Genomic DNA, 57,671 nt, shown 5'->3' with positions numbered 1-57,671 from the left:
TGGTAAAGGGCTTTTCTATCGCGGCCATCAGTTTGATACGGTAAAAGGCAAGGAAGAGCTGTCAGCGGAACTCAAGGACCCAGAGTACCTAAATAGCTGGGGTCTATACGATGATACGCTTTACGATTTTACCGTGGATGAGATTCGTCGTTTAAGTGAACAAGATGACGGCCCATGGGCAGTGGTGAATCTCAGCATTGCTGGTCACGCCCCTAATGGCTTTCCCTCCCAGACATGCATAGACCGTCAGGGCGAATTCGATGGTCAAGATATCTTATATTCGGTGAAATGTTCAGCGAGCCAGGCACGTGACCTTATTGAGCGTCTTGAACAAGAAGGCCTGCTCGAAAATACATTGGTTGTCGTGCTCAGCGACCACCTTACGATGCGAGTGTCGGTTTGGGATCAACTGACAACATTAGATCGAGACAATACGCTGATCATGCTGGGTGAAGGTATCTCACCGCTGACAGTCCATCGGGGGGCGACAATGTTAGACGTATTCCCGACTATTTTGGACGCAATGGGCCTACCGCTTAGCGATAACCGTGCAGGGCTCGGGGCATCTCTACTTAGCAGTCAACCAACGCTGGTTGAAACGCATGGGCTTGAGGTGCTTAACGAGCGCCTCCGGGAAGAGACCGCATTACAGCACCGTCTTTGGGAAGGACTGACCCCTCAACGGCGCGAACCTCAAGAAAGCGCCGACCAACAAGTCATAGAAACGCCTGCTGATCAGGCTGATGAAGTCGAGATTATGCGCTAACGTTAGCGCCGTTAGCGCCGTTAGCGCCGTTAGCACGCTGACTATCGACACTCATCGCTCGGTACACTTGCTCCACGCCTAAATCATTCAGACAGTTGGTATGCCCCAGCGGGCAGGTACGCTTAAAGCAAGGTGAGCAGGAAAGCGCCAGATAGTGAATGACAGCATTATCGGTTAGGGGGGGGGTGTAAGCAGGAGATGAAGAGCCGTACAGAGCGTGAATGCGCACGCCTACCGCGGCGGCAACGTGCATTAAGCCCGAATCGTTGGTGACCACCTGACGGCAGTCTGCCAATAGATCTACCGCATCCGCCAATTGGGTTTTGCCGCATAAGTTATGCGCATGGGGCAACCCTTTCACAATGCTTTCACCTGCAGCGTTATCTTTCGGCCCGCCAAACACACGCACCTCAAATCCATCCTTAACCAGTCGCACCGCTAACGCATGGAAATAGCCTAACGGCCACTGCTTAGCGGGCCCGTACTCCGCTCCGGGCATCATACCGATGGCTGGACGCGACGATAGCGCATGAGTAAGACGTAAATTGACCAAGTTATTTCGATCAATCGTTAAACGCGGTGTCGGAATCTCAAATTCGCCTTGTATGGCTTCTTCCAGCGGCAGGCCCAGAGAAACAAACCGCTTAACCGTTTGATCCAACACCTGCTTATCCAACTTGCGGCGCTCTTTCAATAAGCCGTAACGGTGTTCACCCAAAAAACCGATGCGCTCGGGAATACGTGCCATAAAGGGCACCAGCGCCGCTTTCCAAGAGCGTGGCAGAACAATGGCACGATCAAAGCGTCCTCGTAAACGGGCAGCCAGCTCACGGCGGCTGGCTAGGCCAAATTCACCATGCCCCACTGCCAATGGAAGCACCTCGTCTACCTCAGGCATACGCTCCAAAATAGGCTGTGACCATGCCGGAGCGACCACCCCCAGGGTTGCCCCTGGGTTACGGTCTTTCAAGGTCATAAACAGGCTTTGCGCCATCACCATATCGCCGACCCACGAAGGGCCGACCACCAATATGCGCTTGGCAGAATTAGCCATTTAGCCACTCCAAGTAGGCTTTCACACCCTGGGCAACGGTTTTGAACTCAACATCGCAACCAGAGGCACGCAGATTGCTGATATCTGCACGCGTGTAACTTTGATAGCGGCCTTTTAGTTCTTCAGGGAAAGGTATGTAGTCAATTTCACCCTGACCATAAAAATCGATTACAGCCTCGCCAATAGCTTTGAAAGGCTCGGCTCGCCCAGTGCCCAAATTAAAAATACCGGACGCATGAGGGTTATCTAAAAACCACAGGTTGACAGCCACCACATCGCCAACGAAAACAAAGTCGCGACTCTGCATTCCCGCCTCATAACCGCCGTAAGCCCCAAACAGCTTTAACGTTTCCCCATTGCGAATTTGTAAATGGTTATGGTAGGCGACACTCGCCATCTTGCCCTTATGCTGTTCACGGGGGCCATAAACATTGAAATAGCGAAAGCCAACCACTTGTGTCGTCAACTCATCCCAGCGAGAGCGCACGTGCTGATCAAACAACAGCTTAGAGTAGCCATAGACGTTGAGCGGTTTTTCGTGCTCAGGCGCCTCTTTAAACACCTCACTACCGCCGTAAGTAGCCGCCGATGAAGCATATAGAAATGGAATGCCTAACGCTTCACAGTAGTTAAGCAGCACTTTTGAGTACTCGAAGTTATTCTCCATCATGTAGTGCCCATCCCACTCCGTCGTATCGGAGCACGCACCCTCATGGAAAATAGCATCAATGGTCGGCAAATCGACTGACTCACCTCTCAATGCCGCCTTAATCCGCGCTAGAAAATCATCTTTATCCAGATAATCGGCCAACGTGCAGTCAGCTAAATTGACGAACTTAGTGCCGTCACGCAGGTCATCAACCACCATCACATCATCGCGGCCACGAGCGTTCAGCGCTTTGACAATATTGGCACCGATAAAACCAGCCCCGCCTGTTACAACGATCATCTCGTTCTCCTCACCAAAAACAGCTCTGTTGGCTAACGTGCCTATAACCCATCTCTCTGTGATTGTATACTTGACGGCCTATGAATTCATGGCCAACGGTGCTTTCCGCGATGAGTGTCTCGACAAACCAATCGACACCCGATGTGTCGACCTTTCAAGGCTTGATCCTTGCTCTGCAACAATACTGGGCAGAACAGGGCTGTGTCATTCTCCAACCTCTCGATATGGAAGTCGGCGCGGGCACCTTCCACCCTGCCACCTTCCTACGGGCAATTGGTCCAGAAACCTGGAACGCGGCCTATGTGCAGCCTTCCCGCCGTCCAACAGACGGCCGCTACGGTGAAAACCCCAACCGCCTACAGCACTATTACCAGTTTCAGGTGGTAATGAAGCCATCGCCCAGCAATCTTCAGGATCTCTATTTAGGCTCTTTAAAGCGCCTGGGGCTCGATCCTCTCGTCCATGACGTACGCTTCGTGGAAGATAACTGGGAATCCCCTACCCTAGGTGCCTGGGGCCTAGGTTGGGAAGTGTGGCTCAACGGTATGGAAGTCACTCAGTTTACTTATTTCCAGCAGGCAGGCGGCATTGAATGCTACCCCGTAACTGGTGAGCTCACCTACGGGCTTGAGCGTATCGCCATGTACCTGCAAAACGTCGATAGCGTATATGACCTGGTATGGGCCATAGCTCCCGACGGTAGTAAGGTCAGCTACGGCGATGTTTATCTTCAGAATGAACGTGAGCAGTCGGCGTATAACTTTGAGCATGCTGACGTTGATCAGCTATTTGCCGCCTTTGACCACCAGGAAAAAGAGTGCAGTAAGCTCCTGGTAGCCAACCTGCCGCTGCCTGCCTATGAGCAGGTTCTGAAAGCGTCCCATACGTTTAACCTGTTAGATGCTCGTCATGCGATTTCCGTGACCGAACGTCAGCGCTTTATTCTGCGCGTTCGCACCATGGCGCGGGATGTCGCCACTGCCTATTTTGAGTCTCGTAAAGCAGAAGGATTCCCGATGGCGCCCGAAGCCCTACGCCGCGAACTACTAGCCGACCAGGGAGACGCATAATGGCTGTTGATACGCTTCTATTAGAACTAGGTGCCGAAGAGCTTCCCCCTGCTGCGCTAGATACACTTTCCGATGCATTTGCTGCTGGCATCGAAAAAGGCCTGCAAGAAGCCGAGATTTCTTTCCAAAGCATCGCTGCTTACGCAACCCCGCGCCGTTTAGCAGTACAGGTTACCGGACTTGCAGACAAACAGCCTGACCGTGAGGTTGAGCGTCGTGGCCCTGCCCTAGCCGCTGCATTCAAGGACGGCGTGCCCACCAAAGCAGCCGAAGGTTTCGCGCGTTCTTGCGGCGTCAGCGTTGATGAGCTGATTCACTTAGAAACCGATAAAGGTACTTGGCTTGGTTTCCGCGAACAGCAGCAAGGCGAGACGGTACAGGCGCTGCTGCCAGAGATGGTTCGCAAAACGCTACAATCGCTACCGGTACCTAAGAATATGCGCTGGGGTTCGTCACGCGTTGAGTTCTCCCGCCCAGTTCACTGGCTAGTTGCCCTGTATGGCAGCGACGTCATTGCCGCAGAAGCGCTTGGCCTTCAGGCCAGCCGTACCACCTTTGGCCACCGCTTCCATGCGCCAGATGCCATACAGCTTGAACATGCCGATGACTACCTAGCCGCACTGGAAAATGCCTACGTCCTAGCCGATCGCCAGCGGCGCCGCGAACGCATCCGTGAGCAGGTATTAGCTGAAGCAGAGGTTCAAGAAGCCAATGCCGTTATCGACGAAGAGTTGTTGGTAGAAGTCAGCGGCCTGGTCGAATGGCCAGTCGCATTAACCGGCAGCTTCGATGAACGCTTTCTGGAAGTGCCCGCCGAGTGCTTAATCTCGTCCATGAAGGCTAACCAAAAGTACTTCCACCTGCTGGATGACCAAGGCAAGCTGAAACCGCTGTTCATTACTATTTCGAACATCGACAGCGCTGATCCGCAACAGGTGATTTCCGGCAATGAAAAGGTCATTCGCCCACGCCTGGCCGATGCGGCCTTCTTCTACGAAACTGACCGGAAGCGTACTCTCGCCTCACGTATTCCTCAGTTGGAAAGCGTGGTATTCCAACAACAGTTAGGCACCTTGGCTGACAAAGCACGTCGTAGCACAGCGATAGCAGCGTATATTGCCGAGCACATTAATGCAGATGTGAGCCACGCCCAGCGCGCAGTGGCACTGGCCAAGTGCGATTTGGTCACCGAGATGGTGCTCGAGTTCCCAGAACTTCAGGGCATTATGGGCCGCTATTATGCCGAACAGGATGGTGAGCCAGCTGAGGTTGCTCAGGCATTAGAAGAGCAGTATCTACCTCGCTTTGCTAGTGATGACATTCCACAAAGCCTTGCAGGCCAAGCGCTAGCATTGGCTGACCGTCTAGATACCCTGGTTGGCATCTTTGGTATTGGCCAGCGCCCAACCGGCGCAAAGGATCCGTTTGCCCTACGCCGTGCCTCTATTGGTGTGCTTAACATCCTGGTCAAAGGTCAGCTTAATCTAGACCTTCGCGAGCTACTCAGCGTAGCCGCAGAACAGCACCAAGGCCTGCCTAAGGCGGAAGGCTTGGTGGAAGACGTATTGACCTACATGCTGGACCGCTTCCGCGCCTGGGGCCAAGAAGAAGGTATTAGTGCTGAAATGTACTTGGCGGTACGCGCTCGCCCAGTAACTAAACCGCTGGATTTTGCTCGCCGCTTGCGTGCCGTTAAGGCCTTTGCACAGCGGGAAGAAGCCGCTGCTTTGGCTGCCGCAAACAAGCGGGTTTCTAATATCCTTAGCAAGCAGGAACACAACGGTAGTACCCAGGTTGATCAGAGCCTACTTCAGGAAGAGGCTGAGAAGACGCTGTTCAATGCAGTAACAGCCAGTCAGCAGCAAGTAGCCCCGTTATTTTCAGCCGGCGACTACCAGCAGGCACTAGATGCGCTGGCAACACTACGTGAACCTGTCGATGCTTTCTTCGATCAGGTAATGGTCATGGCCGATGACGACGCTGTCCGCCATAACCGCTTGGCACTGCTTGCCAGTCTGCAAGCACTGTTCCTTGAAGTGGCAGATATTTCCCAGCTACCACAATAAGTCTCGGTACCGGTACCGATATCGGTTCACCCAGATAACAACAGCAAGCCCGGCTTCTATTAAGCCGGGCTTTTTTCGCTCATCACATTTGTCTCGCCTCTTCCCCTCAGACTAAACTCAGGGTTACGGCCGACTAAGTGTTTCACGTGAAACACCCGCCCAATGACTATGTGTCCATTACTCTAGTAGAAAACAGTAATGTGCGAATAAGGAACTCTATGATCTCGGCTAACCAACTGGTGATACTTGATCGTGATGGCGTCATTAATCACGACTCTGATGCTTATATTAAGTCACTTGACGAATGGGTGCCCTACCCTTCAGCGATCGATGCGATTGCCCAGCTAACCCAGGCAGGATATACCGTGGCAATAGCGACCAATCAGTCGGGTATTGCACGGGGCTATTATGATGAGGCAACGCTCCATTCAATGCATGAGCGCTTAACGGCGCTGGTTGAAGCGAAAGGTGGACGTATTGCCCATATTGCTTACTGCCCTCACGGCCCCGATGATCAATGCGCTTGTCGAAAACCCTTGCCAGGATTGCTTTTACAAATTCAGCAGCAATTAGCAATGAAGAGCCTCACCGGTAGTTGGATGGTCGGCGATAGCCTTCGAGATCTCAAAGCGGGTGAATCAGTAGGATGTCGCTCAGTGCTGGTCAGAACAGGCAAAGGCGAGCAAACGCTAGCCAATCATACTAATCTTGAAAATACGCTTGTTTATCCCGATCTAGCGGCATTTGCAGACTGGCTATGCCAACAGCAGTAATGGCGTTTCTTCCTTCCGTCCCCTCCCCCTCTCTACTCTAGCCACGCAAAAAAACGCCGCTCCCATTTAATTAGGCGCGGCGTTTTAGTTTTCATCTGACTGCGTTTATTAGTGCCTATCGCACTGTTTCACGTGAAACACACGCTGATAAACACATCAGACATCGAGATTAGCAACTAGCGCATTCGTCTCGATAAAATCACGGCGAGGCTCAACTTCATCCCCCATTAAGGTGTTGAACATCATATCGGCAGCAACCGCATCTTCAATGGTTACTCGCAGCATACGACGGCTGTCGGGATCCATGGTGGTTTCCCACAGCTGATCTGGGTTCATTTCCCCCAGACCTTTATAGCGTTGGAAAGAGAGCCCACGCTGCCCCTCTTGCATCAACCAAGCCAGCACTTCGGAGAAATGCGTAACAGGCTTCTGACGCTCGCCACGGGCAATGTAAGCACCTTCTTCAAGCAACCCGTTTAACGTCTCACCAAGGCCCGTTATGGCCCGATAATCAGTGCTCTCAAAGAAGTCCAGTCCCCACACATACTCAGTCGTAACACCGTGGGCAATCAAAGACACCGCTGGCAAGTGCAAACCGCGCTCGCTATCTTCCTGCAGATAGAACTGGTAACGCGGTCCACCTTCATAGGCCACCATGTCATCCATTGCTTTCTGTAGCTCAGCAATCCAATTTTCCATGGTGACACGGTCTTTAAGACTGACTTCGCCTTGAAGCGCCGTTGTATGCACAGCCTGCTTGAGCACTGCGATAGGATATACCCGCGCAAGGCGATCAATCCGCTTCATCACATTTCGGTACTGAGTAACCAGTGCTTCTAGTTGCGAACCAGCGATGCCAGGCGCATCAGCATTGACATATAACCCTGCCCCATCTAGTGCTGTGGTAGTCAGGTAGTCAGTCATTGCCTGTTCATCTTTCAGGTAGAGCTCTTGCTTACCCCGCTTAATTTTATAAAGAGGAGGCTGAGCAATAAAGATGTGACCACGCTCAATCAATTCAGGCATCTGACGGAAAAAGAACGTTAGCAGCAACGTGCGAATGTGCGAACCGTCAACGTCAGCATCCGTCATAATAATGACCGAATGGTAACGTAGCTTATCGGGATTAAACTCTTCGCGACCAATACCACAGCCTAACGCTGTAATCAGCGTGCCGACTTCTGCTGAAGACAGCATCTTATCGAAGCGCGCTTTTTCGACGTTTAGTATCTTGCCTTTCAGCGGCAAAATTGCCTGGGTACGGCGGTCACGCCCCTGCTTAGCGCTGCCACCAGCCGAGTCGCCCTCCACCAGATAAAGTTCTGATTGGCTTGGGTCTTTCTCTTGGCAGTCAGCAAGCTTTCCAGGTAGCCCAGCGATATCGAGCGCACCCTTACGGCGAGTCATATCCCGTGCTTTACGAGCAGCTTCCCGCGCCCGTGCAGCGTCTAGCATCTTGTTAACGATCGATTTAGCTTCGTTAGGCTTTTCGATCAGATAGTCAGCAAATAGGCGCCCCATTTCTTGCTCAACCGCCGTTTTAACCTCACTGGAAACCAGCTTGTCTTTGGTTTGAGACGAGAATTTAGGGTCGGGAACTTTAACCGAGATAATCGCGGTCAAGCCTTCACGAGCATCGTCGCCCGACGTATTGACCTTGGATTTTTTCAGTAGCCCCTGAGCTTCGATATAGTGGTTAAGCGTTCGCGTAAGCGCGGCACGAAAACCCGCTAAGTGAGTTCCACCATCTCGCTGAGGAATATTATTGGTGTAGCAAAAAATGTTTTCAGTGAAGGCCTCGCTCCACTGCATCGCCACTTCTACTTCAACGCCATCTTCTCGCACTGCATTGAAATGGAAGACAGGGTTCAGAACTGTTTTATTTTTATTCAGGTGGTCAACAAATGCTTTCAAGCCACCTTCATAATGAAACAGTTCCTCTTTGCCGCTGCGCTCATCCATTAAACGGATAGCAACGCCTGAGTTCAAAAATGAAAGTTCACGTAGGCGCTTGGCGAGAATATCGTAGTGAAATTCGATATTCGCAAAGGTATTCGGTGACGGGCGAAAATGTACACGAGTGCCACTTTTTTCCGTTTTACCGACAACACCTAGAGGCGCTTGAGGTACACCGTGGTGATAGACCTGCTCAAACACTTCCCCTTGACGCCAGATGGTTAGCCGCAATTCTTCCGAAAGCGCGTTAACAACCGACACCCCTACACCGTGTAGACCGCCTGATACTTTATATGAATTATCATCGAACTTACCGCCAGCGTGCAGCACTGTCATGATAACTTCTGCGGCTGAGACGCCTTCGCCTTCATGTATCTCGGTGGGAACACCACGGCCATTATCACTCACCGTTATTGATTCATCCGGGTGGATAACCACACGAATTTCACTACAGTGACCTGCCAGAGCTTCATCGATGGAGTTATCCACCAGCTCGAAAACCATGTGGTGCAACCCGGTGCCGTCGTCGGTATCGCCGATATACATGCCTGGGCGCTTGCGTACTGCGTCTAGCCCTTTGAGCACCTTAATGCTTGATGAATCGTAAGCCTGCTCGCTCATTGACCACTCCGTCGTGAAGTCTGTCTCGTTCCGTGTCGCCTACCCGTCCGGCAGTAATTGGCTTAACCCTTGACTGGAGTGTTTCACGTGAAACATCCCGACATCTGTTGAGGGCTCCCATATACCACGAAGCGCGGAGGGTTCGACGCTTGTAATAAATGCCTGACACTGCATCTTTTCAAGCAAATTGCAAAACCGATCTCGGTGCGTGCTATCTAGCTCCGCTGGCAAATCGTCGATTAAGTAGATGCAGTGTCGTTGTGTGGTACTTTCCAGAAGCCGCCCCTGGGCAAGCTTTAATGCACTAACCACCAGCTTTTGCTGGCCTCTGGAAAGGACTTCGACAGCAGGCTGCTTGTTTAATCTGATTCGCAAGTCTGCTCGCTGCGGCCCCTGCTGGGTAAAGCCCATTTGCTGATCCGCTTGACGACTATCCTGCAAAACGTCCGCAAGGGCGCGCTGCTTATCCCAGCCTCTTACATAACGCAGCGTTAAATCGGGTAGAGAAATCAGCTCCTTTAAGGTTTCATCGAATACCGGCAAGAACTCGTTGAACCATGCTTGCCTGAGTGCATCCATCTGCTCCCCCCAGGTAGCTAACTCATACTCCCATACCGCTATTTCGCTTGGGACTATTCTACCACGCCTAAGGAGCGCATTCCGATGTTTCACCGCGCGGCGCGTTCGCTTCCATGCGTCGAGAAAGGAGTGTTTCACGTGAAACACTCCCCAATCCAAAAACTCTCTGCGACCTGCGGGCGATCCTTCGAGAAGGCGAAAGGCATCTGGATTTATTAGCTGCAACGGCATAGCTTCAACCAATTCGGCCAAGCGGACGCCTTTCTCTCCACGCAAACGCAACTCTAGCTCGCGCTGTGCGCGCATTCTCCTCACACCAAGCGTAACCTCAGGATCCCCCGCCAAACGGCCGTAGAGCGTCATATAGGGCGCCTCAGACTGTATAGCATGTTTAAGCTGGCGAGTCCGGAAAGAGCGCCCCATTCCTAAGATATGAATACCTTCCAGCAGGCTAGTTTTACCACTGCCGTTAACGCCGTATATCACATTAATACGGGATGCCGGGCACATCTCAACTGGCGCTAAATTACGCAGCCCCTGAAGATTTAACCGAGACACACTCATTAACGACTGCCAGTAAATAAGACCATAAAACCTGCCATCCTTTAAAACGCGAAAACGGCGCTTCTGCCATCAGAAGCGCCGCCCTCTTTAGCCAGCTATTGCGGCTATAGCCGCATCGGCATAACAACATAAAGCGCATCACCGCCGCCAGGTTCTTCTAACAGCGCACTGCTGTTAGGATCTGCCAGCGTCATCTGCACTCGATCCTCATCCAGTACCGAAAGCACGTCGACTAAGTAACCTACGTTAAAGCCAACCTCCATGGCTCCGCCATTATACTCAACGGCCACATTCTCTTCGGCTTCTTCCTGTTCAGGGTTATTGGCCATTACTTTAAGATTGTTTTCCTCAAGGTACAGCCGCACACCACGATATTTCTCATTCGAGAGAATAGCAGTACGTGAAAGCACCTGACGCAATTCAGCACGTTCAGCGATTAGTACTTTATCGCCATTGCGCGGCACTACACGCTCGTAGTCAGGGAATTTGCCGTCAATCAGCTTAGAGGTAAACGTAAAGTCGCCTGTATGAGCGCGAACATGGGTTGAACCCAGGGTAAGGCTTACCGGTTCATCACTATCGTCCAACAAGCGAGAAAGCTCTAGGATACCTTTCCGCGGTACGATTAGCTTTTGCGCTTGATCAACCACAATATCAATAGGCCGTGAGCACATAGCTAAGCGGTGCCCATCAGTGGCAACGGTGCGCAACAAATTACTTTGAATTTCGAGCAGCATGCCGTTCAGATAATAGCGTACATCCTGCTGGGCCATTGCAAATGACGTTGACTCAATCAGGTGCTTCAATGTCCCCCTGGGCACACTAAGCTCTTGACTACCATCAGCATCTTCAATATTTGGAAACTCTGCAACGGGCAGCGTCGATAGCGTAAAGCGCGAACGACCACTGCGCAGTACAGCACGCCCCTCTTCTACCGCCAGCTGAATCTCAGATTGATCAGGCAACGATTTACAGATATCCATCAGCTTACGAGCAGGAACCGTGGCAGCACCCTCTTGATCAACTTGGCTCGCCACGGTACGGCCTACTAGCTCTACTTCTAGGTCGGTACCGGTTAATGCTACCTGATCCCCTTCTACTTGGATCAGTACATTAGAAAGTACTGGTAGCGTTTGGCGCCGTTCGACTACGCCCGCCACCAGAGTCAGCGGGCGAAGCAGCGCCTCTCGGGAAATAGTAAATTTCATCGGTACTCCGGTTTCTATCCTGAAAGGCCCGCAGTGCAGGCCCAAACGATAACGGTTAACTAGTTAGCAGGCGAAGAAGATTCTTGTAATCTTCACGAATATCCGCATTTTCCTCTTGCAGCGCTTTTACCTTACGGCAAGCGTGCAACACGGTCGTGTGATCACGGCCACCAAAGGCATCGCCTATTTCCGGCAAGCTGTGATTTGTCAGCTCTTTAGCTAGCGCCATAGCAACTTGCCTCGGCCGCGCGACGGAACGAGAGCGGCGTTTAGAAAGCAGATCGGCAACTTTAATTTTGTAATATTCGGCAACCGTTCGCTGAATATTATCAACGCCTACCTGCTTATCTTGAAGCGCTAACAGGTCTTTAAGCGATTCGCGAATAAAGTCCTGGGTAATGGTTTTCCCCATGAAATGCGAATCTGCAATCACCTTTTTCAGCGCACCTTCAAGCTCGCGGACGTTTGAGCGAATCTTCTGAGCAATAAAGAAGGCAGCATCGTGTGGAAGATCGACTTTCGCCTGATCTGCCTTTTTCATTAAAATCGCTACGCGGGTTTCAAGCTCTGGCGGCTCAATAGCCACTGTCAGGCCCCAGCCAAAGCGCGATTTCAGACGCTCCTCCACACCACTAATCTCTTTTGGATAGCGGTCAGAGGTAAGTATCATTTGCTGACCACCCTCTAATAATGCATTAAAGGTGTGGAAAAACTCTTCCTGGGAACGCTCTTTTCCAGCAAAAAACTGAATATCATCAATAAGTAGCGCATCAACGCTGCGATAAAAGCGCTTGAAGTCGTTAATCGCATTTAACTGCAGTGCTTTCACCATATCCGCGACGAAGCGTTCAGAGTGCAGATACACCACACGGGCATTTTCACGGCGGCCAGCCAGGGCGTTACCGACAGCGTGCATCAAGTGTGTTTTACCTAAACCAACGCCACCGTATAAAAACAGCGGGTTATAGGCGCCGCCAGGATTTTCAGATACCTGACGAGATGCCGCACGAGCGAGCTGGTTCGATTTACCTTCAACAAAGGTATCGAAGGTAAAATTAGGATTAAGACCACTACCATGTTTTAGGCTGCCTTCAACCTGTACCTGGCGCTCATTTCCTCGCCGATTCGGTGACTCTTCCCGCAGTTGATCAATTTCTCGCTCATCAGCAAGGTCTCCCCTTGGCGGCGTATGAACCGCAGGCGATGCTTGCCTTGAGGGAGATGCTGAGACCGGATTACCCAAATCTCTTGGCTGCGGGGCAGGTGCAGCCACACGGCGGCTACCTACAGTCAAACTGACTTTGGGAGGCTTGGATGGCGCAAGTTCTCGCATCAGCTCGCTGATACGCTTTGAATACTTATCACTCACCCAGTCGCGCACAAAGCGATTCGGCGCCAACAAGCGCAGCTCATTGGTCTCTCCTTCTTCTGCCTGCAGCGGACGTATCCAGGTATTGAACTGCTGTGAATTCAGTTCGTCCTGCAGGTAGTCCAGGCACTGTTGCCAAAGCGCGAGTGACACTCATCTCACCATCGGTTGAAAACGGCCGACCATTGTAGCGCCCAACGAGACGGTTATCCACACGCACTAACGCCTCTTTTTGCCCTGTGGACAACTATTCATGAGGCATAGGGAAAAGCTGGTAATGGATCAAGGAAAAAGCTGTTTTGATGGCTTCTATAACCTGTTGAACACACCTAATTAACAGTTTATTTAAGACTTATCCGAAGGTTATGCACAGATTTTTTATGTTTTTAAGATGTTGATAAAAATGATCTAAAATAGCTTATCCACAATTAGTATCCCCACTATTAATAACAGTAGGTTTTAAATAACTTCATTAGTAATAGTAGTGTCATGGCAAGAAGCCACGATGGTGATGTACGAAGAGCCTCCATTGCCTTTTTAACGCTTTTTATGCAAGGAAAAATTGCACCTGACGCGGGAAGTCTCTACAATTTCCGGTCTTGAATTGAAACTCCCCGGCTAGTTCCTCACTGGACCGGGTCTTTTGGAATTCACTTTCCGTCCTAAACCACGTGGGAATAACGAGTTATGAAACGCACTTTTCAACCCAGCGTTCTCAAGCGCAAGCGCGCGCATGGCTTCCGTGCTCGTATGGCAACCAAAAACGGCCGTGCCGTTATCGCACGCCGCCGCGCCAAAGGCCGCAAGCGTCTGAGCGCCTGATCTCGGATTGCGTGTGCCGCATCAAGGCTTTCCCCGGTGCTTACGTTTGCTAAACGCCGGGGATTTTAGTCACGTGTTTGAACAGGCAGACCTGAAGGTTCATGGCAAAGGTATGATGGCGCTAGCGCGTTTGAGTACCCGGGGACATCCCCGCATTGGACTGGTGGTCAGCAAAAAGAATGTGAAGCTCGCTGTTGATCGCAACCGCTTTAAGCGACTCGTGAGAGAATCTGTTCGCCTCCGCCAAGATCACTTACCCTCTGTGGATATCGTGATACTGGCAAAGCGTGGTGTTCAAGATATTGATAACGAGACGCTGAATCGCCAGCTAAATGGCATGTGGAAACGACTTCAGCGTGACGCACAGGCGGTGTCTGCACCACTCCCGCCTAATGGCGTAACACGTGACGCTTGACGACACATCTCGCCGCTCGACCTCGGCCTGCCGCCTGGCAGGCTTTCGTGTGTCATGGGTCGAGTAAATGACACTGCGCCATTAGCATGTTCACCACCCATCGGGCAGAACCCTCATGGACGTAAAACGACTTTTATTACTGATTCCACTGGCAGTACTTGCCTACCTATTGGTTGTACAGTGGAATCAGGATTATGGGCAAATAAGCGTCGATTCGACGCCTGAAATTACCCAAAACAGCAACGGCTCATCCGCCAATAATGTTGGCAGTGATGATTTATCGGTTCCTAGTTCGTCGGCTCCCCAAAATGCCATTAGTGAAGGCATGCCTGGGGAAGCAGAAAGTAACTCGTCTAGTCGAGACTTTATTGCTGTCACGACCGACGTTCTCGACGTACGTATTGACCCACATGGTGGCGATATCGTGTACGCCGCTCTACCGCAGCATAAGCTAACGCAGGATTCAGATCGTAACTACGTGTTGCTTTCTGATAACTCAACGCGTAGCTACGTCGCCCGTTCCGGTCTTCAACTGGACGGCCAGGCTAGCCGCATTGCCTTCACGCCCGAGCGTACCGAGTACCGCTTAGGGAACGATGAAGAGCAGTTAAGTGTTGATTTAACAGCGGAAGTTAACGGCGTTGAGGTTATTAAGCGATTGACGTTTAAGCGCGGCGACTACGCGGTCAACGTTAGTTACTATTTAGCCAACAACACCGAATCACCGATTAGCGCACGCTTTATCGGTCAACTGGCGCGCGATAATAGCCCTGACCCCTCAAGTGGCGTCTCTATGGGTATGAAATCGTATCTTGGTGCAGCCTACTCTACCCCTGACGCGCGGTACGAAAAAATCGACTTCGACGATATTCAAAGCCATAACTTTGAAAATCGTGAGGCGCAAGGTGGCTGGATTGCGATGATCCAACACTACTTCGTATCTGCCTGGGCACCGGCGCAAAATCAGCAAAACCTCTACTATGTCACTACCGATTCACGGGATCGTAATGTCGTAGCGTTTGCTGGCCCCACGAGCAGTGTGGCCGCTGACGGCGAGGCAACGCTAAGCGCAACGCTGTACATGGGGCCCAAGGTTCAAGACTATCTTGAACAAGTCGCTCCCAACCTACGCCTAACCGTAGATTACGGTTGGCTGTGGTTTATCGCTAACCCGCTGTTCTGGTTACTGGATAAGATCCACGACATCGTTGGCAACTGGGGCTGGTCAATTGTACTGCTGACCGTACTCGTGAAACTGGTGCTGTTCCCGCTATCCGCCAAAGCCTACAAGTCAATGGCGCGTATGCGTAAGCTTGGCCCAGAAATGCAGCGTCTCAAAGAGATGTATGGCGATGATCGCCAGAAAATGTCTCAAGAGATGATGAAGTTCTACCAGAAGGAAAAGATCAATCCTCTGGGCGGCTGCTTACCAATTCTGGTGCAAATGCCGGTCTTTATCGCGCTGTATTGGATGCTGCTTGAGTCTGTTGAGCTGCGCCATGCGCCGTTCATGTTCTGGATTCAAGATCTGTCGGTGAAAGATCCGTACTTTATCTTGCCCATTCTGATGGGGATCTCGATGTTCGTTCAGCAAATGCTGAACCCGACACCGCCCGATCCCATGCAGGCGAAGATTATGAAGATGCTGCCGATTATCTTCACCTTCTTCTTCCTGTGGTTCCCAGCAGGTCTGGTTATCTACTGGGTCGTCAACAACATCATCTCGGTGGCGCAGCAGTATCTCATCACGCGTAATATTGAGAATGATCCAAACGTCGGCAAAGGGTTGCGAACCAAGTAGCACGCTCCCTTCTCCTACCACCAGACCCCCGCCCTAGCGGGGGTCTGGCGTTTTAGGATGAACAACGCGACAATCTTCGCCATACACCAACGAGAAGCGCCATGGCCGATCGACTTTACACCCAAGACACCATTACCGCTCTGGCAACTCCTCCTGGCCGCGGCGGTGTTGGCATTATTCGCGTCTCAGGCCCTGCCTGCCGCGATATCGCTGCCGCTGTACTTGGCCACTGCCCTTCCCCTCGTTACGCTCACTACGGCCCGTTTTACGCCGCTGAAAGCGTTATTGATGAAGGCATTGCCCTGCTGTTCAACGGCCCCCACTCATTTACGGGCGAGGACGTGCTTGAGCTGCAAGGACATGGCGGGCCAATCATTATGGATATGCTGCTTGAACGCTGCCTACAGCTTGGCGCACGCCTAGCACGCCCAGGTGAGTTTTCAGAGCGTGCCTTTCTAAACGACAAGTTGGATTTAGCCCAAGCCGAAGCCATTGCCGACCTGATAGACGCCACTTCCCGTTCCGCTGCCGAAAATGCCGTACGTTCGCTACAGGGCGAGTTTTCCCAGCGTATCTCGACATTAGTGGAGCGACTCATTGAGTTACGGGTATACGTCGAAGCGGCGATTGATTTCCCTGAGGAGGAAATCGACTTTTTAGCCGATGGCCACGTCGCCAACCGTTTAGACAGCGTTCAGCAAGCGCTGACGGCGGTTCGCAAAGCTGCAGGACAAGGGGCACTGTTACGCGAAGGAATGAGCGTGGTGATTGCTGGACGACCTAATGCCGGTAAGTCTAGCTTGCTCAACGCACTGACCGAACAAGATACCGCCATTGTCACGGATATTGCCGGCACCACCCGTGACGTGCTGAGGGAATATATTCACATTGATGGCATGCCACTGCATATTATCGACACCGCAGGGCTGCGCGACACCCCCGATGCCGTAGAGAAAATCGGCGTTGCCCGTGCTTGGGAAGAGATCGAAAAAGCCGACCGCGTGCTGCTATTGGTAGATGCCTCCACGACTGATGCGACCGATCCTATGACTATTTGGCCGGAATTTGTCGCCAGGCTCCCCGATCAAACACGCCTGACACTGGTGCGAAATAAAATTGATACCAGCGCCGAACCAGCGGGCATTGATTTATCCACAACCCCACCAACGATCAGACTATCCGCGAAAACTGGCATGGGTGTGGGTAACTTAAAAACCCATCTAAAGGACATCATGGGGTTTTCTGCGACGACCGAAGGGCGATTCTCAGCCCGCCGTCGCCATTTAGACGCCTTAGATCGCGCCATGGTTGCACTGGAAACTGGACGCGCCCAACTAGATGGCTACGGTGCAGGGGAATTGCTGGCCGAAGACTTGCGCGATGCTCAGCAGGCGTTAGGCGAAATTACCGGTGAATTCAGCGCTGACGACCTGCTCGGCGAAATCTTTGGCAGTTTTTGTATCGGGAAATAATCACCTGCTTTGGTCACTAACAGACAGTGGCTAACAAGCTATTCGCCTACCAGCCACTCTGACCGATAGTCACTTTCCGAGCCTAGCAGCGGCGTAATGTGTGCCATCGCCGCCGCTAGACGCTCATCTAATCCCCAGGGCGGGTTAATCACTAGCATTCCACTACCGTACATGCCATGGCTTTGCTCGTTTGGCGTATGCCGTTGAAGTTCGCTGCGCCAAATTTTACGGATGCCACTCTCCCTCAAACCGTTTAGCAGCGAGAGATGGTTGCCTGCTGGTAGCAATGGATACCACACCAGGAGCACTGCATGTCGCGCTTTTGCCAAGCTATAAGTCACCGCATCAACCACCTCTAGATATTCCGCTTTACGTTCGTAGCTAGGGTCAATCAATACGCACAAACGCGGCGTTGCAACCGGTACCAGCTCACTCAAGCCTGCCAGGCCATCCCCATAAATTCGCTGCGCCTGCGGGGAAAGCGATTGGCTGCTTAAGTGCTCATGCTCACCTGGATGAAGCTCAAATAACGTCAGGCGATCTTGCTCACGAAGCGGCTGAGAAAGCCACCAAGGTGAGCCAGGATAATGGGTAAGCTCAGATGCATGGGGCTGGGCAGTTGCCAGCGTGGTTAGCCAACTATTTAGTAAAGGGTCGCTTAGCTGCTCGCTCGCTTTCCACAGCGGCCAAATGCCCTCACGGTATTCTTGAAGCCGCTGAGTCTCTTTGGTGTTAAGTGGATAGAGGCCTCGTCCCGCATGAGTATCTATATATGTAATGGCTGTTTTTTTACGTAATAAATAATCAACCACCGCGTAAAGCGTTAAATGTTTCTGCACATCGGCAAAGTTACCGGCATGGTAAGCGTGTTGGTAAGACAGCATAGTCGCTCGCTAACAGAGAATCGAAAAAAGCCCGCTATGTGAGCATAGCGGGCGTTTATCGGCAATGCCGAGGTTAGCTAATCAATCGTTAGCGTTAACCCTGGCCATTTCCCGTGGGAGTCAAGGTGATTTCAACACGGCGGTTTTGCGCCCGGCCTTGTTCAGAATTATTGCTAGCAACCGGCTGATTGGCCCCGTATCCCATGGTGTTTAATCGAGCAGAGGATACGCCATTTTGGCTAAGGTAATTACCCACAGACTGGGCACGGCGTTCAGACAGACGCTGGTTATAGTTTGCATCTCCGGTGCTATCAGTGTGGCCAGCAATGTTGACGCGGGTATCCTGGTACTGGGTCAGTACATTCGCTACCTGGTTAAGAGAGTTACGCGCCTCGCTAGTAAGCTCGGCAGAGTCGAAACCAAACGTAACGCCGCTGGGCATATTAAGCACAATATCGTCACCGCGACGATCAATCTCAATACGCGAGCCCTGGAGATTTTGGCGCAGCTGTTGCTCCTGACGATCCATGTAAACGCCTATACCGGCACCCGCTGCAGCACCTACCGCCGCACCAATCAATGCACGATCACGACGGCTAGTGCTGCCATCGCCAGACAGCGCACCGGCAGCAGCACCAATAGCCGCGCCAATGCCAGATCCCATCGCAGTGCTAGAGCGCTGCGTCTGACCGCCATAAGGGTCCGAGGTAGCACAACCAGCTAACAAAATGGCTGCCGCCAGCGGGGTCAGTAGTCGAGAAATACGCATCACTCACTCCTTGATAATCTTCAGGGTAATTGCTTTATATATCGCTGATCACTCATCGCTTATTAATGTCAGCAATTCATTCAAGAATAATAGACCTTGAGGCGATGCACGCAGCTTTTCGGGCATTTCCATTAAAAGTCCTTTTTCATACGCGCTTTGTAACCGTGAAAGTAACACGGCTGAGGGCTGTCCTGTGTAAGCCGTCCAGACATCCATTGCGACCCCATCGGTTAAGCGTAACGCATTCATCGCAAACTCAAGGGGTAGCTCCTGCGTTGCTATCAGCTGCTTACCAGCCACAAAGCCACGCGGATCATTTGCACGACGTAAATACGCCTCTGGCTGACGTGTTTTCCAGCGCCTTTCGATATGCCGTTGCCCCTGACTATCGACCGCCGTCAGCTTTCCATGCGCTCCTGCCCCAATACCCAAATAATCGCCAAACTGCCAATAATTGATGTTGTGGCGGCTTTGTAGTCCCGCTCGCGCGTAGGCAGAAATTTCATAGCGCCGCAAACCGGCTTGCTCAAGGCGTTGATGGCCAGCTTCTTGAATGTCCCAGAGAGCCTCTTCTTCTGGTAACACAGGCGGATGAGAGAAAAACGCCGTATTCGGTTCAAGCGTTAACTGATACCAGGAGAGATGCTCTGGCTCCAGAGCCAATGCTTGATCAATATCCTCCATCGCTTGAGCCGGGGTTTGTTTGGGTAGCCCATGCATTAAATCTATATTGAGGTTATCAAACCCAGCCTCACGCGCCTGGCGAACAGCATTGACCGCTTCTTGGCCGCTATGAATACGCCCCAACGCGCTAAGCTGTTCAGGGCGAAAGCTCTGAACTCCCAAAGACAAGCGATTGATCCCGGCTTCTCGATAACCAATAAAACGCTGCTGTTCGGTCGTGCCAGGATTCGCTTCAAGGGTAATTTCGATAGTCGAAGAGAACGGCAATCGAAGGCGTATCTCTTTGAATAATCGATCGTAAAAAGCTGGCGATAACAGGCTTGGCGTGCCACCACCAATAAAGATAGTTTGAATCTCTCTTTCATTCGCTAACGATAAATCACCCTCCAAATCACTGAGCAGGGCGTTTAGATAAGCGGCTTCGGGCAGCTCGTCAGTACTGGGCTCATGGGAATTAAAGTCACAGTACGGGCACTTACGTACGCACCATGGCGTATGGATGTATAGGGATAAGGGAGGCAATAGCTCAGCCATGCGCCACCTTCAACAGTTCAACCAAGCCCTGTAATGCTCGCCCACGATGACTCAGTCGGTTTTTGGTTTCACTGGATAACTCGGCAACACTCATTCCTTGGTCCGGTAACCAGAACAGAGGGTCATAACCAAAACCGCCATTACCTCGCGGGTGCGCCAGAATTTCACCTTCCCAACTGCGTTGCACAATCACAGGTACAGGGTCTTCTGCATGACGCAAATACACCAATACGCACCAATAACGTCCACTACGCTGGCCTTCAGCATAGCGACTGAGCAACGTTAATAACTTCTCATTATTGCGCTCGTCACTTTTAGGCTCACCGGCATAGCGCGCTGAATAGATACCCGGTGCACCGTGAAGCGCATCCACCTCTAGGCCTGAGTCGTCTGCCAATGCAGGTAACCCACTGATTCTACTTGCCTCACGAGCTTTCAGAAGTGCGTTTTCAACAAAAGTAAGCCCTGTTTCTTCCACATCGCCTACTCCAAATTCGGATTGCGGACGAACATCTAACCCAAGAGGTGCTAGTAATTGATTGAATTCTTTTAGTTTTCCTACATTTCCACTGGCTAAAACTAAGGTATTGGGCGATGCCATAACGATATCTCCAAAAAGAAGGTTAATGAGTTTACATATATCAAAATTTCTTCTAAAGCAGGCTTTCTGTTACTTAATGTAAATGTTAAAAACTAATTTAAAAACTGCTTATATTGTCAATAAACAATAATATAAACATATATTTACACACATTATTCTAAAAAATAATATGTATATTCAAATTGATTTCAGCAGATTTCTAATAACAAAACTTTACGAAATGTATCTTATAGGCAACACTTCTGAGAGCACCTGCTCACTCTTTCTTTCCACGAGGGCTTCCCAATGTCACAGGAAAAGACCACAGGTTTGGTGTATCTCATTACCGAAAAAAGTCCGCAATCACAGCTATTTGCAGACTATTTACACGATCACACCAACTGCTCAATTAGCATTTACTCGCCAGACGTCACCATACCCTCTTCACCCGTCGAAAAGCTGCTCATCCTAATTGACAGTGATCATATTAGTGTAGAGACATTGCCAGACTGGCAAGAGAAACTGCCAGAAGCGTTAACAAAAATCCCTCTAGCCGCTTTCAATATTCGCGATATGGACCATGCCCTAGAAGCTCTCTCGTGCGCTCAACTGAAAGGGGTATTTTATCGCAATGAGAGCTTAGAGGTATTTTGCAAAGGTATCCACGCGTTACTTGATGATGAGCTGTGGATGTCTCGTGAGTTAATGGCACGACTGATTCTTTTTTATCGCAAGTATCAAAGCAACGCGTTCCGCCCAGCCTGTGGATTAACCAACAGAGAAATGGAAATCATCTCTTTATTAAGCGCAGGTTCCTCCAACCAACAAATTGCCGATAAATTGTTTGTAAGTGAACACACTGTTAAGTCTCATCTTTATAACATCTTTCGAAAAATAAACGTGCACAATCGTATTCAAGCACTTAACTGGATCCATCAGAATCTTGGGCCAATTCTTCCTAATATAGAAACCGCACGCAGTTTACAACGTCATCGGTAGGTTTTTAAAAGGGTATATAGCCATGAATTTACGTCGCTATTTACTGGTCATTTTTATCAGTTTTATTGCATTAACTACTGATACATTTGCCAATGAACCAGCCAATTCTTCCCGGGCATTAGCCACCAGTGAGCAGGAAGAAGTCAACGCTATTAACCAACTATCAAGTCCCGATGGCCCAGAAATTCAAGGACAACGAAGTAGAGGTAGTGAACTTACCGGTATCATGGTCGACCGTACCGTCACCATGGCAGGCAAGACCTTCTATCGCGCTTTCAGCCAGCGGGCAATGGATAACCTCATTATCGGTAATGCCACGATTACCATTCAAGAACGTCCCGATGCCCGCTGGGGCAGCCAAATTGCCATCGTGGAAGGCAACCGGATGTACTTCAGAACACAGCTCTCTCCCAGGATTAGCGAAGCTGACCGCGTAGCAGGAGAAGCTGTAAATATCGTTGAGGAGGCACTTCTCCAGCAGCAGCTGGCATCTGCTCTTACCTCAGATAAAGACTTGGGAAAAGAGGAGTTATTCTGATGAAAAACTGCAGAAAAATGGCTTGCGCTACGTTCATAGTGTTAATGGGAATAGGTGCTCACGCGCATTCAGGTGATTTAATTTATAAACCTATTAACCCTTCTTTTGGCGGCGACCCTTTTACAGGTAGTTACCTGTTAGGTAAAGCCCAGTCACAGGATACCAATACAGATCCAAATGCACGTAGGGGGCAAACATTATCATCCACTGAGCGCTTATTACAAAGTTTAGAAAGTCGATTGATATCGCAGCTCATTTCCGATGTTAGCCGCGGTGAAGTCAGTGAGGGTAGCTTCGATAGTGATGAGTTCGGCGTTGTCGTGAGTGACAATAGCGGACAACTAATTGTGCGTGTGGTGGATAAAGTTACTGGAGATGTAACAGAGATTAGCGTTGGCGGTTTATTTAACCCTTAACAACATAACCGCTAAAAAAACCAGTAATAACGACTAACGCTATCTGCTTTGTCAGGGGATCATTATGAAAATTATCGCCTCAATTGTCATCGCTAGCCTACTGAGTGGCTGTGCAGGAATGGTGGCAACGTCCGAAAATTTAGAAGGTGCTGAAGCAACACTCACGCCCAGAGGAGCTACCTATCAGGATCTTGTATCGCTTCCGCCACCGTCAGGAAAGATATTTGTCTCTGTGTATGATTTTCGCGACCAAACAGGGCAATACCGGCCAGCTCCCGCCAGTACGTTTTCAACTGCGGTAACCCAAGGGGCTGCAGCCATGCTTACCGGAGCCCTGTCTGACTCTGGCTGGTTTATACCGCTTGAACGTGTTGGGTTACAAAACTTGTTAACTGAACGACGTATTATTCGCGCAGAATTCGAACGTTTTGGGCAGCCCGATACGCTGCCATCGTTAAGAGCAGCGTCGGTTATGTTAGAGGGCGGCATTATTGCTTATGAATCGAACGTACGGACCGGGGGAGCCGGTGCTGAATATTTTGGCATTGGGGCGTCAGGCCAGTACCAGGTAGATCAGGTGACGGTGAATTTACGTGCGGTGGAAATCTCAACAGGCGAAATATTAGCTAACGTGACCACCACCAAGACCATCTATTCAAAAGAGCTACGAGCTGGGGTTTATCGCTTTATTGATTTCAGACGCTTATTAGAGGCCGAAGCCGGTATAACTACAAACGAACCGGTTCAGCTCGCGGTAATGTCAGCAATAGAATCTGCTGTCATTCACCTTGTAGCGAGAGGCATCGAAAATCGATTATGGAATCTTGCTCCCGGAACCAGTATTCAAGACACCATTTTAGATGACTATCTTAATGCATCGATACCTATGCTTTAGTAAAAATTAATCAAGGGAACACTACTCAAATAAAACTATAAAAAACAATGGCCACTCGACAGAGTGGCCTTTTTTATTTAAAAAAACAAATACAATGCAATTAGAGAACTAACAAACCAGTAATTAAGAAAGTGGTAAACACAAAATATTATAAACGTTAAACATATAACCACAGCATTAAAAAAACTTCCTATAGCGTCATTTTCAGAATGGTCCAAACTCAATCCATGAAACAAAAAGACACATTGAGTTTCAAAAGGATTTAAAAATGAAACATTATAGCTATCGGCTCAGAACAACTACAGCGAACAAAATTCGTTGTCGTGCTGCGATAACGATAGCCATTGCACTGCTGACTTTTTCTTCTGTGTTACAAGCCAATGAGAATGAAAGCGACTTATTTAACAGAAGTGCAAGAGTTACTCAGTTTGCGGCCATTGATAACGCCGCGCTACACAGTAATCTAAGCATCATTCGTCAACAAGGTAACAATAATAAAGCAAGTGTTGCCCAGTCACGTTCTGTGAGTTATCAGCTTTCTAACTTTGCCTATATCGATCAAATCGGCAACGGTAATCAAGCAAGCATAATGCAAAGTAACGGAAATAATACCGGAATTATTTGGCAAGTAGGCGATGACAACACCGCCTCTATTAATCAGCAAGGTAATAGTTCCTCATTTAAAGCTGACATTTATCAAAATGGATTTAAGGGTGACGTTTCAATTTCGCAATCGGGCAGTGGCTTACGTGGTGTGAGTGTCCAGCAACAAAACCTTTCGGGCAATGCACGACCAGTCACTATCGATACCTACTGAGTCGCCAGCGGCTTCTCAGTAAACAACCAAAGCAAGTCGATCGAAAAAAAGGGGAAACACCATGAAAACTCAAATGACCGTTATCGCTGCTGCTGTTGCAATGGCTGTTAGTTTCTCTAGCCAAGCGCGTGACTTTGATGACTCTACAACAAACCCTGCTGCTAACGCAGGCTCAAACCCTGCTTTCATTAACCAGCAAGATATCCGTGAGGGCATGAACGGCTTTGATCGTGATGCAATGCGGACTTCGCTTATTTTCCAGACTGGTAACAATAACATGGCTGAAACTGATCAGTATGATGATGAGCAATACTCACGTGTTGGCCAGGAAGGTAATAACAACAACTCTTATGTCTATCAAAGCGGCGATCAGCATGAGTCGATTGTTTATCAGATAGGCAATCATAATGATTCAGTCGTCGTGCAAGATGGTGGCAGCCTTAACGACTCCTATGTACGTCAACAAGGCGACAACAACAGCTCTAATGTTGCTCAATTCCTGAACACTGCGCAAAGCGACTCAATTGTTGAGCAGTTCGGTAACGGAAACGATGCTGACGTTTATCAAGCATTAAATACTGACGAAACCTGGAGCTTTATCCATCAAGATGGCAACGACAATGAAGCCAATGTCCTTCAGGTTGAAGCAGACCTGAGCGCCTCCTATATTTTCCAAGGTGGCGACGGTCATGTAGCGAATGTCTTCCAGACAGGTAACAGCAACGTGTCAACCATTCGCCAGAACACCGTTGGTGGTAGCGCAGCTTCAGCAACTCACTTCCAGGCGGGTAACAACAACTCTGCTATCTCTACTCAGTGGTAAGCATCTTTGTAGGTACGTCTGTAAGTACTTACTTAGCTCAGAAAACCGCCCCCTTCGGGGCGGTTTTTTATGTTTAACGCACCATTACCGTTAACGTGCCGCCTTTTCCTTGGGTAGCAGAACGCGAGCGGTTGCTGCCTTTAAGAATATCGACTTCTAAACGATCATCTTCGCTGAGCAGTTTTACCGTACCTTCAAGCGTGGTGCCTTCAAAGGTAAATTCAGCGGGCACTGTACCGCGTGTTTCGGGGTGCTCAATGGTTTCATCGTTATGAGTAATGCGCCACTGGGCTGAGAATTCCGCGCCTGGTGTGCCGCCCATAGTGATATGAATCTGAGTCATATCCTGCTCCTGTGCGGCCATCCCCGTTAACGGTAGGCCAAGGGTGAGAACAGCAGTTAACAATATGCCGTTAAAGCGTGAAGAGTGCCAAGCCAGTTGTCGTTTCATCATGTGTTTACCTCACTAACCACAGAGCCGCTCGATAGGAGCGGCTCTTGAAGTGTAGCAGGCGCTTTACTTGATGTTACATAACCGCAAAGGCTTTTTCTGCAGCATCCAACGTTAGCTGAATATCTTCGGGCGTGTGGGCACTCGACATAAAGCCTGCTTCATAGGCAGAAGGTGCGAGGTACACACCGTGATCAAGCATGGCACCAAAGAAGCGGCGGAAAGCATCGGGGTTGCAAGCAGTGGCTTGGGCGAAGTTATCCACACGGGATTGCGACGTAAAGAAAACGCCAAACATGCCACCTGCGGATTGGGTCATCATCGGTACGCGGGCAGCGTTAGCACGCTCTTGCAAGCCAGTACACAACGTTTGCACCCGTTGAGTCAGCGCATCATGGAAACCAGGCACCTTAAGTTTGGTTAGTAGAGCAACCCCTGCAGCCATGGCCAGCGGGTTACCTGACAGCGTACCCGCTTGGTAAACCGGCCCCAGGGGCGAGATATTCTGCATAATTTCTTGTTTACCGCCAAACGCCCCAACGGGCATGCCGCCACCAACAATTTTACCTAAGCAGGTAAGGTCAGGCGTTACAGCGTAATGTGCCTGAGCGCCACCTAAAGCGACGCGAAAACCGGTCATGACTTCATCAAAAATCAAAATACTGCCGGATTCATTGCACACCCGGCGCAACGTTTCTAAGAAACCCGGCTGGGGAGGAATGCAGTTCATATTACCCGCGACCGGCTCCACGATAATGCAGGCAATTTGCTCTCCGATCTCTGCAAAGCATGCCTCCACCCCTTCAGGATCGTTATACGAAAGCGTGATGGTATGTTCAGCCAGTGATGCGGGTACACCTGGCGAGCTCGGTTCCCCGTGGGTTAACGCACCGGAGCCCGCTTTGACGAGCAATGAATCAGAATGGCCGTGATAGTTACCTTCAAACTTGACGATTTTGTCGCGCCCCGTTGTTCCGCGCGCAAGACGAATGGCCGACATCGTCGCTTCGGTGCCCGAGCTAGTCATACGCACCATTTCCATGGAAGGAATCATTTCACAGATCAGATCAGCCATGGTGGTTTCGACAGCGGTCGGCGTACCAAAGGAGAGGCCGTTATCTAACCGTGCTCGCACGGCGGCCAGTACATCCTGATCGGCATGCCCAGTGATCATCGGGCCCCATGAGCCGATATAGTCTACGTAGCGGTTACCTTCCACATCGAATAAGTAGGCACCCTGAGCACGTTCCATAAAAACAGGCGGGCGATGGAGGCCTTTAAAAGCACGAACAGGGGAGTTAACACCACCCGGAATGTGACGACTGGCGAGGTCAAATAGTTCTGCAGATGTGGTCATGGCATCCTCAACATTAATGGCTTACTGCCAATGAAATCAAAAGCGTACGGGGCGTGGCAAGCGTTTCGGTAAACACTGTCCGCTAGGGGGCTGATAGCCATGAGACAAACTCTCCCAGGTAAAGTGCTGAGCTTGCTCACAGGCAGTTGGTAAGCGCTCACCAACGGCTAAACGAGCCGCAAGCGCTGAGGCTAATGTACAACCTGATCCGTGAAATACTTCAGGCAAACGTGGCCACTGCCATTGGCGCGTGGTGTCAGGAGAGTGCAGCGTGTGCACAACCTGTTGCGTATTACCCGGGAGTGGATTGTCGGTGGCAGTCACAAGGACGCCTTGGCAACCCTGCGCCAGCAACGCAACAGCGCGCGCCGTGTCATCCAAAGGGTCGGTTATCTCAGGCGTCAGTGCAGCAAGCTCAAACCGGTTGGGCGTTACTATATCCACAAGCGGTAGCAAACGATCTATATAAAGCTGCTGCAAGGCGGGTGTGGATAACTTAGCGCCGCCACCTGCTTTTAATACCGGGTCTGCGACGACAGGGATTCCTGGAAAACGGCGGATAATTTGTTCCGCTGCACGCAGCGTCGCCTCATCCGCCAACAGCCCCAACTTAATAGCCGCAATTTGCATATCACCTAACGCTTCCGCCATTTGCCGCATTGCAGCAGGATCTGCAGGCAGGGTGCGTATCACATTATGGCAATTTTGAACGGTCAAAGCAGTTGGAATGGTGACTGCCCAGCCACCACAGGCAGCTATCGCTTCGCTATCAGCCACTAACCCAGCCCCCCCGGTGGGGTCATGGCCAGCTAGCACTAAAACAACGGGAGGAAGAGGTTGGCGCATCAAAAGGGCTTCACCACCGCCAGGATAATAATCGCGATTAACGCAATCACGGGCGCTTCGTTAAACCAGCGGAAAAACACATGGCTTTTGGTGCAGCGGGCTTGATCAAATTGCTTCAAATAAATTAAGCAAACATGATGATAGGCGATTAACAGAGCGACAAGCGTTAACTTAGCGTGCATCCACCCTTGGCTCAACCAATCGGGTACAAGATAAAGCATCCAGCCACCAAAGATCAGCACAATGATCATCGATGGCGTCATAATCCCACGGTACAACTTACGCTCCATGGTTTTAAAGTAAGTGATCGCTTGCTCATCGCCTGTGTCCCGCGCCATGGCGTGGTACACATACAGTCGCGGTAAATAAAATAGCGCAGCAAACCAGGTAACAACCGCCATCAAATGAATGGCCTTTACCCATAAATACATGGTCTCTCCTTAGGCGTTGGGCTCATTGCTGGGAATCAGCACCGCGGGGGTCAGTGTAGTGATAATAACGTTCGATAGCGCCACGCGTAATGATACCTGAAATTCGCTGCTGCTTTGGCCGATAACCATGCACGACATAGAGTGCGCCTAGCGCATTGTCCTGAAGTTTTAGAAACGCTTCCGATAGCGTTGCTTGTAAGCCGATAGGTGCCATTTCAAGCCGTTGCCCAGGGATCTCAAGCAAATCAATGAACTCGTCTTCTGGTGGGGCTTCGTCTTGCAGCGCTTCATCATGCTCCAGTAACCAACGCGCAAGCTCAGCGGCTTTAAGCGCCAGCACTGGTTTTTCTGCACTGGAGCGCTCAATCACTAGCCACACAGGATTCGTTTCCAACAGACGCCGTGCCTGATCAGGCGTAATCATTCGATCTGTGCGTACTAAGTGGCGCTCCATTACCGCTGGCACCGATACCCGCGAAAGCGCCTGCATTAAAGGCTGCTGTAACGGATGTAAGCCGTAGCGCACCGAGCTAATAAAAAAGCCCTCGCAACCGGTAAGCTGACGAGATGTTAGGCAGGCAACCACCACAACGAGCATGCCAGGCAACATGATATGTGGCGAATGCGTTAGTTCAAGTAACGCCATTAAGGCGGCAAGCGGTGCTTGCAATACCGCGCCCATCATTGCCGCCATGCCCAGCATGGCATAAATGCCAGGGTCTGCCGCTTTATCTGGCCATAACCAGCCGCCCAGCATTCCCCCTAGAGCACCGGTGGCAGCACCGACCACTAGCACGGGGCCAATAATGCCGATTGGTACACCACCTGCCACTGTAATGGCAGTAATCAATAACTTAGCGATCATCAACGCCAACAACACAGTAATCGCCAGCTGATTATTCAACATAGCCGCAACGCTGTCGTAACCAATGCCTTGCACTTCAGGAAACCACCACGCAACAGCGCCCGTTATCACCCCAACAGCACCTAACCTAAGCCATAGCGGCCACTGCTGTAGGTACTGACTGCGCGAAATATGAATAAATAAGCCCGCCAGCAGGCCGATCACCAAACCAATAATAACCACCCAAGGCACGTTCATTAGCGAGCCAAGGGCAACTTCAGGAATGCGAAACGCCGGTTCATTGCCATACACCAATTGAGCGACCAATGCCCCCATGGTAGAGGCGAGTATCACCGGCATAAAGCTCATCAGGGTGTATTCCATCATCACCACTTCCATGGCGAAAATCACCCCTGCGATTGGCGTATTAAATGATGCAGATATACCTGCCGCCGTACCGCAAGCAACCAACACCCGTAAACTGTTATTGGGCAAGCGAAGCTTGAGACCTAAGCCGCTGGATGCCGCTGCGCCCAGATGAATGGCAGGGCCTTCACGTCCTGCTGAGAGGCCACCCAGCACAGACACAACGCCCACCCACCACTGGTTAAGCCAGTTGCGCATAGGGAAACGTCCCTGGTGATAGGTGAGACGCTCAATCACATGGCCAACACCTAACTTACGGGCGGCAGCCTTTTGGCGATAGAGCAGTGTGCCAATCAACGTCACGGCAATCATCGGCAACAGTGCACGAAGCCATGGTGCGAGTCCTTCAAAAGCCTCAGGATTGCCCTCAGGCATATAAAGGGCAGCGCCGACCTCTAGCAATAAGCGAAAAGCCACCATCACCGCGCCTGTGATCACCCCTGACACTAACCCCAGCACACACAGCTGAGGCAGGGCATCAACATTCGCCAGTTGGCGACGAAAACTTTCTAAGGTGAAATCTGACCGGGAAAAACGTGCCACAACGTCCGTCCTTGCGCCTATTATTCGCTTTTACGCATCATGTTCGCGTTAGTGAACATATGCCTGTTTCCCTATAGCGCTCTTACGCGCCTGCTCTCTTGTGTATCATAGCTAGCTACAGTTCAACAGCCTGAGGTATCTCATTAGGCTGTTAATTATTGTTGGGTCTGACTGTGCGTAATGCGCAAGGAGTGGTTTGTGATTAAGGTTGGCATTGTAGGCGGTACCGGCTATACCGGCGTTGAGCTGTTACGGTTACTTGCCCAGCATCCCCAGGTAAGCGTAGAAGCCATTACCTCGCGCTCGGAAGCAGGCGTGAAGGTATGCGATATGTATCCCAACCTGCGCGGCCACTATGACGCCCTCACGTTTAGCGAGCCAGACGCCAAGAAACTGGGTGCACTGGATGCGGTGTTCTTTGCGACACCCCACGGGGTCGCCCATGCACTAGCAGGCGAACTGCTCGACAATGGCACGCGAGTAATCGACTTATCTGCGGATTTCCGGCTGCGCGACGCCGCCGAATGGAGCCAGTGGTACGACCAGCCCCATGGCGCCCCGGAACTGCTAAAAGAAGCCGTGTATGGCCTGCCAGAAATGCATCGTGAGAAAATCAAAAAGGCTCGCTTAATTGCCGTACCAGGATGCTACCCAACGGCTGTTCAACTCGGCTATCTGCCACTTTTGGAAGCTGGTTTGATTGACCCAGGCCAGTTAATCGCTGACTGCAAATCAGGCGTTACCGGCGCAGGCCGTGGTGCCAAAGTTGCCTCGCTGCTAGCCGAGGCCAGCGAATCGATGAAAGCCTACGGTGCGTCCGGACATCGCCATTTGCCTGAAATTCGTCAAGGCTTGAGCGATATGCAGTCAAACGCCGTAGGGCTTACCTTTGTGCCGCACTTAACGCCGATGATCCGCGGCATTCATGCCACGCTCTATAGTACGCTGACTGAAGAGCCAGGCGATTTACAGGCGCTCTTTGAGCAGCGTTACGCCCACGAGCCGTTTGTTGACGTCATGCCTGCAGGCAGCCATCCGGAAACTCGCAGCGTCAAAGGCAACAATACCTGCCGTATCGCTGTTCACCGTCCTGGTAATGGCAATACCGTAGTCGTGCTCTCGGTCATTGATAACCTCGTTAAAGGCGCATCAGGCCAAGCGATTCAAAACCTCAACCTCATGTTTGGCTTTGACGAAAATATGGGTCTCAACGCCCCAGCGTTGATGCCTTGAATCACACCAAATACCAGCATGCAGAGGGCAGCTCAAAGAGGAGGTCATTTGCCAGGGAAGGCAAATGTAGCGTCCAAGGAAGGATTCAAAGCGCCTCCTCGGCGAGCTACCCTCTGCTTGATACCCCAACACAATAGTTGACCATTTTGCTGGGAATTACCCATAATCACACTCCGATGCCGATTATTCGTTCTTAAAGCTCGCGGGAGGTACCCATGAGCGGTGCAGAAGCTTTTGTTCCAACGCCTCTACTATTGTCTGATAGTGCTCGGAAACGCATCCAAGCACTTATAGCAGAAGAGGCTAACCCTGCGCTGAAACTCCGCGTTTATGTCACCGGTGGTGGCTGCTCGGGGTTCCAGTATGGGTTTGATTTTGCTGAAAACGTGGCCGAAGACGACACGTTAATTGAATTTGGCGATGCGATCCTCGTCGTCGATCCTCTCTCCTACCAATACTTGGTGGGTTCAACCATTGACTATGAAGAAGGGTTAGCAGGTGCCCGTTTTCGTGTTCAAAACCCCAACGCTACGACCACCTGTGGCTGTGGAGCTTCCTTCATGGTCTAACCAACGTTGGTAACAACCCCCTCCCCGTGACTTGACGCCTTGGTGGTTTCTCGCCAAGGTTAAAAGGTCAATAACGGTTGCAGACGGAATTTATAAGCGTAAATCTTCTTTAAATCGCGTCGCTAACCAAATAAAACACGGGGAAACGAATGAATTACCTACTAAAAAAATCTGTCATTGCTACCGCCCTTGCACTGGGCTTAGGCAGTACCACTGTCGCGTTTGCACAAACGCCTACTGTCAATGTGGCCACTGACCCAAGCTTTGTCCCGTTTGAAATGATGGATCCAGAAACCGGCGAAATGATCGGTTTCGATATGGATATCATCAACGCAGTCGCCGAACGTGCAGGCTTTGAGGTTAACCTCACCACGATGGAATTCTCTGGCATCATTCCCGCCGTCCAAACCGGCAGCCAGGAAATCGCCCTTGCAGGCATCACCATTACAGATGAGCGTGCCGAAGTTGTCGACTTCTCCGCTCCCTACTATGACTCAGGTCTGCAAATTATCGTGCGCGCCGACAACGAAGAGGTCTCTTCGCTTGAGGACCTAGCGGGTCTCACCATTGCCACCAAAATCGGCTCTACCAGCTACGACTTCCTTCAACAGGAGCTCGGTGAAGATGCCGACATTACTCCCTATCCAGGCACCGCCGATATGTACATGGCGCTGTTAGGGCGTAACGTTGATGCCGTGCTGTACGACGCCCCTAACGTTGCCTACTTCTCACAGACCCGTGGCGAAGGCCGTACCAAAGTGGTTGGCCCGCTGTATGAAGGCCAGCAGTACGGTATCGTTTTCCATAAAGGCAGCGAGTGGGTAGAGCCTACCAACGAAGCACTTGCTTCCATGCGCGAAGACGGCACCTATGATGAAATTTACACCAAGTGGTTTGGTGAAGCCCCCAGCGCTGAATAACATCGCTGTTCGCTATCACTAACGAGCGCTTTTCATCTCAGGGCCGGGCGGCTATTCCCCCGGCCCTGTGTCGTTGTTTATTTTTCTGGAGATAACGCGTGGACGTTAACTTTCAGTTTGATTGGTCGGCCGCATTTGGGTCGATCCCTTATCTGTTACCAGGTATTCCTTGGACGCTGCTTATATCATTCGGCGGCCTAGCGATCGGCTTCTTTATTGGCATATTCTTTGGTTTATTGCGTATTAGCCCAGTGCGCTGGCTGCGCTGGCCAGCAGTTTTATACGTCGAAGTGTTTCGCGGCACGCCCATTTTAGTGCAGGTTCTGTTTATCTTTTATGGCTTACCCCAATTGCTGGGAGGCCCGATCAACGCACTCGTTGCCGGCATTGCCGCGATCGCCATTAATTCAGGGGCTTATATCTCTGAAATTGTACGAGGCGGCGTGCAGTCTATCGAACGTGGCCAGCGAGAAGCATCACTTTCGCTAGGCTTGTCTCGAACTCAATCTTTTCGCTACGTAATTTGGCCCCAAGCCCTACGGCGCATGATTCCTCCACTGGGTAACCAGGGCATCATCAGTATCAAAGATACCTCGCTATTTTCTGTTATCGGGGTCGGTGAATTAGTCCGCCAAGGGCAAATTTATATTGCCACTACCTTTACCGCACTAGAGGTCTATTTCATGGTGGCGCTGATGTACCTTGCCATCACCTGGACTCTCTCTTTGATTCTGCGCCAAATTGAGCGCAGAGGCCTCGCAGGACAATAAGGAACGTGCAATGACCTCTACCCAATCGCCAATTGTGCGTATGCAGCAGCTCAATAAGCATTTTGGCAGCCTGCACGTACTCAATAATGTTGATCTTGAAATTGTGCCTGGTGAAGTCGTCGTTATCATCGGTGCCAGTGGCTCTGGTAAATCAACGCTCATCCGCTGTATTAACGGCTTAGAAGAGTTTCAAGCCGGCTCTCTTGATGTTGATGGCAACCAATTACTGCCCAACGGTAAAAGCAGTAAAGCGCTACAAACTATCCGTACTGAAGTCGGCATGGTGTTTCAGCAGTTCAACCTTTTTCCCCACTTGAGCGTGCGCGACAACGTTACCCTTGCGCCCATGAAAGTGCGGGGGTGGAGCCGCCAAGATGCCGAAGAGACCGCTGAACGACTGTTAGAGCGCGTTGGTATTGCCGACCAAGCAGATAAGTACCCAAGCCAGCTCTCGGGTGGGCAGCAGCAGCGTGTGGCGTTAGCCCGGGCGTTAGCCATGGAACCCCGCCTGATGCTGTTTGACGAGCCTACATCAGCGCTTGACCCTGAAATGATTGGTGAAGTGCTGGATGCCATGCGTGAACTTGCCAAAGAAGGCATGACCATGGTGATAGTGACCCATGAAATGGGCTTTGCCCGTGAAGTGGCAGATCGCGTTATTTTTATCCATAAAGGCGAAATTGCCGAACAAGGCCCTCCCGAGCAACTGTTCGATACGCCACAACATGAGCGAACACAATCCTTTCTTGCACGTGTTTTGAAGCATTAATGTCGGAATTAATCTGACTTTTTTGCCCATTTTTGCCCCGTTAAATGGCCTGTCACCGCGACAGGCCATTTTTTTTGCCTGTGGATACTATTTTTTACACGCTGCATCATATTGCTCTACGACACCTACCATGAGCGCTAATCAGGTCTTTTTAAGCTACCAATCACACTTGTTCACAGGTGCGGTAACAAACTCGGTATGGGTCGGTGGATAACCCGTTGTCTGTCATGCCTGTGCATAAGCTGCACTTTCATCCACAGGAGTGGCACCGCTTCTACGCAGCTACTCCTCCGTTTAATCATGTAAAAGCTAACAATTTAAGAAACTGAAATATATAAACTTATTTGGGTTATCAACAGATTTTGTCCACACCAGTAGTTACAACATCAACAGAACTTCTCTTATATATTTTTATTTTGTTATTAATAATAGATGAATGCTTAGCTTGGGGTGTGGAAAAACCTGACGGTTACCCACAGGAGGTTTATACTGGCGGGCTTACTCAATCAGTGAACCAATACTGACTCACATCATCCGTGCCAAACGGCGCAAGACGAGGTGCCTCTTGAACTATCCCGACCGCTTTGACGTGATTGTCATCGGCGGTGGCCATGCGGGAACCGAAGCCGCATTGGCCTCTGCTCGTATGGGTTGTCAAACCCTATTGCTAACCCACAACATCGAAACGCTCGGCCAAATGTCGTGCAATCCAGCGATTGGTGGGATTGGCAAAAGCCACCTGGTAAAAGAAATTGATGCACTCGGTGGTGCAATGGGGCTAGCCACGGACTTAGGCGGCATCCAGTTTCGGGTATTGAACGCTCGTAAAGGTCCAGCCGTTCGAGCAACACGTGCTCAAGCAGACCGAATTCGCTACAAAGCTGCTATTCGGGGAATGCTGGAAAACCAGCCGAACTTAACGATTTTTCAGCAAGCCGCTGGCGATCTGATTGTGGATAACAACACCGTTCGAGGGGTTGTGACCGAAACAGGCATCCGCTTCCATGCGGAGTCCGTTGTGCTGTCAACCGGTACGTTTTTGGGTGGCGTTATCCACATTGGGTTAGATCAAAGCCGCGGTGGCCGCGCCGGTGACCCGCCGTCCAACGCGCTAGCTGAACGCTTACGCGCACTACCGTTTCGCGTTGATCGGCTAAAAACCGGGACGCCTCCACGAATTGATGCCAAAACCGTTGACTTCACATCGTTGGAAGAACAGCCAGGTGACACCCCAACGCCAGTCATGTCATACCTTGGTTCACGGGAGATGCACCCACAGCAGGTGAGTTGCCACATAGCGCACACCAATGAGCGCACCCATGAAATCATCATGGCGAATCTTGATCGCTCGCCTATGTATTCCGGTGTGATCGAAGGCGTTGGTCCGCGATACTGCCCATCGATTGAAGACAAAGTTCACCGCTTTGCCGACAAATCAAGCCATCAGGTATTTATCGAGCCTGAAGGGTTGGATACCCATGAGCTCTATCCCAACGGAATCTCGACGTCGTTGCCTTTCGATGTTCAGCTACAAGTGGTTCGCTCAATTAAAGGGTTAGAAAACGCTCATATCACACGGCCTGGCTACGCTATTGAGTACGACTTTTTTGATCCCCGGGATTTAAAACACTCCCTGGAAACTAAATTTATCCACAACCTGTTTTTCGCCGGACAAATCAACGGTACTACCGGCTACGAAGAGGCTGGAGCTCAAGGGTTGCTGGCAGGCTTGAATGCCGCTCGCCGCGCCAAACAGTTAGAGGCGTGGCATCCTCGCCGTGATGAAGCTTATCTCGGTGTGTTGGTGGATGACCTGATTACTATGGGCACCAAAGAGCCCTACCGCATGTTTACCTCGCGTGCGGAATACCGTCTGCTGCTACGCGAAGACAATGCTGATCTACGTTTAACGGAAAAAGGGCGTGAGCTTGGCTTAGTCGATGACAAACGTTGGGCGTTGTTTAGCCAGAAACGCGAAGCCATCGAGCGGGAAACAGCACGGCTAGCTACTGTTTGGGTGCAGCCCAATACACCAGCCGCCGCGAAAATTGCTGAAAAAACCGGTAGGCCGCTTCCCCGAGAGTACTGTTTAAGTGACTTGTTAAAGCGCCCAGAGCTTAGCTATGCAGATATTACATCGCTGCCTGGCATTGAAAGCGGTGGTGTTGACGATGAAGCGGTTGCCGAGCAAGTACAAATTCAAGCGAAATACCAGGGTTATATCGACCGTCAACAGGATGAGATCGATAAGCTCAAGCGCCATGAAGCAACACCGCTGCCAGCCGAGCTGGATTATCAACGGGTAGAAGGGCTATCCAACGAGATCCGTCAAAAGCTTAGTGAAACGCGCCCTGAAACCCTGGCGCAGGCGGCTAGAATTTCAGGCGTGACCCCTGCAGCGGTCTCTATTTTGCTAATACATTTGAAAAAACGTCGCTTAGTCAGTACTACCGAGGTCGTTAACGGATGAGTCAATTAACGCCGTTGATTAACAGCTTGCCTGAAACCGTTACCCCTCGGTTAGAAGAAGGGTTAGCAGCACTAGGAGCCACTGTAACCCCCCAACAGCGCGAACAGCTGCTAGGCTTGCTCGCGCTGTTGCACAAGTGGAATCAGGCTTATAACCTCACCGCTGTACGCGATGTTGAAGAGATGGTCTCACGGCACGTGTTGGATAGTGCTGCTGTCGCCCCTTATGTTCATGGGCCACAGATACTTGATGTAGGCGCTGGCCCCGGTTTGCCCGGCCTTGTGCTTGCTATCATGAAGCCTGAACTGCAGGTAACGCTACTCGATAGCAATGGCAAAAAAGTTCGCTTTCAACGTCAAGCAGTGATGGAGTTAGCGTTGACCAACGTCACGCCAACCCAAGCGCGTGTCGAGCAATTCAATGGCCAGACGTTTGATCAAGTGATTTCCCGAGCCTTTGCCAGCTTGGTAGACTTTATCTCGCTAACCCGAGCGCTACCGGCAGCTCATGGGCAGTGGCTTGCTATGAAAGGCCCAGGCGCTGATGATGAACTGCGGGAGTTGCCCGCCTATGTTGAGCTCCAGGCGCGTCACCTACTGCGTGTACCCTTCGAGACGGCCGAGCGGCAGCTGTTGATTCTGACCCCAAAAGGAGTTGAGTAGTGAGCCAGATCATTGCCCTGACCAACCAAAAAGGCGGTGTGGGCAAGTCCACTTCAGCCGTTAATCTCGCCGCCAGTTTGGCAGCACTTGATCGTCGTATCTTGCTGGTAGACTTAGACCCACAAGGGCATGCCAGCATGGGCAGTGGCATCGACAAGTACGCACTCGAAAAAAGTGTACTTGATGTGTTGCTGGGAGAAACAACCGCAAGCGATGCCATTGTTCGCGGGCTTCCAGTGAAATACGACGTCCTTCCAGGTAATGGCGACTTAACAGCCGCTGAAGTAGAGCTGCTCGATAGTGACCAGCGGCAAAGTCGTTTGTCGTTAGCACTGCAGACGGTGGCAGATGACTATGATGTCGTCCTCATTGACTGCCCGCCGTCGCTGAATATGCTTACCGTGAATGCGTTGACAGCCGCCAATGGTGTGCTTATTCCCTTGCAGTGTGAATTCTACGCATTGGAAGGGCTGTCAGCGCTGCTGGATACTGTTGAGCAGATTAAACAGAGCGTTAATCCTGATCTAGCCGTTTCTGGCATTCTGCGTACTATGTACGATAAGCGCACCAGTTTGACGCGTGAAGTTGACAAACAGCTGAGAGATTTTTTTGGCGATGCGCTGTTAAAAACAACCATTCCGCGCAATGTGAAGGTTGCTGAAGCACCAAGCCATGGCTTACCTGTTACTCAATACGCGCGTTTTTCGCGAGGTAGTCAGGCTTATCGTGTGCTAGCAAAAGAGATGATCCGGCGGCTATCGCTGTAACGTAAAAAGTACGAGGGGAAGCGAATGACGCGTAAACGCGCGCTAGGACGTGGCCTGGATGCCCTGATTGGTGCGGGCGCCCGTCGTCGTGACAGTTTAGATCTTACCGGTGGCGTAACGCTGGATAGTGCAGACACGTCACTGTTGCCTGCAGCACCAACGGAAGAAGCGGCGGCTGAACGGCTAGAACGGTTACCTCTTGGCCAACTTACCCGTGGTAAATATCAGCCGCGTCGGGATATTCAGCCAGAAGCATTAGAAGAGCTTGCCGATTCCATTCGTGCACAAGGGGTGATGCAACCTATTGTGGTTCGCCCAGTGGGTGAAAACCGCTATGAAATTATCGCGGGTGAACGCCGCTGGCGTGCTGCGCAGTTGGCTGAATTAGATGTTATTCCCGCCGTTATTCGCGATGTCAGTGATGAAGTAGCACTTGCTCTGGCGCTGATTGAAAATATTCAGCGTGAAAACCTTAATGCCATTGAAGAAGCACTTGCCTTAAAGCGCCTTGGCGATGAGTTTGAGCTTACCCAGCAGCAAATTGCTGATGCAGTTGGTAAATCACGCACTCAAGTCGCCAATTTATTGCGCTTGTTAGCGTTAGACCCTGAAGTGCAAACGCTGCTGGAACGTGGCGATTTAGATATGGGACATGCGCGAGCCCTGCTATCGCTTACCAGTACCCAGCAACGCCAAATTGCTCATGAAGTGGTCAATAATGATTTAACCGTTCGTGACACAGAAGCGTTGGTTAAAAAAGTCCAAGCTAACCAGATGCCTGCCCAGACACCGCCGCGCACTGCCAAAACACCGGATGTTGCACGACTTGAAACACATCTGGGGGAATTACTTGGCGCGCCCGTCTCTATTGACCACGGGCAAAAAGGGAAGGGGAAAGTGACAATTCGTTATACCAGTCTTGAAGAGCTCGATGGGATTCTAGGGCATATTAAATAGCAGGCTTACTAAATAGACGCTTATTTTAACCCTTTGGTCGCAAGTCGACACCGAATCGCGCGAAATCGGCGCAACTTCGGTTGAAGGTATGATAGCGCTTCCCTATAATCGCGCAAGATTTGTGCAGGTGACGGATGATTTATTGAGCAACAAGTTGTAAGCGTGACTCATTTATTGTGCTGGGGAATCATGTGCTGAAGATCTATCTGAAGAATTATGCAGCGACTTGAGACCCAACGGCGAAAAGCTTACTTCTTCAGGCTGACAGCAATTCAGCTGCTAATGACGCTAGTCGGTATGCTATTGGCTTTCCCTGTTGCTCATATGGCAGGCGTATTGTCGGTAGCTACAGGAGCATTAGTGGCGATGTTGCCGCACATTTTTTTTATACAGCGAATGGGAATTTTTCGAACAAGGCATCGCGCTCCGCGCGCAATGGACCTATTTCGCGCCGAAGCAGGCAAGTTTGGTTTGACGGTGGCACTTTTTTCATTGGTGTTCGTTGTAGTGCCCCCCTCAAACCCCGCTTTCTTTTTTTGCGCTTATGTTGCGATTGTTCTGACGCATTGGTTAGCACCATGGCTAATGCTTGGGAATCGCACAACTAATTGAGGTGACATGTCTATGGCCGCAGGAAACGAAGTCTCAACGACTTACTATATCCAGCACCACTTGCAGAACCTAACCTTTGGCAAGCATCCAGAAAATGGTTGGTCGCTGGCACATTCGGCAGAAGAAGCGAGTGAGATGGGCTTTTGGGCTATCCATCTGGATACCATGGGCTGGTCCATTGCGATGGGTTTGTTGTTTATCTGGCTTTTCCGTAAAGCGGGTAAAATGGCAACCACTGGCGTGCCAGGCGGACTGCAAAATGCCGTAGAGATGGTGTTTGAATTTGTTGAAGATATGATCAAAGGGGCTTTTAAAGGGCATAACCCGATTATTGCGCCGCTTGCATTAACGTTGTTCGTGTGGATTCTGTTCATGAACACGCTGAAAATTATCCCGGTCGACTATTTCCCAATGTTGTTCAGTAAACTGGGCGTCGATTACATGAAGATTGTGCCGACTACTGATGTTAATGCCACATTGGGGCTAGCACTGGGTGTTTTCGGTCTGATTCTTTACTACAGCTTCAAGGTGAAAGGCGTTGGCGGCTTTGCCAAAGAGCTTTCATTGACACCTTTCAACCATTGGGCCTTGATTCCTTTCAATTTGCTGCTTGAAATCGTTGCCCTACTTGTTAAACCGTTCAGTTTGGCGATGCGTCTTTTCGGCAACATGTTTGCCGGTGAAGTTATTTTTATCTTGATTGCTATGCTGCCGTTCTGGGCAATCTGGGTACTCGACGTGCCGTGGGCGATTTTCCACATCTTGATTGTCGTTCTTCAGGCATTCATTTTTACCGTATTGTCAGTGGTGTATTTAAGCGCTGCGCACGAGCATCACTAAGACGTGCTGCTTGTTAGAGATTAACCCTTAACATCAACCCTCAACCTTGACCTTTAACTTGAAAAACTAGGAGCATTACCATGGAACTAATCTACATTGCTGCCTCCATCATGATCGGCTTAGGCGCTCTGGGCACCGGTATCGGTTTCGCTATCCTCGGTGGCAAATTGATCGAATCTACGGCTCGTCAGCCGGAGCTTGGTGACCAACTTCAAACCAAAACCTTCCTAATGGCTGGTCTGCTGGATGCTGTACCGATGATCGGTGTTGGTATCGCGATGTACCTGATCTTCGTTGTTGCCGGTTAATGACAGCTTAGCCGGGCGGCAGTCCCGCTCGGTTTTGTTTCACTCCGGTCGCCACGAACTTGTCAGAGGTACATCCCTGTGAATATCAACATGACGCTTATCGGGCAGACGATCGCCTTCGCGATCTTTGTCTGGTTTTGCATAAAGTATGTGTGGCCTCCGATCAGCAACGCGCTTCACGAGCGTCAAAAGAAAATTGCTGATGGCTTAGACGCAGCCAGCCGTGCTACTCGCGATCTTGAGCTTGCTCAAGAACGTGCAGAGCAAACACTGCGTGAAAGCAAGGAGCAGGCTTCTCAAATCCTCGAGCAAGCCAATAAGCGCTCTGCTCAAATGGTTGAAGAAGCACGCGAACAGGCCCGCGCCGAAGGCGAACGCCTCATGGTTAGTGCACGTTCTGAAATTGAGCAAGAAGTTAATCGTGCAAAAGACGAGCTTCGTGCCCAAGTTTCTCATCTTGCCATTATTGGTGCCGAGCGTGTGCTAGAAGCTTCGGTCGACGAGAAAGCACATCGCAAGTTACTTGATGAGCTTGCTGCTGAACTGTAAGGAGGTGACCCATGGCGGAATTACTTACCGTCGCTCGTCCTTACGCTAAGGCGGCGTTTGAATACGCGCGTGATCATAAGGCGCTTGATAGCTGGACCCAAGCGCTTGGTTTTTTAAGCGCTGCGGTAGCTGACAGCGATCTACGTCGTCTGTTGGGTAGTCCAAAACTTGAAAACGACAAAAAGGTAGCGCTGCTTTCGGATATGTTGCCCGAAAAGCAGGAAGACCTGTCGCGGTTTTTGGATACCCTGGCTGACCAAGGTCGTTTGTTAGCACTGCCCTTCATTGCTGAACAGTTCGAGTACTTACGTGCCGAACATGAACAGCGTGTTGATGTGACGGTTACGTCAGCTTATAAGCTGACTGCCGCACAGCAGACCAAGCTAGCGAACGCGCTTAAGAAACGTCTGAATCGCGAAATCTCCATTACTACTCAAGTGGACAAGACGCTTATTGGTGGTGTCATCCTACGTGCTGGCGATACCGTTATTGACGGTTCGGTACGTGGTCGATTGAACCGCCTTTCCGAAGCGCTGACCGCTTGAGTCTGAGGGACATGGCATGCAGCAACTGAATCCTTCCGAGATCAGCGACATCATCAAGCAGCGAATTGAGAAGCTTGACGTCGCATCCGAAGCCCGTAATCAGGGCACCATCGTCAGCGTTTCCGACGGTATCGTGAAAATTCACGGCCTCGAAGACGCGATGTTTGGTGAAATGATTGAATTCCCTAACAGCATTTTTGGCATGGTACTGAACCTGGAGCGTGACTCCGTTGGTGCCGTTGTCTTGGGTGACTACCTGCAACTTCAAGAAGGCATGACCGCTCAGTGTACGGGTCGTATCCTAGAAGTGCCGGTAGGACCTGAGCTGGTAGGTCGTGTGGTCGATGCGTTGGGTAATGCCATCGACGGCAAAGGCGATATCAACGCCAAAATGACTGATGCGGTAGAAAAAGTAGCGCCTGGCGTTATTACCCGTCAGTCTGTTGACGAGCCGATCCAAACAGGTTTGAAGTCCATCGACGCCATGGTGCCAATCGGTCGTGGTCAGCGTGAGCTGATCATCGGTGACCGTCAGATTGGTAAGTCTGCCATTGCTATCGATGCGATCATCAACCAGAAAGGCAAAGGCGTTACCTGTGTTTACGTGGCGATTGGTCAGAAGCAGTCGACCATTGCTAACGTGGTACGCAAGTTAGAAGAACACGGCGCTCTGGAACACACCATCGTTGTGGCTGCTGGCGCTGCTGATCCGGCACCGATGCAGTTCTTGGCCGCTTATTCTGGTTGCACCATGGGTGAGTACTTCCGTGACCGTGGTGAAGACGCACTGATCGTTTATGACGATCTTTCCAAGCAGGCTGTGGCTTACCGTCAGGTATCACTACTGCTGCGTCGTCCGCCGGGTCGTGAAGCCTATCCTGGTGACGTTTTCTATCTCCACTCACGTCTGCTAGAGCGCGCTGCGCGCGTTAATGCTGATTACGTTGAGAAGTTTACTAACGGTGAAGTAAAAGGCAAAACCGGTTCTTTGACCGCACTGCCGATTATCGAAACCCAAGGTGGAGACGTTTCTGCGTTCGTTCCGACCAACGTAATCTCGATCACCGATGGTCAGATTTTCTTGGAAACCAACCTGTTTAACTCCGGTATTCGTCCGGCGATTAACGCAGGTCTATCGGTTTCTCGTGTTGGTGGTGCTGCGCAGACCAAAATTATCAAGAAGCTGGGTGGCGGTGTTCGTCTGGCCTTGGCTCAGTACCGTGAGCTAGCAGCGTTCTCGCAGTTTGCTTCTGATCTTGATGAAGCGACCCGTAAGCAGCTTGAGCATGGTCAACGCGTTACCGAACTGATGAAGCAAAAGCAGTACTCGCCGATGTCAGTGGCGGAAATGGCGCTGTCTCTGTACGCCGCTAACGAAGGTCACCTGGATGATGTGAGCGTCGATAAAGTGCTGGACTTCGAACGTGCTCTGCACGATTACATGAAGTCTGAGCACAACGATCTGCTCGATAAGATCAACCAGACCGGCGACTACAACGGCGAGATTCAGGACGGCTTGAAGTCAGGTCTCGAGAAGTTCAAGGCGACTCAGAGCTGGTAATGTCCGGCCCGCCTGCGGGCGGGCTTGCATGCTTTCTGAGAGCCACGAACGAAGGGTAGATCGCTATGGCAGCTGCAAAAGAGATACGCACCCAGATCGGGAGCATTAAAAATACGCAGAAGATTACCAGCGCCATGGAAATGGTAGCTGCATCTAAAATGCGTAAAGCACAAGATCTGATGAAGGCTGGCCAGCCGTATGCCAAGCAGATTCGTAATGTGGTAGGCCACATTGCTGACGCAAACCCCGAATACAAGCACGACTACATGGTCGAGCGGAGTGAGGTGAAGCGCGTTGGTTACATTGTGGTATCTACTGACCGCGGTCTGTGTGGTGGCTTAAACGTCAACCTGTTTAAGGCAGTGGTGAAAGATGCCGTTGTCTGGAAACAGCAAGACGCTGAGCTAGACTTCTGCGCCCTCGGCTCTAAAGCCGGCGCCTTTTTCCGCAACTATGGAGGCAACCTGGTTGCTGCCAAGAGCGGATTAGGAGAGTCGCCGACTGTCGAAGGACTGATCGGTAGTATAAAGGTCATGTTAGAAGCGTACGACGCAGGACGTATTGACCGCTTGTTTGTGGTGTATAACGAATTTGTTAACACCATGACGCAGCGGCCCGTCGTACGTCAGCTTCTTCCGTTGTCGTCTGATATGGGCGAAGACGCGAAGCATGACGAAGAAAACGCCCGTCCCGGAAGCTGGGACTACCTGTATGAACCGGATGCCAAGGCGTTGCTAGACAGCCTGTTGGTTCGATTCATCGAATCACAGGTGTATCAGGCGGTAGTCGAAAACGGTGCGTGCGAACAGGCCGCCCGAATGATCGCTATGAAGAGTGCCACTGATAACGCGGGCAACCTGATCGACGATCTGGAGATGGTATACAACAAGGCCCGTCAGGCCGCCATCACCCAGGAAATTTCCGAGATCGTCGGCGGCGCTTCTGCCGTATAACGCCTAGGGAGCTATCTATCGCAAAGGTAGCTCCCGGCAGACAGGTTTCATTTGCAGGTTTTTGAGAGGAACCAAGATGAGCGGACGTATCGTACAAATCATCGGCGCGGTGATTGACGTAGAGTTTCCGCGGGACTCTGTGCCCAAGGTCTACGACGCGCTGAAGGTCTCTAATGCTGAGACCATCCTCGAAGTCCAGCAACAGCTGGGCGACGGCGTGGTGCGCACCATTGCCATGGGCTCTACTGAGGGCTTGAAACGTGGCTTGGACGTGACCGACACAGGTACCGCGATTTCCGTACCCGTTGGTAAGGAAACGCTAGGTCGCATCATGAACGTGCTCGGTGAGCCGATTGATGAAGCTGGCCCGATTGGCGAGCAAGAACGCATGCCAATCCACCGTAAAGCACCAAGCTACGCTGACCAAGCAGCTTCCAATGAGCTGTTGGAAACCGGTATCAAGGTTATCGACCTCGTTTGCCCGTTCGCTAAGGGCGGTAAAGTTGGTCTATTCGGCGGTGCGGGTGTTGGTAAAACCGTTAACATGATGGAGCTTATCCGCAACATCGCCACCGAGCACAGCGGCTACTCTGTATTCGCCGGTGTAGGTGAGCGTACGCGTGAGGGTAACGACTTCTATCACGAAATGACTGAGTCCAACGTTATCGACAAGGTATCGCTGGTTTACGGTCAGATGAATGAGCCGCCCGGCAACCGTCTGCGTGTTGCACTGACCGGTCTAACCATCGCTGAGAAATTCCGTGATGAAGGCCGCGACGTTCTGCTGTTCGTCGATAACATCTATCGTTACACCCTGGCGGGTACTGAAGTATCTGCTCTGTTGGGTCGTATGCCATCTGCGGTAGGTTACCAGCCGACGCTGGCTGAAGAGATGGGCGTTCTGCAAGAGCGTATCACCTCTACTAAAACGGGCTCTATCACGTCTGTACAGGCCGTTTACGTACCTGCGGATGACTTGACTGACCCATCGCCGGCGACGACCTTCTCGCACTTGGACGCCACCGTTGTATTGGCACGTTCAATTGCAGAGCTTGGTATTTATCCTGCGATTGATCCGCTGGACTCTACGTCGCGTCAGCTAGATCCGCTGGTCGTTGGTGAAGAGCACTACAATGTAGCACGTGGTGTACAGAACGTTCTGCAGCGTTACAAAGAGCTGAAGGATATCATCGCGATTTTGGGTATGGACGAATTATCTGATGAAGATAAGTTGGCTGTATCTCGTGCGCGTAAAATCCAGCGCTTCCTGTCGCAGCCGTTCTTCGTCGCTGAGGTATTCACTGGTTCGCCCGGTAAGTATGTTTCTTTGAAAGATACGATTCGTGGCTTCCAGGGCATCCTCGCGGGCGAGTACGACAACCTGCCGGAACAGGCCTTCTACATGGTAGGCTCCATCGACGAAGCTGTCGAAAAAGCCAACCAGATGAAGAAGTAATCCCGTCCATTAGGGGGATTCGCTATGGCGAATAGCTTCACTTGCAATATCGTCAGCGCTGAAGATTCCATCTTCTCAGGTACTGTCGAGATGGTGGTAGCTGCAGGGATTATGGGTGACCTCGGCATTTTGCCGGGGCACACCCCGCTGCTGACCGAGCTTCAACCGGGCCCGGTTCGCGTGATCCACGATGGTGGCAAGGAAGAGCACTTCTTTGTCACGGGTGGCTTTATGGAAGTACAGCCCACCACTGTTACGATCCTGGCAGATGCAGCGACGCGTGCTAGTGACCTCGACGAGGCCGCTGCTGAAGAAGCGCGTCAGCAGGCGTTGAAAGCCTTTAATGAAAAGTCATCGGAGCTGGATTATACCCGTGCTGCCGCTGAACTTGCCGAAGCCGTTGCACAGCTGCGAACGATTCAGCAGCTGCGCAAAAAGGCGGGTAAAGGCTAAGACACGCGCTAGCGTGCATAAAGCGCTCCTTGAACCCGAAAGGGTTTAAGGAGCGTTTTTTTTGTCTGGTACTATGAGAAAACGCATTCAGCGTAGGGATGCTCGTCTGTAACACTTCACCTGCACAATATGCGTCTGCACAAAGGGAGATAGCGATGTCATTGAACGATGAAGCCTTGCAGGAATTAAAAACCGAACTGCTCGACGAGTTGGCCAAGGAAGCGCCTAGTAAATCAGTACTATCTTTGCGTTTGGCCGAAACCCGCTCGGCGGATATCGGTGAAGTGCTTGAGGAGATGATTGAAGACGATGAGGAGTTGCCTGCGGCACTCTGCCTGTTGGATATTCTGTCTGCCGAGCGCGCTGCCAATGTCCTGGGGTATTTACCAGGAGAAAGCCAGCTTGAGGTAGTTGGTAAGCTGTCGGATACCCAGGTACTTAAGCTTCTTGAAGAGATGGGCTCCGATGAACGGGCGGATTTATTTAACCTCTTAGATGAGGACCGTCGAGAAGCGTTGTTGCGCCGTATGGCTCACCAAGAGCGGGAAGATCTTAAACGCCTAGCAAGCTACGAAGAAGGTACCGCTGGCGCCATCATGACCTCTGACTATGTCGCCATAGCCAGTGGCATGACGGTGTCACAAGCTATGATGCGGGTTCGCCAAACGGCCCCAGATGCGGAAACGGTGTATCAGCTTTATGTACTCGACAGTAGTGGCCAGCTAATAGGCACTATGTCTCTGCGCCAACTGATGGTGGCTCGTCCCGGGGCGTTAGTTGATGACATTATGATTAAAGATGTTATCAGTACACCGGTCGATGAAGAGCAAGAAGAGGTGGCGCGCATTGTGGCTCGCTATGACCTGCTGGCGTTGCCTGTGTTGGATGCTGATGGCCGTATGGTAGGCATCGTCACCCACGATGACGCCATGGATGTTGCCGAATCTGAAGCCACAGAAGATATCCACAAGGGGATGTCTATCGGCCAGTTAGAGGATGGTGTTAGCCGTGTTCCGCTGTGGAGTCTTTACCGCAAGCGTGTTACCTGGCTGGTACTGCTGGTATTTGCCAATCTTTTTTCAGGCGCTGGCATTGCCTACTTTGAAGACACGATCGCAGCCCAAGTTGCGCTGGTTTTTTTCCTGCCGTTACTGATTGGTAGTGGAGGTAACGCGGGGGCTCAGGCAGCTACGTTGATGGTACGCGGTATGGCGACTGGCGATATTGGTGTGAAAGACTGGAGTAAGATGCTAGGCCGTGAACTGCTGGTCGCTGGCTCGCTGGGCATCACCATGGCAATTGCAGTAGCACCTATCGGGATTTTTCGTGGCGGTGAAGCAGTTGCCATCATCGTGGCGTTAAGCATGGTGACCATTGTTCTGTTTGGTAGCATGATCGGTATGTGCCTACCGTTTGTACTAGAACGCTTTAAGGTCGACCCTGCCACTGCTTCAGCCCCGTTGGTAACAACGTTAATTGATGCCTCTGGGGTACTGATTTACTTCACCATTGCCACCGCCATATTAACAAACGTATAGCTTGTTTTTAGGCCGCTAGTTTTAACGCATGGCACTGCTGGCAGCGCGGGTAATAAACATAACTTCTACGTGGCCCAGCCACTCAATATCGCTGGCGAGCGCCTTTAGTTGGCTGGCTAAGCACTGAGGGGGCTGGTGTACGGAATCGCCAATAATCAGCGATACCGATACTTTATCGTCTAAATAGTGGAGTTGAAGCTCGGTTAATGTGCGCCAGACAGGGTGCATATACCAGCGCTCATTCAGCGTGGCTTCCACTTCGGGCCGCAGCGGAAGGCCGGGGAGACGGCTGGGATCGCCTTCTCCGGCATCATCTTCGGGGTCTACGTGAAAGATCACATCGGTGAGCAACGGAAACTCATGCCGTAAACGTCGACTTACTTCGTTGCCGATTTCATGGGCTTCAGACACGGTGATTTTTGGCCCGACCACCACATGTAAGTCGACCATGACCCAGCCTGCAGACTGGCGGGTACGTAAGTCATGAACACTGTCTACCCCTGGGACGCTTTGAGCAACGTTATGCATTTGCCGTTGAACGCTTTCAGGTAGCGCGGTATCGACTAATTCTCTAGCTGACTCCCAGAGTAAATCCCAACCTACTTTGCCAACTAATAAGCCAACAATGATAGCGGCAACAGCGTCTAGCCAGCCCAAACCAAACTGCGCGCCAATCAATGCAACCAAGACTACTGCGGTGGAGAGTGCATCGCTGCGGGAATGCCAAGCGTTTGCTTCCAATAGCTTAGATTTAACGCGTTTAGCAACGCGCATGGTATAGCGAAAAATCCACTCTTTACTGAACAAGGCGATGATTGTAATGACAATAGCCACCATGCCAGGGGCACTGACCTCGGTACCACTAAACAAACGATCAAGGCTAGACCAGGCAATACCACCCGCTACAAAGATCAGTACGCTACCCAGCAGTAACGTGGTTAGGGTTTCGATACGGCCATGACCATAATGGTGATCATCGTCGGGTTCCTGGCGGCCGTAGTGGATAGCGGCTAGCACAAAACCGTCGGTCACAAGATCTGAAAGTGAATGGATACCATCGGCAATCAGCGCCGCCGAACCCACCCAAAAGCCGACCACGACTTTAACAATGCTCAACAAGCCATCCAGCCAAGCGCCAATATAGGTAACACGCTTGGCTTCTCGGCTATCTAGCTCATGCTTGGGAACCACTGGCGATTCTACGGTCTGAGTCATGAGGGACCTTGCTGGGGCACATACTTCCAATAGATGTCTATTGTAGCGCACAGTGCCTTAGCGCTATACCTTCTTGTGAATTTGCTCGTATGCTGGATGCGGACAATGAATTAAGGGATGTGTATCCTTAACGCCATTGCGAGCGCATGAATGTCACAAAGCACCTAAATATCATTAATAGTTAAGCACGGGATAACCCATGGATTGGTTACAGGTAGTTGTGTTAGCGGTAGTTCAGGGGCTCACAGAATTTTTACCTATATCGAGTTCGGCTCACCTTATATTGGTACCTGTTTTGACTGCCTGGGAAGATCAGGGCCTTGCTTTTGATGTGGCGCTGCATCTTGGCAGTTTAAGCGCCGTTGTGATCTATTTTCGGCATGAAATTGGCAGAATGATCGCTAGCAGCTTGGCCGCACTTCGCGGCCAAGCGGTTAATGATGATGCCATGTTGGCGTTTTGGGTCGTTATTGCCACCTTGCCAGTGTGTATTATCGGGTTTTTGCTTCACGATGTGATCTCAGGTTACATGCGCTCTACGCTGATCATTGGTGCCAGTTTGATTGTTTTTGGTTTGCTACTTGGTTACGCAGACTGGAAAAAACGCGGCACGCGTAGCGAATACCAGATGACGTTAAAAGATGTGCTCATCATCGGCGGCGCTCAAGTATTGGCACTCATTCCAGGCACCTCACGCTCAGGCATCACTATTACGGCGGCATTAATGGTGGGAATGAGCCGAGAGGGCGCAGCACGGTTTTCATTTCTACTGTCAATTCCTGTCATTGTGCTGGCGGGTGGTCTTGAGGCAATCAACTTACTGAAAGACCCTCAGCTTATCGATATACCGGCCATGTTAGTAGGTACTTTACTCTCGGGCATAAGCGCCTATGTGTGTATCCACTACTTCCTAGTTGTAATTAAAAAGCTGGGCATGCAGCCATTTGTGGTATATCGGGTGCTGTTTGGGGCTTGGTTGCTATGGTTTTTCCACTTCTAGTTGTTTCAGCGATAGAGGTTTTTCATTGTTAACCCAGTGCGTTTTATTCAAGGAAAAATAAAATGAAGATTAATTCTCGGTGGTTAAAGTGTTCGGGATTATTGCTCATTGCTGCTGGGGCATTAATGGGGTGTTCAGAAAATGATAGGCCTTTAGATACCCCTGTTCGCTTTGAAGGCGGTATTTTTGGGACGTTTTATCAAGTCACCATTGCGGACCCGCTAACCCAAGGCGAGGCGAATGCACTGGAAGAAGGTTTCCTAGCGGAACTCAACGACGTTGATCAAGCGATGTCGACTTACCGCGATGACGCCGAGCTTGTGGTCTTTAATGAGGCTCCCCTTAATGAATGGCAACCGCTGTCTAACGAGTTAATTGAAGTGCTTGCGATTAGCCACTCGGTATCAGAAGCAAGCAACGGCGCGTTTGATATCACCGTTGGCGATGTGGTCAATTTATGGAGTTTTGGCCCTGAGGCACGCCCTGAAGAGGTGCCTTCAGACGCGGAGCTTAGCGAACGCATGGCCACAATTGGCTACGATGCAGTTGAAGTCGATACTCAGCTTATGCAGGCGCGACGCTCCCGCGATGTATTTGCTGACTTATCGGGTGTGGCTAAGGGGCATGGCACCGACCGCGTTGGGGCATATCTGGATCAACAGGGGATTGAAAACTACCTCGTTAATATTGGTGGCGAATTAATTGCCCGTGGGTACCGTGACTTAGAAGAGCAAAGCCCTTGGCGTGTTGGCATTGAGGTACCACATAACGGCGTACCAGAAGCACAGCATGTAATTCCTCTTGAAAATATGTCGGTTGCAACATCGGGGGATTATCGTAACTATTTTGAAGTAGATGGTGAGCGTTTCTCCCACACTATCGATCCTCGCACCGGTCGGCCGGTTAAGCATCAGTTAGCGTCCGTGTCTGTTTTTCACCCCTCTAATGCATGGGCCGACGCATGGTCCACGGCTATCTCAGTCGCAGGTAGCGAAGAAGGGATGCAGATGGCAATTGAGAATAACCTCAATGTATTGATGTTAGTGAAAGAGAACGATCATTGGCGAAGCGTGGCCAGTCCCGCCTTCGTGGAATACTTCGATGAAGCGCTTATCGATGAACTGGGTATTGAAGCCTGGGAAGCTCCCGCCGCCAACCGCTAAACCGTTACAGGTGACTAAAATGCAAGACCTTGATGTCGTTATCCTCGCCGCTGGAAAAGGCACACGTATGCGCTCACAAACACCCAAAGTGCTGCATACGCTGGCAGGCAAATCGATGGTGCAACATGTGTTAGATACTGCCAATGGTCTTACGCCTACTCGCACGCATGTTGTGATTGGCCATGGTGCTGACCAACTACGCGAAGCGCTAGCAGAGAGCAATGTAACGTTTGCGGTTCAGGAAGAGCAAAAAGGTACTGGCCATGCGGTTGCCCAAGCGCAGTCTCAATTAGGTAATGGGAACGTGTTGGTTCTGTATGGTGATGTGCCTATGATCCGCCGTGAATCACTGATGGCACTTCTTAGCCAAGTTGATGAGCAGCACATGGGGCTGCTAACCGTTACGTTGGAAGATCCGTCTGGTTACGGACGCATTGTGCGCAATGATGACGGTGAGGCAGTGGCTATTATTGAGCAAAAAGATGCCAGTGCCGACCAGCTAGCCATTACCGAATGCAATACCGGCATCATGGCGATGACCAGTGCTCAGCTTAAACGGTGGCTACCACAGCTGTCTGCCGAAAATGCCCAGGGCGAGTACTATTTAACTGATGTGATTGCGATGGCGGCAAACGAAGGCATCAAAGTGTGTACTGCCCAGCCAGCCAGTGCAGTAGAAGTTGAAGGCGTGAATAACCGTTCACAAATGGCTCGTTTAGAGCGCGCTTATCAACTGCAGCAAGCTGAGACGTTAATGGCCCAAGGCGTTGCATTGGCCGACCCGGAAAGAATTGATATACGCGGTAAGCTCACCTGTGGTCATGATGTGTTTATCGACGTGGGCTGCGTGTTTGAAGGTGACGTAGAGCTGGGTGAAGGGGTGCGGGTTGGGCCTTACTGCGTGATTAAAAACAGCACGATTGGCGCTGAAAGCGTTATCGACAGCCATAGTGTGATCGACACAACCGTCGCTGCTGGTTTGAACCAAGTTGGCCCCTTTGCACGGCTACGCCCTGGCACACGCCTAGCAGTCAAAGCCAAGGTAGGAAACTTTGTTGAAACCAAGAATGCTGATGTTGGTGAAGGAAGTAAAATCAATCACTTAAGCTATGTTGGTGATGCCCATTTAGGTCGTGATGTGAATGTTGGTGCAGGCACCATTACGTGTAATTATGACGGTGTAAATAAACATCGCACCGACATTGGTGATAACGCCTTTATAGGTTCAAACAGCGCCTTAGTGGCACCAGTGACGGTGGGTAAAGGAGCGACTATTGGTGCGGGCTCAACCATTTGCAAAGATGTAGCGGAGCATGCGTTGGCGGTTACTCGCAGCAAGCAACTAGAAAAAGCGGGGTGGCCGCGCCCCGTTAAAAAAAGCTAACTAGGTTATTTTCTAACTGAATTGTGAGCTTCTAACAGTGCTTTACAAGATGCGGCTATTTGCCGCATCTTTACCTTGATCGCTGCGTTGCAGCACGTAATTAGTGTGCTTATCATCGTGGCGGTCTTTCTTAACCCTGCCAGGATCACTTTACTATGAAACCACCTAACGTCCTTGCAATGCGGCAGTCTACTTGCCGGTTTGCTTGGTTGTTGATCGCGCTATGTTTGTTTGCTTTTCCCACCCTCTCCTATGCCTCTTCTGGTTCTTTAGATCTTACCGCTTCGTTTGCAGGTATTGCCTCTGTTGTCATCTTCGTTCTTGCCTATGCCTTGGTAATGAGCGAAGAATTGATTCATATGCGCAAATCTAAACCAGTCCTGGTGGCCGCTGGGCTTATCTGGGCCCTGGTGGCGTGGGTCTATGTACAGGCGGGCATGCCTCATGAAGCGGAAGCTGCTTTTAAAGAAACGCTGCTTGAATACACCGAGCTCTTGCTGTTCTTACTGGTAGCGATGACCTATATCAACGCCATGGAGGAGCGCCGTATCTTTGATGCCCTGCGGGCATGGCTTGTTCGCAAAGGCTTTAGTTACCGTAGCCTGTTTTGGATTACGGGCTGTCTTGCCTTTGGTATTTCTGCCATTGCCAACAACATGACCACGGCGATGTTGATGTGCGCGGTAGTGTTGAAGGTGGCCGAAGGCGATAAAAAGTTTATTAGTCTGTGCTGTGTCAACGTAGTGGTAGCATCAAACGCAGGCGGCGCGTTTAGCCCGTTTGGTGATATCACCACGTTGATGGTGTGGCAGGCGGGTCAGGTACCGTTTGGTGGTTTCTTTGCGCTATTGATGCCAGCCATCGTCAACTTTATGGTGCCAGCGGTGATCATGAATTTCTTCATCGTTAATCGTCAGCCTGCATCGCTCAAAGAGAATGTCTGGCTCAAACGTGGTGCGCGGCGCATTATCGTACTGTTTTTGATTACTGTGGCGATCTCAGTGCTGTGTCACTCGGTGCTTTATTTGCCCCCGGCGATGGGCATGATGTTTGGCCTTGGCCTACTGCAATTCTTTGGTTACTACTTACGCCGCAGCCTGCCACGCTCCCTGGAGCGCAAGCGTGAGCGTTACTCACGTCGCGGCGACTGGAAGAAGCTTGAGCAACTGGGAAGTGTTGTTCCTTTTGATATCTTCAGCCGTATTGCCCGCTCAGAGTGGGACACGTTGTTATTCTTCTATGGGGTCGTAATGTGTGTTGGCGGCCTGGGTTTCATGGGCTATTTAAGTCTATTGTCAGAAACCCTTTACGGTAGCTGGAACCCGGTGTGGGCCAACGTGGTGCTGGGGATGATTTCAGCGGTCGTTGATAACATCCCAGTGATGTTTGCGGTACTTTCCATGGCACCGGATATGTCGGAAGGCAACTGGCTGCTGATTACCTTAACCGCCGGTGTGGGCGGTAGTCTGCTTTCGATGGGGTCGGCTGCGGGTGTGGCGTTAATGGGCCAAGCACGGGGTATTTATACCTTTATGGGGCACATACGCTGGGCACCCGCTATTTTGTTGGGCTATGCTGCCAGCATTATGGTTCACCTATGGGTTAATGCAGCGCTGTTTTAAATTAGCGGCTAATTCAGATAGGTAAAACAAACGCCCCTTATCAATTGATAAGGGGCGTTTTGGTAAATGCTAGCGGTAGATTTGACCAGTTTGTCTTCGAAACTATAAATCGTGCCCAGTAATGACTTTGCAAATATCGGCAAAGCTACTGGCCGTTGGCACTGCCGAAGAGGTGACCTGCATCGTGGTTTTATTGCCCATGGCGTGTTGTATATCGGTGGCAGAAATAATACCGCGTACGCTTAATGGTTGATTTTGTTTATGCTCAGTAATCAACAAGTGCTGTTCTGTAAAACTCTCCATGGAAAGCACAAGGTCTTCAATCGTTAATGAGTTAAGTTGCTCAAAGGGCATCGCACTAAGTTTTTGCCAGGGCGTCATAATCATATCGGCTGTAATTTCCGTACGATCAAGGTTTCTCTGCTGCATCGCCAAGTTAATGCGCCGTGTTCCGATGACTTCTTTGGCGGTGAGCACGCCAATGCAGTGGTTTGCTTTGTCGAGAACAAACAATAGGCGAACACCGCCATGGCGCATTTTTAAATGAGCATCGTCGATGGGCGTATCAGCGGACACTGACTGAGGCGTGACCTGAGTAAAATCTGTTAGCACCGATAACGCAGGGCTTTCAGGTGTTAACTGTTTTGCTGTTGGCGTAATAAGCAGTGGCGTTTCACCAAACTGGATAAGTGGTTTGGGTGAGTGGACGAGCATATTCATTCAGGGAATCTCCGTTATGTGAATAGATAGGTCGTTAATGGCATTGCCTATCTTGTACTTTCACACTTGCACGGAATTCTTATGGGAATCTTAACAGCTCTCTTATGGCCGATTATTTTTTGGCTGGCGCTGTGTTAGGGCGTTCCTACTCAAGGCTACTCGCACGCGAAGCCCGCCGCTAGGGGCATGATCGAGCTGTAAGACGCCTTGATGGCGTTTGACCAAGCGCTCGACAATCGATAGCCCCAATCCCGCGCCAGCACTAGTCCCTGCACGTTGGAAGCGCTCCATCACCCGGCTGCGTTGCGCTGCAGGGATACCGGGTCCTTGATCATCCACAGTGACGATAACGTCTGTTGTCGATGCCTCAAGCGTGACCGTGATAGCACCTTGCGCAGGCGAGTGTTGAATGGCGTTACCCACTAGATTTTGTACCAGTGTTTCGATAGCGCCGGGTTCTTCTTCTATTGCCCAGTTAGCTGAGTCATCCGCATCCAATAACAGCTGTTGATGTCGCTCTGCGGCTAGCGGAGAGAGCTTTGCCAACGTTTCACGCGTTTCATGTAAGACATCAGAACAGCGATACTCGGGTAACGGTTCTTCTTCGGGGTCTAGGCGTGCCAGGGTTAATAGCTGAGAGACTAGCCGCGTTGAACGGGCTACGCCGCTGCGTAAGTGGTGCAGGGCTTCCTCTCGGTCATCGGCGTTATCAGCAGTGAGCGCATTTTGCGCATGCAAATCAAGTACTGCCAAGGGGGTGCGTAGCTCATGAGCCGCATCGGCAATAAAGCGCTTTTCGCGAATACGCAGTTGGCGGAGCCGTTCCAACAGCCGGTTTATGGCGCCAGAAATGGTCTCCAGTTCTAGGGGAAGTGGATGAAGCGTCAGCGGTTTTAGGTGGTGGGGATCGCGGGTGCGGATTTGCTCTGCCATTCGCGATAAAGGAGCGAGTCCCCAGCCGATCGACCACCAGAGTAATAGTGTCAGTAACGGTAGGCCAATAAGATCAGGTAATAAGGTGCGTAGTGCCACTGCACTGATCAGTTCACCTCGCGCATCCTCGCGCTCGCCCACCACCACACGTTTGTCTGTGCCAGTAATTTCCAGGACGTAAATGCGCCAGTCATGCTGATTCACCGCAAGCGTTGAGTAACCCGGTGGTTGCTGGGTAAGCGGTGTGTCGGGGGCGCTGGCGGAACGCAGCAGAAGACGGTCGCCTTCCCAAAGCTGAAACGCCAGCTTGCTTTCATAGCGATGGCCTGCAAAACGGTTATCGGATTGCTCTGCACGTAGCAGCGCGCCCTCCACGCTATTTAATAAAAGCGTACGATCGCTATCAGGCAGTGGTGCCTGTAGTAGCCCTTCTAGCAAACGGGCATTTTGTGCCAGGCTAGCATCATGAAGCTCTTCAATCTCATGGGCAGCATAGCGATAGCTAATAAAGCCAATCACTAGCATGCTCGCGCCAAACACAAGTAGCGCAAGCCCCAAGGTGCGCTGACGAATAGAACTCATAGACTTGCCTGGTGCCATTTAATCATCACGATTTATCCATGACATAGCCGATCCCTCTTACGGTGCGGATGACCTCAGGAAACAGCTTTCGCCGTAAATGGTGGATATGCACTTCGATAGCGTTGCTTTCGACATCCTCCTCCCAACCGTAGACTAATCGCGTTAAGGTATCGCGGGTGAACACACGGCCTGGGTGGCTCATAAACTCCTGCAGTAGCGTTAGCTCACGGCGCGAAAGTGTGATCACTTGATGTTGATAACTCACCTGTAAGGTCTGCGGATCCAGGCTAATCCCACGACAGCTGAGCAAGCCGCTGGCTTGTCCTTGGCTACGGCGCAACAAAGCACGTAAACGTGCTTTTAATTCTGCTACTTCGAAAGGTTTAGTGAGGTAGTCGTCGGCACCCGCATCCAATCCTTCAATACGGTTATCCATCGCATCGCGGGCGGTCAGAACCAAAATTGGCAGTTGGCTGCCATGCTGCCGAATAGCGCGCAGCACTTCCATTCCATCAATCGTCGGCAAACCAAGGTCTAGGATGACCGCATCAAAGGGTTCATTTTTAAGCGCATGAAGCGCGTTATTGCCATCGGCTAAATGATCTACCGTATAGTGCTCAGGTTTCAGCGCCATACGAATCCCCAACGCCAAACTCGGGTCGTCCTCAACCAGTAAAATGCGCATATCGATGGATGACTCCTTTCATTCACGGCGGGCTACTCAGGAACGTAACATGACACGTCATTCTTCTTTCGGCCACCGCTCCTTAGCCTGCGCAGTAATGCAGTGCCCACCTG

The 57,671-nt window shown here is 51.0% G+C and carries 57 protein-coding genes (2 of these 57 running past the window's edge); 38 read left to right on the top strand and 19 right to left on the bottom strand.

Annotated elements, in window-relative coordinates; genetic code table 11:
- A protein-coding gene (locus NF683_RS07220; protein ID WP_253921644.1) for a sulfatase-like hydrolase/transferase crosses the window boundary here: on the top strand, positions 1-766 show its final stretch. The gene continues 887 nt to the left of window position 1, outside the view; 766 of the gene's 1,653 nt are visible here — the last part of the coding sequence; its start codon lies beyond the left edge, outside the window; its stop codon occupies positions 764-766.
- On the opposite strand, the gene waaF is transcribed toward NF683_RS07220, so the two are convergent.
- Positions 756-1,820 carry a lipopolysaccharide heptosyltransferase II gene (gene waaF / locus NF683_RS07215; RefSeq protein WP_253921643.1) on the bottom strand — a complete coding sequence of 355 codons (1,065 nt, stop codon included), beginning with the start codon at positions 1,818-1,820 and terminating at the stop codon, positions 756-758. The two genes, NF683_RS07220 and waaF, sit on opposite strands and share 11 nt — an antisense overlap.
- Positions 1,813-2,769, bottom strand: coding sequence for an ADP-glyceromanno-heptose 6-epimerase (gene rfaD, locus NF683_RS07210; protein ID WP_089040115.1), 957 nt, complete (start codon positions 2,767-2,769; stop codon positions 1,813-1,815). The genes waaF and rfaD overlap by 8 nt, the downstream gene beginning before the upstream one ends.
- A gap of 110 nt (positions 2,770-2,879) precedes the next feature.
- On the opposite strand from rfaD, the gene glyQ reads away from it, so the two are divergent.
- The 3 genes from glyQ to gmhB all read left to right on the top strand — a co-directional run bounded on the left by glyQ (position 2,880) and on the right by gmhB (position 6,678).
- Complete coding sequence (gene glyQ / locus NF683_RS07205; protein WP_120385992.1) at positions 2,880-3,839, top strand: glycine--tRNA ligase subunit alpha; 960 nt, start codon at positions 2,880-2,882, stop codon at positions 3,837-3,839.
- The gene (glyS, locus tag NF683_RS07200; protein WP_253921642.1) at positions 3,839-5,905 is read left to right on the top strand and encodes a glycine--tRNA ligase subunit beta; all 2,067 of its coding nucleotides are present in this window, start codon (positions 3,839-3,841) and stop codon (positions 5,903-5,905) included. The genes glyQ and glyS overlap by 1 nt, the downstream gene beginning before the upstream one ends.
- A 218-nt stretch (positions 5,906-6,123) precedes the next feature.
- A complete protein-coding gene (gmhB, locus tag NF683_RS07195) occupies positions 6,124-6,678 on the top strand; it encodes a D-glycero-beta-D-manno-heptose 1,7-bisphosphate 7-phosphatase (RefSeq protein ID WP_253921641.1) in 555 nt (184 codons plus the stop codon).
- A gap of 156 nt (positions 6,679-6,834) precedes the next feature.
- Here the strand turns inward: gmhB and gyrB are convergent, their stop codons facing one another.
- The 4 genes from gyrB to dnaA form a co-directional block, all read right to left on the bottom strand.
- On the bottom strand, positions 6,835-9,255 hold the full coding sequence (gyrB, locus tag NF683_RS07190; RefSeq protein ID WP_089040119.1) for a DNA topoisomerase (ATP-hydrolyzing) subunit B: 2,421 nt from the start codon (positions 9,253-9,255) through the stop codon (positions 6,835-6,837).
- A gap of 39 nt (positions 9,256-9,294) precedes the next feature.
- A complete protein-coding gene (recF, locus tag NF683_RS07185; RefSeq protein WP_253921640.1) occupies positions 9,295-10,398 on the bottom strand; it encodes a DNA replication/repair protein RecF in 1,104 nt (367 codons plus the stop codon).
- A gap of 104 nt (positions 10,399-10,502) precedes the next feature.
- On the bottom strand, positions 10,503-11,606 hold the full coding sequence (dnaN, locus tag NF683_RS07180; RefSeq protein ID WP_009723350.1) for a DNA polymerase III subunit beta: 1,104 nt from the start codon (positions 11,604-11,606) through the stop codon (positions 10,503-10,505).
- 55 nt (positions 11,607-11,661) lie between these two features.
- A complete protein-coding gene (dnaA, locus tag NF683_RS07175) occupies positions 11,662-13,128 on the bottom strand; it encodes a chromosomal replication initiator protein DnaA (RefSeq protein ID WP_038479938.1) in 1,467 nt (488 codons plus the stop codon).
- Between the two features lie 534 nt (positions 13,129-13,662).
- Between dnaA and rpmH the strand changes: the two genes are divergently transcribed.
- The 4 genes from rpmH to mnmE all read left to right on the top strand — a co-directional run bounded on the left by rpmH (position 13,663) and on the right by mnmE (position 17,485).
- Entirely contained in the window at positions 13,663-13,797 is a 135-nt protein-coding gene (gene rpmH / locus NF683_RS07170; RefSeq protein ID WP_009723348.1) for a 50S ribosomal protein L34, read from the top strand.
- A gap of 13 nt (positions 13,798-13,810) precedes the next feature.
- Positions 13,811-14,212 (top strand): ribonuclease P protein component, encoded by a 402-nt coding sequence (gene rnpA, locus NF683_RS07165; protein ID WP_089040121.1) that lies wholly within the window; start codon positions 13,811-13,813, stop codon positions 14,210-14,212.
- Positions 14,213-14,327: 115 nt separating this feature from the next.
- A complete protein-coding gene (gene yidC / locus NF683_RS07160) occupies positions 14,328-16,013 on the top strand; it encodes a membrane protein insertase YidC (RefSeq protein ID WP_089040122.1) in 1,686 nt (561 codons plus the stop codon).
- Between the two features lie 101 nt (positions 16,014-16,114).
- Positions 16,115-17,485 carry a tRNA uridine-5-carboxymethylaminomethyl(34) synthesis GTPase MnmE gene (gene mnmE, locus NF683_RS07155; protein ID WP_253921639.1) on the top strand — a complete coding sequence of 457 codons (1,371 nt, stop codon included), beginning with the start codon at positions 16,115-16,117 and terminating at the stop codon, positions 17,483-17,485.
- Positions 17,486-17,523: 38 nt separating this feature from the next.
- On the opposite strand, the gene NF683_RS07150 is transcribed toward mnmE, so the two are convergent.
- The 4 genes from NF683_RS07150 to rdgB form a co-directional block, all read right to left on the bottom strand.
- On the bottom strand, positions 17,524-18,369 hold the full coding sequence (locus NF683_RS07150) for a 23S rRNA (adenine(2030)-N(6))-methyltransferase RlmJ (protein ID WP_193067898.1): 846 nt from the start codon (positions 18,367-18,369) through the stop codon (positions 17,524-17,526).
- 94 nt (positions 18,370-18,463) lie between these two features.
- Positions 18,464-19,138, bottom strand: a complete 675-nt coding sequence (locus tag NF683_RS07145) for an OmpA family protein (RefSeq protein ID WP_089040124.1) — start codon at positions 19,136-19,138, stop codon at positions 18,464-18,466.
- A 48-nt stretch (positions 19,139-19,186) separates the two neighbouring features.
- The gene (gene hemW, locus NF683_RS07140) at positions 19,187-20,356 is read right to left on the bottom strand and encodes a radical SAM family heme chaperone HemW (RefSeq protein WP_253921638.1); all 1,170 of its coding nucleotides are present in this window, start codon (positions 20,354-20,356) and stop codon (positions 19,187-19,189) included.
- Positions 20,349-20,957 (bottom strand): RdgB/HAM1 family non-canonical purine NTP pyrophosphatase, encoded by a 609-nt coding sequence (rdgB, locus tag NF683_RS07135; RefSeq protein WP_253921637.1) that lies wholly within the window; start codon positions 20,955-20,957, stop codon positions 20,349-20,351. The genes hemW and rdgB overlap by 8 nt, the downstream gene beginning before the upstream one ends.
- Before the next feature lie 285 nt (positions 20,958-21,242).
- Here rdgB and NF683_RS07130 point away from each other — a divergent pair, with 285 nt between their 5' ends.
- The 6 genes from NF683_RS07130 to NF683_RS07105 all read left to right on the top strand — a co-directional run bounded on the left by NF683_RS07130 (position 21,243) and on the right by NF683_RS07105 (position 25,424).
- Positions 21,243-21,935: a response regulator transcription factor gene (locus tag NF683_RS07130; protein ID WP_089040127.1), complete on the top strand. Its 693-nt coding sequence runs from the start codon at positions 21,243-21,245 to the stop codon at positions 21,933-21,935.
- Between the two features lie 22 nt (positions 21,936-21,957).
- Entirely contained in the window at positions 21,958-22,473 is a 516-nt protein-coding gene (locus tag NF683_RS07125) for a CsgE family curli-type amyloid fiber assembly protein (RefSeq protein WP_089040128.1), read from the top strand.
- A complete protein-coding gene (locus tag NF683_RS07120) occupies positions 22,473-22,889 on the top strand; it encodes a curli assembly protein CsgF (RefSeq protein WP_089040129.1) in 417 nt (138 codons plus the stop codon). Before NF683_RS07125 ends, NF683_RS07120 begins: the two co-directional genes overlap by 1 nt.
- 64 nt (positions 22,890-22,953) lie before the next feature.
- Positions 22,954-23,784 (top strand): CsgG/HfaB family protein, encoded by an 831-nt coding sequence (locus NF683_RS07115; RefSeq protein ID WP_089040130.1) that lies wholly within the window; start codon positions 22,954-22,956, stop codon positions 23,782-23,784.
- A gap of 268 nt (positions 23,785-24,052) precedes the next feature.
- Positions 24,053-24,601: a hypothetical protein gene (locus NF683_RS07110; protein WP_253921636.1), complete on the top strand. Its 549-nt coding sequence runs from the start codon at positions 24,053-24,055 to the stop codon at positions 24,599-24,601.
- Positions 24,602-24,662: 61 nt separating this feature from the next.
- Positions 24,663-25,424 (top strand): hypothetical protein, encoded by a 762-nt coding sequence (locus NF683_RS07105; RefSeq protein ID WP_193085104.1) that lies wholly within the window; start codon positions 24,663-24,665, stop codon positions 25,422-25,424.
- 73 nt (positions 25,425-25,497) lie between these two features.
- On the opposite strand, the gene NF683_RS07100 is transcribed toward NF683_RS07105, so the two are convergent.
- The 5 genes from NF683_RS07100 to NF683_RS07080 all read right to left on the bottom strand — a co-directional run bounded on the left by NF683_RS07100 (position 25,498) and on the right by NF683_RS07080 (position 30,322).
- Positions 25,498-25,878: a hypothetical protein gene (locus tag NF683_RS07100; RefSeq protein WP_226916919.1), complete on the bottom strand. Its 381-nt coding sequence runs from the start codon at positions 25,876-25,878 to the stop codon at positions 25,498-25,500.
- A gap of 73 nt (positions 25,879-25,951) precedes the next feature.
- On the bottom strand, positions 25,952-27,232 hold the full coding sequence (gene hemL, locus NF683_RS07095; protein ID WP_253921635.1) for a glutamate-1-semialdehyde 2,1-aminomutase: 1,281 nt from the start codon (positions 27,230-27,232) through the stop codon (positions 25,952-25,954).
- A gap of 36 nt (positions 27,233-27,268) precedes the next feature.
- Positions 27,269-28,078: a bifunctional hydroxymethylpyrimidine kinase/phosphomethylpyrimidine kinase gene (thiD, locus tag NF683_RS07090; protein WP_193060564.1), complete on the bottom strand. Its 810-nt coding sequence runs from the start codon at positions 28,076-28,078 to the stop codon at positions 27,269-27,271.
- A complete protein-coding gene (gene hemJ, locus NF683_RS07085) occupies positions 28,078-28,509 on the bottom strand; it encodes a protoporphyrinogen oxidase HemJ (protein ID WP_089040135.1) in 432 nt (143 codons plus the stop codon). Before hemJ ends, thiD begins: the two co-directional genes overlap by 1 nt.
- 22 nt (positions 28,510-28,531) lie before the next feature.
- The gene (locus NF683_RS07080; protein ID WP_253921634.1) at positions 28,532-30,322 is read right to left on the bottom strand and encodes a chloride channel protein; all 1,791 of its coding nucleotides are present in this window, start codon (positions 30,320-30,322) and stop codon (positions 28,532-28,534) included.
- Positions 30,323-30,520: 198 nt separating this feature from the next.
- Here NF683_RS07080 and argC point away from each other — a divergent pair, with 198 nt between their 5' ends.
- The 19 genes from argC (at position 30,521) to mgtE (ending at position 48,254) form a co-directional block, all read left to right on the top strand.
- A complete protein-coding gene (gene argC / locus NF683_RS07075) occupies positions 30,521-31,555 on the top strand; it encodes an N-acetyl-gamma-glutamyl-phosphate reductase (RefSeq protein WP_089040137.1) in 1,035 nt (344 codons plus the stop codon).
- A 215-nt stretch (positions 31,556-31,770) separates the two neighbouring features.
- Positions 31,771-32,124, top strand: a complete 354-nt coding sequence (gene erpA, locus NF683_RS07070) for an iron-sulfur cluster insertion protein ErpA (protein WP_038479889.1) — start codon at positions 31,771-31,773, stop codon at positions 32,122-32,124.
- 149 nt (positions 32,125-32,273) lie between these two features.
- Entirely contained in the window at positions 32,274-33,044 is a 771-nt protein-coding gene (locus NF683_RS07065) for a transporter substrate-binding domain-containing protein (protein WP_038479887.1), read from the top strand.
- Between the two features lie 98 nt (positions 33,045-33,142).
- Positions 33,143-33,814, top strand: a complete 672-nt coding sequence (locus NF683_RS07060; protein WP_038479884.1) for an amino acid ABC transporter permease — start codon at positions 33,143-33,145, stop codon at positions 33,812-33,814.
- Between the two features lie 10 nt (positions 33,815-33,824).
- A complete protein-coding gene (locus tag NF683_RS07055) occupies positions 33,825-34,583 on the top strand; it encodes an amino acid ABC transporter ATP-binding protein (protein WP_038479881.1) in 759 nt (252 codons plus the stop codon).
- A gap of 565 nt (positions 34,584-35,148) precedes the next feature.
- A complete protein-coding gene (gene mnmG / locus NF683_RS07050; protein ID WP_253921633.1) occupies positions 35,149-37,053 on the top strand; it encodes a tRNA uridine-5-carboxymethylaminomethyl(34) synthesis enzyme MnmG in 1,905 nt (634 codons plus the stop codon).
- Positions 37,050-37,715: a 16S rRNA (guanine(527)-N(7))-methyltransferase RsmG gene (gene rsmG, locus NF683_RS07045; RefSeq protein ID WP_253921632.1), complete on the top strand. Its 666-nt coding sequence runs from the start codon at positions 37,050-37,052 to the stop codon at positions 37,713-37,715. Before mnmG ends, rsmG begins: the two co-directional genes overlap by 4 nt.
- Positions 37,715-38,482: a ParA family protein gene (locus NF683_RS07040; protein ID WP_193060558.1), complete on the top strand. Its 768-nt coding sequence runs from the start codon at positions 37,715-37,717 to the stop codon at positions 38,480-38,482. Before rsmG ends, NF683_RS07040 begins: the two co-directional genes overlap by 1 nt.
- A gap of 24 nt (positions 38,483-38,506) precedes the next feature.
- Positions 38,507-39,439, top strand: a complete 933-nt coding sequence (locus tag NF683_RS07035) for a ParB/RepB/Spo0J family partition protein (protein WP_253921631.1) — start codon at positions 38,507-38,509, stop codon at positions 39,437-39,439.
- Positions 39,440-39,655: 216 nt separating this feature from the next.
- Positions 39,656-40,051 carry an ATP synthase subunit I gene (locus tag NF683_RS07030; protein WP_342760370.1) on the top strand — a complete coding sequence of 132 codons (396 nt, stop codon included), beginning with the start codon at positions 39,656-39,658 and terminating at the stop codon, positions 40,049-40,051.
- A 12-nt stretch (positions 40,052-40,063) separates the two neighbouring features.
- A complete protein-coding gene (gene atpB / locus NF683_RS07025) occupies positions 40,064-40,891 on the top strand; it encodes a F0F1 ATP synthase subunit A (protein ID WP_089040967.1) in 828 nt (275 codons plus the stop codon).
- Positions 40,892-40,971: 80 nt separating this feature from the next.
- Entirely contained in the window at positions 40,972-41,199 is a 228-nt protein-coding gene (atpE, locus tag NF683_RS07020) for a F0F1 ATP synthase subunit C (RefSeq protein ID WP_038479860.1), read from the top strand.
- Between the two features lie 78 nt (positions 41,200-41,277).
- Positions 41,278-41,748: a F0F1 ATP synthase subunit B gene (locus NF683_RS07015; RefSeq protein WP_038479857.1), complete on the top strand. Its 471-nt coding sequence runs from the start codon at positions 41,278-41,280 to the stop codon at positions 41,746-41,748.
- An 11-nt stretch (positions 41,749-41,759) separates the two neighbouring features.
- On the top strand, positions 41,760-42,293 hold the full coding sequence (locus NF683_RS07010) for a F0F1 ATP synthase subunit delta (RefSeq protein ID WP_089040143.1): 534 nt from the start codon (positions 41,760-41,762) through the stop codon (positions 42,291-42,293).
- 16 nt (positions 42,294-42,309) lie between these two features.
- Positions 42,310-43,854, top strand: a complete 1,545-nt coding sequence (atpA, locus tag NF683_RS07005) for a F0F1 ATP synthase subunit alpha (protein ID WP_038479851.1) — start codon at positions 42,310-42,312, stop codon at positions 43,852-43,854.
- A 65-nt stretch (positions 43,855-43,919) separates the two neighbouring features.
- The gene (gene atpG, locus NF683_RS07000; protein WP_089040144.1) at positions 43,920-44,807 is read left to right on the top strand and encodes a F0F1 ATP synthase subunit gamma; all 888 of its coding nucleotides are present in this window, start codon (positions 43,920-43,922) and stop codon (positions 44,805-44,807) included.
- Positions 44,808-44,883: 76 nt separating this feature from the next.
- Positions 44,884-46,263, top strand: a complete 1,380-nt coding sequence (gene atpD, locus NF683_RS06995; protein WP_089040145.1) for a F0F1 ATP synthase subunit beta — start codon at positions 44,884-44,886, stop codon at positions 46,261-46,263.
- Positions 46,264-46,287: 24 nt separating this feature from the next.
- Entirely contained in the window at positions 46,288-46,716 is a 429-nt protein-coding gene (locus tag NF683_RS06990) for a F0F1 ATP synthase subunit epsilon (protein ID WP_089040146.1), read from the top strand.
- A gap of 155 nt (positions 46,717-46,871) precedes the next feature.
- Positions 46,872-48,254: a magnesium transporter gene (gene mgtE, locus NF683_RS06985; RefSeq protein WP_253921630.1), complete on the top strand. Its 1,383-nt coding sequence runs from the start codon at positions 46,872-46,874 to the stop codon at positions 48,252-48,254.
- A 21-nt stretch (positions 48,255-48,275) separates the two neighbouring features.
- Here mgtE and NF683_RS06980 read toward each other — a convergent pair whose 3' ends face one another.
- Positions 48,276-49,469 (bottom strand): cation diffusion facilitator family transporter, encoded by a 1,194-nt coding sequence (locus NF683_RS06980; protein WP_089040148.1) that lies wholly within the window; start codon positions 49,467-49,469, stop codon positions 48,276-48,278.
- A gap of 199 nt (positions 49,470-49,668) precedes the next feature.
- Between NF683_RS06980 and NF683_RS06975 the strand changes: the two genes are divergently transcribed.
- The 4 genes from NF683_RS06975 (at position 49,669) to nhaD (ending at position 54,638) form a co-directional block, all read left to right on the top strand.
- Positions 49,669-50,469, top strand: a complete 801-nt coding sequence (locus tag NF683_RS06975) for an undecaprenyl-diphosphate phosphatase (RefSeq protein WP_089040149.1) — start codon at positions 49,669-49,671, stop codon at positions 50,467-50,469.
- A 62-nt stretch (positions 50,470-50,531) separates the two neighbouring features.
- Positions 50,532-51,632, top strand: coding sequence for an FAD:protein FMN transferase (locus NF683_RS06970; protein WP_089040150.1), 1,101 nt, complete (start codon positions 50,532-50,534; stop codon positions 51,630-51,632).
- A 19-nt stretch (positions 51,633-51,651) separates the two neighbouring features.
- Complete coding sequence (gene glmU, locus NF683_RS06965) at positions 51,652-53,016, top strand: bifunctional UDP-N-acetylglucosamine diphosphorylase/glucosamine-1-phosphate N-acetyltransferase GlmU (protein ID WP_253921629.1); 1,365 nt, start codon at positions 51,652-51,654, stop codon at positions 53,014-53,016.
- Positions 53,017-53,171: 155 nt separating this feature from the next.
- Positions 53,172-54,638: a sodium:proton antiporter NhaD gene (gene nhaD, locus NF683_RS06960; protein WP_089040152.1), complete on the top strand. Its 1,467-nt coding sequence runs from the start codon at positions 53,172-53,174 to the stop codon at positions 54,636-54,638.
- Positions 54,639-54,740: 102 nt separating this feature from the next.
- On the opposite strand, the gene NF683_RS06955 is transcribed toward nhaD, so the two are convergent.
- From NF683_RS06955 to NF683_RS06945, 3 genes are all read right to left on the bottom strand, one after another.
- A complete protein-coding gene (locus NF683_RS06955; RefSeq protein WP_253921628.1) occupies positions 54,741-55,358 on the bottom strand; it encodes a CBS domain-containing protein in 618 nt (205 codons plus the stop codon).
- Positions 55,359-55,460: 102 nt separating this feature from the next.
- On the bottom strand, positions 55,461-56,873 hold the full coding sequence (locus tag NF683_RS06950) for an ATP-binding protein (protein WP_253921627.1): 1,413 nt from the start codon (positions 56,871-56,873) through the stop codon (positions 55,461-55,463).
- Between the two features lie 25 nt (positions 56,874-56,898).
- Positions 56,899-57,558 carry a response regulator transcription factor gene (locus tag NF683_RS06945; protein ID WP_089040155.1) on the bottom strand — a complete coding sequence of 220 codons (660 nt, stop codon included), beginning with the start codon at positions 57,556-57,558 and terminating at the stop codon, positions 56,899-56,901.
- Between the two features lie 49 nt (positions 57,559-57,607).
- Between NF683_RS06945 and NF683_RS06940 the strand changes: the two genes are divergently transcribed.
- Positions 57,608-57,671: the beginning of a GNAT family N-acetyltransferase gene (locus NF683_RS06940; protein WP_253921626.1), read on the top strand. 851 nt of this gene lie beyond the right edge of the window; 64 of the gene's 915 nt are visible here — the first part of the coding sequence; its start codon is at positions 57,608-57,610; its stop codon lies off the right edge, out of view.

It is taken from the genome of Halomonas sp. MS1 (assembly GCF_024182575.1).
Classification (GTDB): Bacteria; Pseudomonadota; Gammaproteobacteria; order Pseudomonadales; family Halomonadaceae; genus Vreelandella.
Note: the sequence above shows the minus strand (reverse complement) of the source record. Positions and strands in the feature narration are given on the sequence as shown.

Coding starts and splice junctions, on each gene's coding strand:
- NF683_RS07110 (WP_253921636.1), top strand. CDS start 24,053: ATGAAACATTATAGCTATCGGCTCAGAACAACTACAGCGAACAAAATT.
- NF683_RS06955 (WP_253921628.1), bottom strand. CDS start 55,358: ATGAATATGCTCGTCCACTCACCCAAACCACTTATCCAGTTTGGTGAA.
- NF683_RS07115 (WP_089040130.1), top strand. CDS start 22,954: ATGAAAATTATCGCCTCAATTGTCATCGCTAGCCTACTGAGTGGCTGT.
- glyQ (WP_120385992.1), top strand. CDS start 2,880: ATGAGTGTCTCGACAAACCAATCGACACCCGATGTGTCGACCTTTCAA.
- NF683_RS07030 (WP_342760370.1), top strand. CDS start 39,656: ATGCAGCGACTTGAGACCCAACGGCGAAAAGCTTACTTCTTCAGGCTG.
- NF683_RS07010 (WP_089040143.1), top strand. CDS start 41,760: ATGGCGGAATTACTTACCGTCGCTCGTCCTTACGCTAAGGCGGCGTTT.
- NF683_RS07055 (WP_038479881.1), top strand. CDS start 33,825: ATGACCTCTACCCAATCGCCAATTGTGCGTATGCAGCAGCTCAATAAG.
- rpmH (WP_009723348.1), top strand. CDS start 13,663: ATGAAACGCACTTTTCAACCCAGCGTTCTCAAGCGCAAGCGCGCGCAT.
- glmU (WP_253921629.1), top strand. CDS start 51,652: ATGCAAGACCTTGATGTCGTTATCCTCGCCGCTGGAAAAGGCACACGT.
- erpA (WP_038479889.1), top strand. CDS start 31,771: ATGAGCGGTGCAGAAGCTTTTGTTCCAACGCCTCTACTATTGTCTGAT.
- atpG (WP_089040144.1), top strand. CDS start 43,920: ATGGCAGCTGCAAAAGAGATACGCACCCAGATCGGGAGCATTAAAAAT.
- NF683_RS07100 (WP_226916919.1), bottom strand. CDS start 25,878: ATGATGAAACGACAACTGGCTTGGCACTCTTCACGCTTTAACGGCATA.
- gyrB (WP_089040119.1), bottom strand. CDS start 9,255: ATGAGCGAGCAGGCTTACGATTCATCAAGCATTAAGGTGCTCAAAGGG.
- yidC (WP_089040122.1), top strand. CDS start 14,328: ATGGACGTAAAACGACTTTTATTACTGATTCCACTGGCAGTACTTGCC.
- NF683_RS07105 (WP_193085104.1), top strand. CDS start 24,663: ATGAAAACTCAAATGACCGTTATCGCTGCTGCTGTTGCAATGGCTGTT.
- hemJ (WP_089040135.1), bottom strand. CDS start 28,509: ATGTATTTATGGGTAAAGGCCATTCATTTGATGGCGGTTGTTACCTGG.
- rfaD (WP_089040115.1), bottom strand. CDS start 2,769: ATGATCGTTGTAACAGGCGGGGCTGGTTTTATCGGTGCCAATATTGTC.
- hemL (WP_253921635.1), bottom strand. CDS start 27,232: ATGACCACATCTGCAGAACTATTTGACCTCGCCAGTCGTCACATTCCG.
- thiD (WP_193060564.1), bottom strand. CDS start 28,078: ATGCGCCAACCTCTTCCTCCCGTTGTTTTAGTGCTAGCTGGCCATGAC.
- NF683_RS07150 (WP_193067898.1), bottom strand. CDS start 18,369: ATGCTGTCTTACCAACACGCTTACCATGCCGGTAACTTTGCCGATGTG.
- recF (WP_253921640.1), bottom strand. CDS start 10,398: ATGAGTGTGTCTCGGTTAAATCTTCAGGGGCTGCGTAATTTAGCGCCA.
- waaF (WP_253921643.1), bottom strand. CDS start 1,820: ATGGCTAATTCTGCCAAGCGCATATTGGTGGTCGGCCCTTCGTGGGTC.
- hemW (WP_253921638.1), bottom strand. CDS start 20,356: ATGGCTGAGCTATTGCCTCCCTTATCCCTATACATCCATACGCCATGG.
- gmhB (WP_253921641.1), top strand. CDS start 6,124: ATGATCTCGGCTAACCAACTGGTGATACTTGATCGTGATGGCGTCATT.
- NF683_RS07120 (WP_089040129.1), top strand. CDS start 22,473: ATGAAAAACTGCAGAAAAATGGCTTGCGCTACGTTCATAGTGTTAATG.
- atpD (WP_089040145.1), top strand. CDS start 44,884: ATGAGCGGACGTATCGTACAAATCATCGGCGCGGTGATTGACGTAGAG.
- NF683_RS06950 (WP_253921627.1), bottom strand. CDS start 56,873: ATGAGTTCTATTCGTCAGCGCACCTTGGGGCTTGCGCTACTTGTGTTT.
- NF683_RS06980 (WP_089040148.1), bottom strand. CDS start 49,469: ATGACTCAGACCGTAGAATCGCCAGTGGTTCCCAAGCATGAGCTAGAT.
- rsmG (WP_253921632.1), top strand. CDS start 37,050: ATGAGTCAATTAACGCCGTTGATTAACAGCTTGCCTGAAACCGTTACC.
- atpB (WP_089040967.1), top strand. CDS start 40,064: ATGGCCGCAGGAAACGAAGTCTCAACGACTTACTATATCCAGCACCAC.
- NF683_RS07145 (WP_089040124.1), bottom strand. CDS start 19,138: ATGCGTATTTCTCGACTACTGACCCCGCTGGCGGCAGCCATTTTGTTA.
- glyS (WP_253921642.1), top strand. CDS start 3,839: ATGGCTGTTGATACGCTTCTATTAGAACTAGGTGCCGAAGAGCTTCCC.
- NF683_RS06990 (WP_089040146.1), top strand. CDS start 46,288: ATGGCGAATAGCTTCACTTGCAATATCGTCAGCGCTGAAGATTCCATC.
- nhaD (WP_089040152.1), top strand. CDS start 53,172: ATGAAACCACCTAACGTCCTTGCAATGCGGCAGTCTACTTGCCGGTTT.
- atpE (WP_038479860.1), top strand. CDS start 40,972: ATGGAACTAATCTACATTGCTGCCTCCATCATGATCGGCTTAGGCGCT.
- NF683_RS07065 (WP_038479887.1), top strand. CDS start 32,274: ATGAATTACCTACTAAAAAAATCTGTCATTGCTACCGCCCTTGCACTG.
- NF683_RS07125 (WP_089040128.1), top strand. CDS start 21,958: ATGAATTTACGTCGCTATTTACTGGTCATTTTTATCAGTTTTATTGCA.
- NF683_RS06970 (WP_089040150.1), top strand. CDS start 50,532: ATGAAGATTAATTCTCGGTGGTTAAAGTGTTCGGGATTATTGCTCATT.
- NF683_RS06945 (WP_089040155.1), bottom strand. CDS start 57,558: ATGCGCATTTTACTGGTTGAGGACGACCCGAGTTTGGCGTTGGGGATT.
- atpA (WP_038479851.1), top strand. CDS start 42,310: ATGCAGCAACTGAATCCTTCCGAGATCAGCGACATCATCAAGCAGCGA.
- mgtE (WP_253921630.1), top strand. CDS start 46,872: ATGTCATTGAACGATGAAGCCTTGCAGGAATTAAAAACCGAACTGCTC.
- dnaN (WP_009723350.1), bottom strand. CDS start 11,606: ATGAAATTTACTATTTCCCGAGAGGCGCTGCTTCGCCCGCTGACTCTG.
- NF683_RS07035 (WP_253921631.1), top strand. CDS start 38,507: ATGACGCGTAAACGCGCGCTAGGACGTGGCCTGGATGCCCTGATTGGT.
- rdgB (WP_253921637.1), bottom strand. CDS start 20,957: ATGGCATCGCCCAATACCTTAGTTTTAGCCAGTGGAAATGTAGGAAAA.
- NF683_RS07130 (WP_089040127.1), top strand. CDS start 21,243: ATGTCACAGGAAAAGACCACAGGTTTGGTGTATCTCATTACCGAAAAA.
- mnmE (WP_253921639.1), top strand. CDS start 16,115: ATGGCCGATCGACTTTACACCCAAGACACCATTACCGCTCTGGCAACT.
- NF683_RS06975 (WP_089040149.1), top strand. CDS start 49,669: ATGGATTGGTTACAGGTAGTTGTGTTAGCGGTAGTTCAGGGGCTCACA.